Raw genomic sequence first — 56,957 nt, 5'->3', positions numbered from 1 at the left:
GCCAGCATGCGTGCCGAAAGCTCGTTGAGATCGAAGGGCTTGACCAGATAGTCGTCCGCACCGGCATTCAGTCCGGCAATCCGGTCGGACACCTGGTCGTGCGCCGTCAGAATGATCACCGGCGTCGAGTCATCGCGGTTGCGCAGTGATTGCAAAAGGGTGATGCCATCGCCATCCGGCAGCCGCATGTCGAGCAGGATGAGCCCGTAGGCCATGGTCAGCGTCGCCGCCGTGGCGTCGTCGAGCAACTTAAACCAGTCGACGGCGTGGCCTGCCGCGGCGACATGGTCTCGCAGCGCCTCTCCCAGCACATGATCGTCTTCAACAAGCAGAACCCGCAAGACAGCTCCTTTATCGCGTCGTCTTGCGTATCGCTTTCACGGGATAAGCGTCAAGCACTGTATGTTCAGCTATTCTGGCGCTGGGTGCAGCCGCCGAACACGTCCTGCGCGGAATCGTAGACGGAGGTGGAGACGTTCATCATTCCAAGGATACTGTGGAAATAATTGTCGTGCGAGCGCCCGCCCTTTGCTGCGCCTTTTGCAAGGCATGCGCGATCCAGCCCCATTGATTTGGCGAAATCATCATCGAACCAGACGAGAAACGGCACATGGGTCTGCTGGTCGGGTGCCAGCAGATAGGGTGCGCCGTGCAGATAGACGCCGTTTTCGCCAAGCGATTCACCATGGTCAGAGGCGTAGATCATCCCCGTCGCCAGCGTGTTGGAGCGTGCCTTCAGCTTGTCGATCACGGTCGACAGGAAATGATCGGTGTAGAGAAGCGTGTTGTCATAGGAATTCACGATTTGCGCGTCCGTGCAATTGCCAAGCTCAGCGGTTCGACAGTCCGGGGTGAACTTCCGGAATTCGTCTGTGTAACGCAGATAGTAGGTCGGCCCATGGCTGCCCATCTGGTGCAACACGATGACACTGTCCTTCTTGACGTTATCGAGCCATGCGTCGAGCTTGTCGAAGAAGATGTCGTCGCGGCATTCTCCGCCGGTGCAGAAGCGGGTGTCGTTGGTTGAAGGCAGATCGAAAAAGGGAATGCGGTCGGCCACGTTCTTGCTGCCGGTGTTGTTGTCCAGCCAGGTTGCACCGACACCGGCATGGACAAGAACATCCATGACGTTCTCGTTGGCGAGCGCCTTGTTGTGGCTATACTCAGAACGCGGGAATTTCGAGAACATGCAGGGAATGGAAATCGCCGTCGCAGTGCCGCAGCTGGTTGTATTAGGGAAATAGATCACGTCGCGCTTTGCCAGTTCCGGGTTGGTGTCGCGCCCATAGCCGTTCAGGGAAAAGTTCGCAGCGCGCGCGGTCTCACCAGCCACGATGACGGTGATGCGTGGCTTGTGGATGCCACCCAGCGCCGGCAGGATTTTTGCATCCTTGCCGATCGGGCTCACCTGTATGTCAGCTTCCTTTTCCGCCTGCGTCAGATAGTGAATGGTGGATATGATCGGCGACAAGGGATTGACGCTTTTGACGATATCCTTGTGCTGGCGCACGGCGGTGGTGAATGTTTTGGAATTCGCAAAGCTGATGATGCCGGCAACGGTGAGGCAGATCAGGATGCTGACGGTGTTCCACAGCAGCTTGTCGATGATCGGCCGATGCCGAACCCGGACGGCGGCGATGACGAGCGACGGCACCAGCCCATAGATGGTCAGATGCCAGAAAAGGCCAGGTGTCATCAGATTGCCCGCTTCCGCCCGCGTGGTCTCCACGGCGTTGCGGATCATGTCGCTGTCGATGATGATGCCGTAGCGGTCCATGAACCATGAAGCCGCAGCGGCCGCGAATACCAGCAAGATAAGAAACGGCTTGATGAGATATTTGGCGGAAAAAATGGTGATGAGCGCACCGAAAAGCGCCGCTATGGCGACATAAAGCCCAACGATGGCGACCGGATAGGCGGAAAGATAGGTGTGAACCTTCGACCAGAACGTCTGGTTTGTAAAAAACAGCAGATAGGCCCCCGTCAGCAGACAGAGCGGCACGCTGCCTATTTCCGGACGAAGAATTACAGTCCCAGTCGTTTTCGCGGTAAAAAGCGCCACTATCAGGTCCCACCAGATTCAGAACGGCGGGTATCAGCAAAGAAAGTGCGAACACCCGTATTTAAACTGGCTCAGAGGCCAGTGGATGGCGGTTGCATCATTTAGCTGACATCAACCTGAATGATTGTCATGAATCTGTCATGTTGCGCCGCGCTCCATGCGGCGGTGGACGTGGTTTCATGTCGATGACCAAGCTCTCGAGCGGATATCAATTAATTCAGCCCGACGAGGCCTGTCGCCGTGGTGCGCATTGAAAACACGCGCGTGGCCCGGACCGGTAGCAGGCTGCCCGCAGCCAGGTTCTGGAAGGTCACCGTCGCCCCGGACAGCAGGGTTAGGCAGAGATGACCACCATTGCCCACATAGATGGCGCGCGTGGGGGAAGGAAGCGGGTTCGTATCATCAGGAACAACCTCGAAAGCATGGGATGCCGGGGATTCGAGGCCTGCGGCGTGGTGTTCGTAAGTCTCAGCCATTGCTGTCTCCCGTAAATCGAAATCTGCCGCGATTATACGGTGCGCCGCGGCTGCGGGGAAAAGCGGGAACAGAAAATATCCGGACGGGATTTAGGCCTTGCTTCCGGTTTGCCGAAAAGAGCGCCATTCTTTCCGTAATCTCATGTGGTTGCGTCGCTTGGCCTGTTGCCACCGATGCCGCGGAAACGGACGATGACGGGTTTTTCGTCCACGGGATCGGCAGCCGGGTCGTGGATATTCAGCGCATGGGCGGGTGCGGTCGCGTCAATTGCGGGTATGGAGAATGAAGGCCCTGACGGCGGGAGAGGCTTCCGTTTTCCGGTGGGCGATGGCGAGGTCGGAAGTCGTGGCGCTTGCTGCAAGCGGCACGTAGCGCACGCCGGGCAACCGCAGACAATCGAGCGAGCGCGGCACCAGCGCCACACCGAGGCCGATCGCCACCATGCTGGTAATGGTGGTGTAATCCCGGCCTTCCGGGCTTATCGTTGGCTGGAACCCGGCCTCGTTGCAGGCTTCTATCGTATTGTAATGAAAGCCGACATCCGGCGGCTGCCGCGGTGTGATGAAGGTCTCGTCGGCAAGGTTCTTGAGGTCGACCTGCAGCGCAAAGGCCAGGGGATGGTTTTCAGGAAGTGCGGCCACCAGCGGTTCGCGCAGAACCACATGGGTTGTGACACCTTCCGGAACGGGCGCAGGCGGGCGGATGAAGGCAAAATCCAGATTTCCGTCGGCGATCTTGGCGAGTTGCAGCCGCATCTCCATCTCGATCAGTTGCAGTTCCACATCGGGATGAGAGGCGCGGAAACTGGCGATGGACTGGATCATCAGGCCGGAATAGGCGGCCGAAGCGACATAACCGATGGAGATGCGGCCCGTCTCGCCGCGATCGACGCGTTTAAGCGCCGCAAGTGTCGCCTCGGCATTGGCGAGAATTTTGCGGGCATCCTCATAAAGAAGCTGGCCAGGCGTGGTGAGCTTCACCGATCGCCGTGTCCGGTCCAGCAACGGCATGCCGACGATCTGCTCGAGCGCCATGATCTGCTGGCTCAAACCCGGCTGGGCAATGCCGAGGCGGGCGGCGGCGCGCTCGAAATTGCGCTCATCCACCAGCGTGGTGAAATAGCGCAGGTGCCGCAGCTCGAACGCGTCCGCCCGGTTTGCCGGTTTCCTGCCCATCATCACTGCCTTTCCTGACGGATTTGAATAATTCCAAGCTATTATCCGTAAGAATTTTCATAATCAGTAGTTCTGAAAAAATCCAGTTTCACTTATTGGATCACAATCCGCTCCTTGCGTAATAAGATGACTTAAATTCTCCAGAAAAATAACCGTCTCATGGCGGCGCGGTTGATGAAGGGTCTTGGCGTGCAGGGAAAATCTAAACACATTTCCATTCTGGCGGGCGGTTGCGCTGCCATCGCCTATGTGGCGTTCGTGACCTCCGGCGTTGCCCTTGCGCAGGAAGCCGGAACGACGGTGCTGCAGACCATCACCGTGGACGGCGCGAAAAATCAGGACTCCAAGGCGCCGGTGAAGGGCTATGTGGCAAAAACCAGCGCCAGCGCCACCAAGACGGGGCGATCCCTGATCGAGACGCCGCAATCGGTTTCCGTCATCACCAGGGATCAAATGGATGCGCAGAATGTCCGTAATCTCAGCGAGGTGCTGAATTATGTGCCTGGCGTCGTCGCGCAGCCGTTTGGGGCGGATCCACGTTTCGATGCGCCGCGCATTCGCGGCTTTCAGGGTAACCAGCTGCAGTTCCTCAACAGTCTGCGGCTGATGCGCACGGCCGGTGCGCCGTCTTATGAGGTCTACGGTCTGGAGCGGGTGGAAGTCATTCGCGGGCCGGCCTCGGTGCTTTACGGTCAAGGTAATCCCGGTGGCCTCATCAATCTCATCAGCAAGCGGCCGACTTTCGAGCGTTTCGGCGAAGTCGGAGCGCAGATCGGCAGCTTCGATTATTACCAATCGATGTTCGATATTGGTGGGCCGGTCGCGGATAGCGACAGTTTTGCCTATCGCCTGACCGGCCTTGCCCGCAACGCCCATCTTCAGACGGACAAGCTTCAGAACGATCGTTATTTCATCGCCCCGGCGCTGACATGGCAGCCCGACGAGGATACGAAACTGACGGTTCTCGCCTCCTATCAGCACGACAATCCGAGTTCGCCGTCTGGCCTGCCGCCGGCGCTGACCTATCTGAGACCAGGCAATATGCTGGACCGCAGCTTTTATGTCGGCGATCCCTCTTTCGATACCTCAAGCCGCAAGTTCACTAATATCGGCTATGAGTTCGAGCACCGTTTCGACGAGACCTTCACCTTCCGGCAGAATGCGCGTTATTCCAATTTCGACTGGTCCTACCGCGCGCTCGGCATGTCTTCGACCAGCGGCGGCATGATCGGCAATCTCATCCGCCGCAATGCGACGTTCCAGGATGAATTGCTGAACACCTTCAACATCGACAACAGCCTGCAGGCGGAGTTCTCCACGGGACCAGTCGACCACACCCTGCTTGTCGGGCTGGATTACCGCTATTTCGACAATAACGTCAAAACCGAATTCTGGGCCGCAACGCCGCTCAATCCCGTCAATCCTGTTTATGGCGGGCCAATTAGTCTCACCTCGCGCACGCTTTATGCCGATGTGAAGACGGATATTTCCCAGATCGGTCTTTATGCGCAGGACGAGATGGCCTTTGAGAACTGGCGGGTCACCGCCGGTCTGCGGCAGGATTGGGCAAGCACCGGCGGCACGACGTTCAACGGAACGACCTACCGCACTCTCGACAAGGACGACCATAAGCTGACGGGCCGTGTCGGGGTCAGCTATCTCTTCGATGGCGGCATCGCGCCGTATGTCAGCTACGCGACCTCCTTCGAGCCCGTGCCGCAGCCGGCTGTCGGTGATGCGCCGAAACCGACCACGGGCGAACAATGGGAAGCGGGCATCAAATATCAGCCCGAGGGCTTTGACGGTTTCTTTTCCGCGGCGATCTACGATCTGAAACAGAAGAACGTCACGACGACGGTGGGCGGGGTGACGCAGCAGATGGACGAGGCGCATGTGAGAGGCCTCGAACTGGAAGGCGTCGCAAGCCTTGCAGACGGGCTCGACCTGCGGGCGGCCTATACCTACATGGACAGCGAGGTCTCCGGCCGTGTGAACAACGGCAAGGAGCTGGATAGTACGCCCCGGCACGCCGCCAGCCTCTGGCTCGACTACACCTTCCCGGAAGATACGGCGCTTGAAGGTTTCGGCATCGGCGGCGGTGTCCGTTATGTCGGAAAACGTTATGGCGATGCGGCCAATGCCTTCGAAATGAAGGGCCTCGCCCTGCTCGATCTCGGCGTGCATTACGAGAAGAACGGCTACCGCGCCTCGCTTCTGGTGCAAAACTTGACTGATAAAGAATATATTTCTAGTTGCTCCACTTTCGGATGCTATTACGGTGACGGCAGAACCGTTATGGGCAAGCTGACCTACCGTTGGTAACGCCATATTAAAGTGAAGCAGCAGGGGCATGACGCGTAAGGATCGATGGATTTCCCCCCTCTGGGGGCGGCGGGAATTTTTAAGCCTGCTCGCCGCCTCGGCTCTTGCGGGCAAGGCGCGGGCAGCAGTGACGCCGCGCATCGCCGCCATCGACTGGGCCATGCTGGAAACATCTGTGGCGCTCGGCGTCATGCCGGTGGCGGCGACCGAACTCATCCAGTTCCGGTCCGGCGCGGTCGAGCCTGATATCCCTGAAACCGTCGCCGATCTCGGCCTGCGCGGCGCTCCGAATTTCGAGCTTCTGCAGCTCACCCGGTCGGAGCTCATTCTGATTTCGCCTTTCTACACACGTTATACCGGCAGGCTGGAAGCGATCGCCCCCGTCTTTTCACTGCCCTTTTACGTGAAGGGTGAGCCGCCTTTCGAAAAGGCGCTGGCGGCGGTCACCGCGCTTGGTGAAAAGCTCGGGCGGGCCGAAGAGGCGCGCAAGGTTCTGGGTGAAACGGAAGCGGCACTGCACGCCATGCGGGCCCGTCTTGCCGGGTTTTCCGCACGGCCGACCTATGTCATCAACATAGGCGACGCCCGGCATTTTCGTGCCTTTGGTGCGGATAGCATGTTCGGGGATGTTCTTGGCCGTCTGGGGCTGACCAATGCCTGGGTGGATCGGTCGCAATTCACCTTCGCGGCCCCGGTGCCGCTTGAAAACCTCGCCGCCTCATCCGATGCGCGCATCGTCATCGTCTCCGATATTCCGGTGGAGGCGCGGGAAACTCTGCGCAACAGTGCCATCTGGCGTGCGCTTCCGGCCGTGCGGGAAAACCGGGTGGTGACGCTTGCCAATGTCGGCCCCTATGGCGGCATCACCGCCGGCATGCGTTTCGCGAGGCTTCTGACCGAAGCGCTCTTGGCACGGGGAGAAGCCTTGTGACGGCGCGGCCTCTCCCGCTTTTCTTCGGGCTTTTGTTCATTCTGGCCTGCGGTCTTTCCCTGCATGCCGGGTTGCTGCGGCTGCCTTTCGGTGCGTGGCCCGGCCTGCCTTTTGATGCCGCCGCTATGTCGATGGATCAGGTCATCCTCGCTTTCAGCCTGATGCCGCGTGTGGCGGTCGCCATTCTGGCGGGCGCGATGCTGGGTCTCTCGGGCGCGCTTTTTCAGCAATTGCTGCGCAACCCGATCGCTGATCCCTCGACGCTCGGCATCTCGGCTGGCGCGCAACTGGCCATCGTCATCGCCACGCTGTTCTTTCCCTCGGTGCTGGATGGCAACCGCGCACTGGTGGCGCTTGCCGGCGCTGCCGCTGCCGCCGGTATTGTCTTCCTGCTTGGCTGGCGACGCTCCTTCGAACCGGTAACCACGGTGGTGGCAGGGCTCCTGGTCGGCATCACCGCCGCATCCGTTTCCGCGGCGCTGACGCTCGCGCAGGGCGAATATCTGATGTCGCTCGTGGTCTGGAATGGCGGCTCGCTCAGCCAGCAGGATTGGTCGAACGCCCTGTCTCTCACCTTTCAGCTTCTCGTGGGGCTTGTCCTGACGGGCCTGCTGGTTAGGCCGCTGACGGTTCTCGGTCTCGGTGATTCCGGCGCGCGATCGCTCGGCGTATCGCTGTTTTCGATCAGGCTCGCCGTCGCCGCCGTCGCCGTCATGCTGGCCGCCTTCGTCGCTTCGGCGGTTGGCCTCGTCAGCTTCATCGGCCTTGCCGCCCCTGCGCTCACCCGGGCGCTTGGCGTGCGGCGCTCCTCTTCGGTGCTCTTCGTTTCCCCGCTTCTGGGCGGCCTGCTGCTCTGGTTCTGCGACGGTATCGTGCAACTTCTGGCAAACAAGACGGCGGAAGTTTTCCCGACCGGCGCGGTGACGGCCCTGATCGGCGGCCCGCTGCTTCTCTGGCTGCTGCCGAAAATCCGGCCGACCGACGTGCATCGCGGCGAAGGCGTCGATCTCGCGACAAGACGCGGGTTTACGGCCCTGCTGCCGATGCTCATCGTCATGGCCGCGCTGATCTTTGCAGCACTCGCCATCGGCAGGGGGCCTCAGGGCTGGACGATGCTGGGGGCGGGTGACCTGCAAAGCCTTCTGCCCTTCCGCTGGCCCCGGCTGATGGCGGCCATCGCCGCTGGCGGTCTTCTCGCCATGGCGGGTGCTCTTTTGCAGCGGCTCACCGGCAATCCGATGGCAAGCCCGGAGGTCATCGGCGTCAGCGGTGGCGCGGGTCTTGGTTTTGCCGCCGCCATCACGCTCTTTCCGGCCGCCGGGCTGTTCGAACTGTTTTGCGGCGCCGGCCACGGCTCGGCAGCCGTCATGATGCTCGTTCTGTTCTTTTCGGTGCGCCGGCATCTGGCGCCTGAAAAAATACTGCTCGCCGGCATTGCCATCAGTTCGCTCTGCTCGGCGGTACTTTCGGCACTGCTTGCCATTGGTGATCAGCGGGCCTGGCAAATTCTCTCCTGGCTCAGCGGCTCGGGTTCGACGGCGACATCAGGTTCGGCGATCTTTCTTGCGGTGCTTTCCGTCGTGCTCCTGGCCGCTGCCCTGTCGGTGACGCGCTGGCTGGTGATCCTGCCGCTTGGCCGGGATGTGCCGCTCTCACTAGGTCTGCCGCTCGCTACGGCGCGTATTGCAGTCATCGCCGTGGCCGGCATTGCCACCGGTGCGGCCTCACTGCTGGTCGGTCCGCTGAGCTTCGTCGGGTTGATGGCACCGCACATTGCGCTTCGGGCCGGTTTCACCACACCGCGCGACCACCTGTTTGCATCGTTCCTGTTCGGTGCGGTGCTGATGGCGCTTTCTGATCTCGGGGCAAGAACCGTGACCTTTCCTTACGAGTTGCCGCTTGGGCTTTTTGCGGCTCTGGCCGGTGGGCCCTATCTGATCTGGCTTTCAGGCAGGCGATGATGATTTTTCTGAACGATTTACGGAGATGAGAACAATGGGTCAGGCCGCACCTGCCGTGGATTACGACGATATCCCGCTTTTCTCTCTGGAAGCGGTAACGATGGAGGTTCCGGGCAGGACATTGCTGCATCCGCTGACGGCAAGCTTTGCGACCGGCAAGACCATCGGTCTTATCGGCCATAACGGTTCGGGAAAATCGACGCTGCTCAAGATACTCGCGCGCATGCAGGAGCCGACGGCGGGCAAGGTGTCGTTCGAGGGGCAGCCGCTGGGGAGTTGGGGCAACCGCGAATTTGCGCGAAAGCTCGCCTATCTTCCTCAATATACGCCGGCTGCGTCCGGCATGCTGGCCAAGGAACTGGTGGCGCTTGGCCGTTACCCCTGGCACGGCGCGCTCGGCCAATTCACCAAGGCGGATCAGGAGAGGGTGGACGAGGCTATCGAGCTGACCGACACCGTGGCCTTCAGGGACCGGCTGGTGGACACGCTTTCGGGTGGGGAGCGCCAGCGCGTGTGGCTGGCCATGCTGGTTGCCCAGAACGCCGAAAGCCTGCTTCTCGACGAACCCATATCGGCGCTCGACATGGCACACCAGCTCGAGGTTCTCTCGCTGGTGCAAAGATTGTCGCGGGAAAAGGGTCTCGGCGTCATCGTGGTGCTGCACGATGTCAACATGGCGGCGCGGTTCTGCGATGAGATCGTCGCACTGCATTCCGGTAGGCTTATCGCAAGGGGAACGCCGAAAGAAATCATGACGCCGGAAACGCTGGAGCGTATCTATGGCGTCCGTATGGATGTCATGACCCATGCTGCGACCGGCTTTCCCGTAGCACTGCCGCTTTGACATCGTTGCAGCAAAACAACGCCCTGACGTACTCGCCTTTAACAGGAATTCCGCAGGCGTTTCCCGCCCTAACAATGTCTTAATGGCATCCTACCGCCAGTAGACATTGTTAACCGTTTTGCTTTCCTTGCACCCAATTCAGTTGTTTTGGATCGATTTCGGGGAACAAACGTTAACAGTGCGGAATTCAATATCCGGAGAGGGCAAGAAGGGCTGCTGCGGGTAGGAATAAAACAGGAGAAAATCAGATGAAAAAGGCTGTTGCCGTAACTTTTGCCGCATTGACGATGGGTCTCGGTGGAACCGTGTCCGCACTCGCCGCCGACCTTGCAAGATATGAGCCGGCTCCGCAGGAGCAGGACGAACGCAATGGCGTCAAGATCGGTTACCTCACCTGCGATATCGGCGGTGGCGTCGGTTACGTAATCGGCTCGGCCAAGGAACTGGATTGCACCTTCCAGTCCACCATGGGCGCGCGTCGCACCGATCATTACACCGGCGCCATCCGCAAGATGGGCGTTGACCTTGGCTTCACCACGCAGGGCCGTCTGGTCTGGGCCGTTTTCGCCCCGACAGCGGGTTACCACCGTGGTTCGCTCGGCGGCCTTTATCAGGGCGCCACGGCTGAAGTGACCGTTGGTCTCGGCGTTGGCACCAACATCCTCGTTGGCGGCACTTCGGGCTCCATCCAGCTTCAGACGGTCAGCGTAACGGGTCAGGTTGGCCTCAACCTCGCCGCAACCGGTACGTCCGTGACGCTCACGGCGATGAACTGATCATCGGCGTACTGCCCGGCGTATAAAGCCGGGCATTCTGTCGCATGTTAAAAAAACGCCCTCTTCGTTGTCAGACGGAGAGGGCGTTGTATTATGCGGGGCATGATGATCTCGGCATTCAGAACGCTTCCGGCTTCAATGGCTTTTTTCCTCTGTATCGCTGCGCCGGCATTGGCCGAAGGCGATGCGGTGCACGGGGAAAAAGTTTTCAGCCGCTGTTCCACCTGCCACAGTATCGATGCGCCGCGCACCCGCATGGGACCGCATCTGATGGGCGTGGTGGGCAGGCCGATAGCCTCCGTAGCTGATTACGGCCATTATTCGCAGGCGCTGAAGGATGCCGGTGCCGCGGGTCGGGTGTGGACGGAGGAGGAGCTGCAAAGTTTTATCTCGAGCCCAAAAAAGGCGATCCCTGGAACCTCGATGCGCTTTTTCGGGCTGTGGAGCGAAACGGATATTGCCGATCTGATCGCCTATCTGAAAACGCATCCGATGCCGCAATAACCCTTAAAGCGGTGCTTCCGAAACGATCTCTTCTGCCTCTTCCACCGTCATCGCCATCACCTTCGCGCCGATTTCGAAGCCGAAGCCGTTGCGGGCGAAGGCAGAAAATTCCTTCGACTTGCGTTTTTCATCAAGCTCGACACGGCGAAAGGGGCCGAAGGCGCGCTTGCGCGCAAAGATGACGGCCGCCACCAGATCGTTGGTTTCCTGCAGTGCGACTGCGGCCGTTTCCCGATCAATGCCCTTGATCTGAAGTTTTTGCGCAAGCCCGCGCTTCGACTTGCCGCTGCGCTGGCCACTTCGCACGGCAATTTCTGCATAAGCCGTATCGTCGAGCGCCTTGATGCCATAGGCGAAGGTCACGGCGAATTCGCCAAGCGCCTTTATCTGAGCGGGGCTGATATCCTCGAATTTTTCCCGTGCCTTGCGGGTGATCGCATCGCGCAGCTGCTTTTCCGTCATCATGCGCTGTTCCAGCCGGTAGAGAGCGGAATTGCGCGCCCATGACAGCATGCGGCTGGTGGGTTCGATAGCCTGCGTTTCGCCATCCAGTGCCATGTCGTCGGTCAGGAAGGGGCTGGAATCATCGGTCATCCCGCTTTTATAGCGCAGTGAAGCCGTCTTGCCAGTTCCCGTCTGCTACATGCCCTCCGGTTTTTCCAGCGTATCAGGGCGTCTGCGCGCCGGTTGCGGCGACGTAGACCGAATAGAGCGATTTCGTTGCGGTGATGAACAGGCGGTTTTTCTTCGGGCCGCCGAAGGTGAGGTTTGCGACCGTCTGCGGCACCTTGATCTTGCCAAGCAGCGTACCGTCAGGCGAAAAGCAGTGCACGCCATCGCCGGCACTGGTCCAGAGATTGCCCGCTGTATCCAGACGGAATCCATCAGGCAAGCCATTGTCGAGATTGCAGAATTCCCGGCCGTTTGTGAGCTTCACGCCGTCCACGACATCGAAAACGCGGATATGGCGTGGGCGGGATACATCATGGCTGTAGGAACTGTCTGCGACATAGAGCTTGGTTTCATCAGGCGAGAAAGCCAGACCGTTTGGCTGCACGAAGTCATCGATGGCGATCTTGATTTCACCGGTTGCGGGATCGAGCCGGTAAACATTGCGCGTCTTCTGTTCGGGTTCCGCCTTGTAGCCCTCATAATCGGAAAGAATGCCGTAAGTGGGGTCGGTAAACCAGACGCTGCCATCGGATTTCACCACCACGTCATTAGGCGAGTTCAGCCGCTTGCCGCCGTAGCTGTCGGCAAGAACGGTGATCGAGCCGTCGACTTCGGTGCGGGTGACGCGACGGCCGCCATGTTCGCATGAAACCAGCCGTCCCTGCCGGTCGCGCGTATTGCCATTGGTGAAGTTGGAGGGGTGGCGGAATACCGAAATCCCGCCATTCGGCACCCATCGCAACATGCGCTCATTGGGAATGTCGCTGAACAGCAGGCAGCTCAGATCAGAAAACCACACCGGGCCTTCCGCCCAGCGGCAGCCGGAATAAAGCTCTTCCAGTTCCGCATTGCCGACAATCAGAAGGCGGAAGCGTTCATCGTGGATTTCGTAAGGGGAGGCGTTGTCTGTGGTCATGAGCGTGGTCCGCTTGAGGGCTTTTCGTTCGGGGTTCAGCGTGTGGCCTTGGGGCCGCTAGCCAGAAGAATGACGGAAATGATGATGAGGCCGGTGAGGATGAGGCGGATGCCCGCGCCGAAACCATAGGTGTTCAGCATCGAGACCACCAGGAACATGAACAGCGAAGCGCCCCAGATACCGGGTACGTTGGAATCGCCGCCCGCAACCGCCGTGCCGCCGATCACCACCACCGCGATGGACATCAGCAGATATTCCGATCCCATGTTGAGTGCTGCGCCGCCGGAGAAGCTGGCGAGCAGATAACCCGCGATCGCCGCCAGTACCGCGCAGAGCACATAGGTGACGAAGCGTGCTCCATCCACCGGAATGCCGGTCATGCGGGCGGCGAAAGTGCTCTGGCCGATGGCGGAAATCCAGCGTCCGTAAAAGGTGCGGTCGAGCAGCAGCCAGGCGATGACCGAGAGGACAAGGGCGACGAGGGCAACATTCGGAATGCCGAGAGAGCTCGACGTGGCAAAGGTGGCGAGTGTTTCCGGCGGCTTGATCCGCAGGCCGCGGTTGGACCAGATGGCGATAGACTGCACGATGAAGCTCATCGAAAGCGTCGCGATGATCGGTGGGATGCGCAGAAGCTTGATCAACGTATAGTTGCCGATGCCGATGGCGATGCCGATCAGGATGGCGATCAGCAATCCCGGCAGGATGAGACCATCGGACACATCCATGAATTTGAGCGCCAGCGTGCCTGATAGCGTCATCGTGGCGGGAACGCAGAGGTCGATATTACCCGGCCCGAGCGTGATGACGAACATCTGGCCGATACCGACGATCACGGAAAAGGCCGCGAAGGTCAGGGCTGCGTGCGACAGGCCGAAGGAGCTGGCGCCGCCGGTGAACATGACGGTAACGATCCAGACCGCGGCCGTTGCGGCGAACGACCAGATCCATGGTTTTTTCGAGAGAGACGAAAGCCCGTTCATTGGTTTTTCTCCCGCTTTTCGAGACGGTTGAGCAGGATGCGGAGCGCCAGCACGATGATGAGGATCGCCCCTTGTGCGCCTATCTGCCAGTCCGGCGAAATGCGCATGAAGGACAGGAACGAGCCGGCAAGGGTGAGCGTCAGCGCGCCGATGACAGCACCGATGGGCGAGACCCGACCGCCGACGAATTCGCCGCCGCCCAGAATAACGCCGGCAATCGACAGCAGCGTGTAGCGAAGCGCGATATTGGCATCTGCCGATGTCGTTAGCCCGACGAGCGCTATGCCCGACAACACCGCGAAGAAACCGGCCAGCGCGAAGGTGGCAGCACGTATGCCGATGACCGACCAGCCGGAGCGCTCGACGGAGCGGAAGTTACCGCCGACGCCGCGCATCAGCACGCCGAAGGAGGAGCGCATGACGATGTAGTGGGCAACGACCGCAATCACGATGCTGGCAACGATGGCAATTGGCACGAGCGGCGGTTTTGCCGTCATCAGCGCCCGGATGAAGGCTGGCGCCTGGCCGCCGGGTGAGGGGAGGATGAGGACGGCAAGGCCGCCCCAGACAAAGCTCATGCCAAGCGTGACGACGATTGAGGGCAGGGCGCGGATGTGGATGATGGCGCCCAGCATCGCATAAACCGCAATCGCACCGGCGAAGATCGCGATACCGAGCAGTGGCGTCGTTTGCAGGAAGGTGGCGGTGACGCAGGCGCAGAAACTGACGAAGGTACCCATCGACAGATCGAGATCGTTGACGGACATGATCAGCATCTGCGCAATGGTGGCAAGTGCAATCGGCACCGCCAGATTGAACAGCAAGTTGAGTCCGTTATAGCTCATGGCGCGTGGCTGCATGTAAAAGACGGCGGCGAGCAGGAAGGCGAGCGAGGCGGCGGGAATGATGAGACGAAGGGCACTGGCGGAGAGTTTCATGCGTGGTCCTCTCCGGAAAAGGAAGCGGCCAGCACATTCTGTTCGGTGATGTCCTCTCCCACCAGTTCCGCCTGAATGGCGCCGTCGCGGAAAACATAGACCCGGTCGCAAAGGCGGATTTCATCCATCTCGGTGGAGTACCAGATGAAGGTGCGGCCGTGGGAGGCTTCGGTTCTCAAGATATCGTAGACCTCCTGTTTGGTGCCGATATCGACGCCGCGCATCGGGTCGTCCATCAGCACGGTGCTGGCCGTGGTGGCGAGCGCACGGGCGAAAAGCACCTTCTGCTGGTTGCCGCCGGAGAGCGAAAGGATTTTGTTGCCCATGTCGGGCGTGCGAATTTCGATGCGCTTTTTCCACTGCGCGCCAAGCTCGGTTTCCTTGCCCCTGTCCACCATTCCGGCGGATGAAATATCCCGCAGCGAGGCGATGGAAAGGTTTTTGAGGATGCTCCACAACGGGAAGGTGCCGTTCAGACTGCGATCACCCGCCACGAAGGCGATGTCGGTCTTGCGCGCGGGCAGCCAGCTGCTGTTGCGGGCAAGGTAGAGATCGAGTAGCGCTTCGGTCTGCCCGTGGCCGCCGAGACCGGCAAGGCCGATGATCTCACCGCGGAAAGCCTCGAAGGCGAGGCCTTCGCCCCGGCGCGCCGGCATCGAAAGCACCTTCTCTCCCGCCTTGCGGTTTTCGCCCTTTTGCCTGTCCTGTTCCTTGACGACGCTGCCCATGGCTTCCACCAGCGTGCGCGTCGTGAACTCGCCCGCTGCCCGATCAGCGACCACTCGGCCGTCCTTCATCACCACGATGCGGGTTGCTGTCGACAGAATCTCGCCGAGAATATGCGAGATCAGCAGCACGGAGCCGCCGGTGCGCACGAAACTGCGAACATAATCCATCAATTGTTCCGCAAGACCGGCATCGAGCGAGGAAGTCGGTTCATCGAGGATCACCAGTCTCGGCGCATCCGGGGTTCGACAGAAATTGATGGCGATTTCGACCATCTGCCGCTCGGCGATGGAGAGTTCCGCGATCGTCAATTCGCAATCGATACCGTGGCCGGGAAAAATTTCGTCCAGCGTATGCCGGATCATGGTGAGGGCACGTCCGCGCCAGTTCCGCCCGTTCATCGCGGCATGCATGATGCGGACGTTTTCGCTAATCGTCAGGTTCGGGCAGAGCGACAATTCCTGAAACACGCAGCGAACGCCGCTGGCCCGTGCTGCCGCGATTCCTTGACGGCCTTGTTCGCCGCGATAGGAAATGGACCCCTCATGCGGCGTCAGCCCGCCATTGATGACGTTGACGATGGTGGATTTTCCCGCACCGTTATGGCCGACGAGCCCCAGGCATTCGCCCGAACGGATGACGAGATCGGCCCCATCAAGCGCCTTTACCGCGCCGAACACGACCTTCACGCCGCGCGCGGCAACGACTTCTTCCGCCTCGATGATGTCATTCATGAGCATTCACGCCAGTGATCTGAAACTTGGATAATATAGGTGGCAGTTGCGGCGCCCGTTCAGGGAGCGCCGCAATCGCTTGTGTCCAGGAAATTGTCCTGCCTATTTGGCGGAGGCGATGGCCTTCTGGGCGTCTTCCTGTGAATATTCCACATTCGCGACGCCGCCCTTCTGGGTGTTCTTGAGGTTTTCCTCAAGATTGCCCTGATCGATGCGCAGGAAAGGTACGGTCAAATCCTTTTTGACATCCTTGCCGTCGAGGATTTGCTGCGCCACCCAGAAAGCGAGCGTGGAAACGCCGGGGGCGATGGAGACCGACATGGTCTCGTAGCCGCTGGCATCCTTCTGCTGCTTCCACCATTGCAACTCGTCTTCGCGGTTGCCCATGACGATGGTGGGTGTCGGACGTTTGGCGGCGGCAAAAGCCTGTGCTGCACCGTAACCGTCTCCGCCCTGCGTCACGACTGCCGCAACTTCGGGAAGGCTCGGCAGAATGCCGGCGACAGCGCGCTGTGCGACGTCCTGCGCCCAGTCGCCATTGACCGAACCGACAATCTTGAACTGCGGGTTCTTGGCGACGGCGTCGACGATGCCGGCATGGATTTCATCGTCCACCGAAACGCCCGCGAGGCCGCGGATTTCGAGCAGGTTGCCACCCTTCGGCATCGCCTTGGCGAGATAGTCGATCTGGCTTGCGCCCATCGCCTTGAAATCCACGGCGATACGCCAGGCGCAAGGTTCGGTGACGATGCCATCGAACGAGACGACGGTAATGCCGGCGTCGCAGGCTTCCTTCACGGCACCGTTGAGGGCGGTGGGCGAGGCGGCGTTGATGACGATGGCGTCGTAACCCTGAAGAATGAGGTTCTGGATCTGCGCCGCCTGTTCGGTCGCCTGATTTTCGGCTGTCGTGAAGGCGTCAGCGGCAGCGACCTGCTTGTCTGCAACTGCCTGCTTGGTGATTTTGTCCCAGCTCGTCAGCATTGCCTGACGCCAGGAATTGCCCGCGTAATTGTTCGAAAGCGCGATTTTTTTAGCCGAGGTATCGGCGTGAGCGGTGATCGGCAAAGCTGCGCATGCGACAGCGGCCGATGCCAGAAGCATCTTTCTGAAAGCCATTGATTTTCCTCCCTGGTGGCTTGCCCTTTTTGAGCTCGGAACCCGCTTTCCCGCAAATCTCCTCGGCGGCAGGCGGAATTCCTTTGCACTGGAGCTCCTTTCCCCAGTAAAAGCGAGAATGACCAAGAAGGTTTGGCTTGTACAGGCGGATAACGGCAATCTTCCTGCGGGTTTCCGCAGAAAGGATGCGGGAACCCGCAGGACGAAACGCCACCGCCGGGCGCAGAATAGCCGATACGGGGCAGGTCGCGCCGCCACAAGTTGACAAGGCAGGCGCTTGGGAGGGTGTCCGCACATGCTGGATACGCCGAAAAGCGCTCTTTTCCATCACTACATGGGCATTTCGCGGCTGCTCGCCGGGCAGCTCGAATTCAACGCGATCATTCAGGCGGTCGCCACCGAAATCACCCATATCATTCCTCACGTCCACATGGATGTCTGCATCAAGCAGCTGGATGACAAATTTCACATCGCCTATGAAAGCGGTCTGGCAAGCGCCTGGAGCCGCCAGCCGCCCGCCCTTCTGTCCGGCAGTCCCATCCGTTCCGTGCTCTCGGGCGAGGTGGAATATCTTTTGAGCGGCGATGCCTGCGCCGATCCGCGCTTCCATTTCGAAGGCGCATTTTCCAGCCCGATCATCGAGCTTGATCTGCATAGCCGCCTGCACGTGCCGATGAAGGTGCATGGCGACATTATCGGCGCGCTCAGTTGCTCCTCGCACCAGTCGGATGCCTATACGATGGAGGATGTCGCCAATGCCCGCGCGGTTGCGGATTTGCTGGCGCCCTATTTTTACGCCATCCGCGCCGCCGAACAGGCCAAACGGTCTGCGATCGAGGAGGCGCGCGCCAATGCCCGCGAGGAGGGGTTGCGGCTGGGTGCCCTGCAATTGACCGAAGCGCTGGAGGCCGAGCGACAGCGGATCGGCATGGATTTGCACGACCAGACGCTGGCGGACCTGACGCGGCTTGCACGGCGCATCGAGCGGATGAGCCACGCACCGGACGTGTCGGGCGAGATGCTGGAACCGGTGGTGCGCAGCCTGCAGCACTGCATGCAGGATCTGCGCGAGATCATTGAGGAGGCGAAACCCTCCATCCTGCAATTGTTCGGCGTCGTGCAGGCCATCGAGACCTATGTGGATCGCTCCGTGCGCGACAGCGGCTCTTCTATCGACTGGTCGGTTACGGACGAGACGGACGGTCTTGTTGAGACACTCGACAAGACCGTTGCCATCTCGCTGTTCCGCATCGTGCAGGAGGCGGTCAACAACGCCATCCGTCACGCGCAGCCGGAAACGATTGCGGTGACACTGTCGTTAACGGATGGCGGGTTGCGGGTGACCGTGAGCGATGACGGTAGCGGCCGTGGCGAGGGGGCTGTCTCTGGTGGACTAGGCATCGGCAACATGAAGACGCGGGCACGGCTGATTTCAGCCAGATTCGATATTGGTGGCAATGGCAAAGACGCTGGAACCCGCATTACCGTGACGTTGCCGGAAGGCGCTTTCGACCGGCGGGAGGAAATATGACATGGATGTGCTGATCGTTGAGGACGATGCGCTACACCGCGCCTATCTGAACGAGGCGGTGAGAGCCGCCCTGCCGGAATGCGACAAGGTGCTGGAGGCGGCAAACGGCAGAACCGGCGAAAAGCTGGCGCGGGAAAACCGCGCCGCCCATATCGTCATGGATTTGCAGATGAACGAACGCAACGGCATCGAGGCGGCGCGCACCATCTGGAAGGAGCGGCCGGACACCCGCATCCTGTTCTGGTCCAACTATTCCGACGAGGCCTATGTGCGCGGTGTTTCCCGCATCGTGCCCGAAGGTGCTGCCTATGGCTACGTGCTGAAATCAGCATCTGACGACCGGTTGCGGCTGGCGTTGCGCAGCATCTTCATCGAGGCGCAATGCGTGATCGACAGGGAAGTGCGCGGCCTACAGGAAAAAAGCCTTGGCAAGGCGCATGGCTTCACCGATTCCGAATATGAAATCCTTGTTGATGTTGCGCTGGGCCTGACGGACAAGGCGATTGCGCGCCGCCGTAACCTTTCGTTGCGCAGCGTGCAGAACCGGCTGCAAAGCCTCTACGAAAAGCTGAACGTCCATCAGGCGGCCGGTGATGACGAGGCGGAAGGCCGTTATAATCTTCGAACCCGCGCCGTCACCGTCGCTTTCCTGCGCAAGCTGTTGAATTACAGCGCGCTCGAAAGGGCCGAGCGGGAATTGGGCGAATGGGCGACTGGCCGCTGATTATCACGGCAGGAAGGCAAGCAGACGTCTTTCATCGGCCCTGAGGCCCGAGACCGGCTTTGCGCCCACCTTCAGAATACGGCCAAGCTTCTTCTGCGCCTTCTCCTCCGTCGCTATATCGAGAACGGTAGGATGTACGTAGCTCTTGCGGCAAATGGCGGGTGTGTTGGACAGTTCCGTCGCCGCTGCCTGACACATACCCTTGATGCTGGGTTTTTCACCCGCAGCCACATGTTCCATCGCATGACAGAAGGCCGCAAGCGTTCCGCCCCAGGTACGGAAAGTCTTGGCAGAAATGCCTTGTCCGCCGACGCGGGAAAGATAGGCGTTGAGATCGCTTGAATCGACGGAGTGAACCCGGTTTTCACTGTCCTGCCAGACAAACAGCTCCTTGCCGGGCAGATCGGCGATTTCCTCGAGGATTTTTTGAAGGCGCGGGTGGCGCAATTGCCGTTTCACCTTCTGCCCGCCCTTGGCTGCAAAGCGCAATTCGATTGTCTCGCCGAAGGACACGTGGCGCTTGAGCAATGTGGTTGCGCCATAGGTACCGTTGGTTTCAAGATAAGAACGGTTGCCGACGCGCAGATAGGCGGCATCGAGAAGCAGCGTCAGGGCCGCCAGTGTCATGTCCTGACCGTGATCCTGTTTTGCAATGTCAGCCATGGCGCGTCGCCGGATGGCAGGCAGCGCCTTGCCGAAGCTTTTCAGCTGAAAGAACTTCGTCTCACCGCGCAATGCGTGCCAGTCGGGATGGTAACGATATTGCTTTCGCCCGCGCGCATCAAAGCCCGTTGCCTGCAAATGCCCGGATGGGTCGATGCATATCCAGACATCTTTGTAGGCAGGCGGGACGCCGAGCGATTTGATGCGCTTCAACTCCACGTTATCGGACAGAAGTTCGCCGCCCGGCAACCGGTAACAGAAACCGCGCCCGCGCCTTTCTCGGGCTATGCCCGGCTCCTGATCGTTGACATAGGCAAGTCCGATTTTGGCAAGAAGGCGGGTGGGCGGTTGTGGCATCGTTTTTTCCGGCAGGTTTAAGGTTGCAGGAAACGAGAAACAGGCCGCCTTCGTTCCGGCGGCCTGCTGTTCCGGTCATGACTTTCTCAGCCGGCCTTGGCGATCCGCAAAATTTGCGAGTTGCCGCCGCCGCGCTCTTCGGTCACGGCATAGACGGCGCCATCCGGACCCACTTTCACATCACGAATGCGCGCTTCCAGCGGCAATCGGCTTTCCGTCGCAACCTTGTCGCCGTCAATGTGCAGGATGACGAGGCCCTGGCTCACCAGACCGCCTACGATGAAGGCTCCCTTCCACTCGGAAATCTGGTCGGCGTCGTAAAAGGCCATGCCGGACGGGCCGATGACGGGGTCCCAATAATAAACCGGCTGTTCCATGCCTTCCTTGGCGGTGGCACCTTCGCCAACGGACCGACCGCTATATTCGACACCGTAGGTGATGACCGGCCAGCCATAATTGAGGCCCGCCTTCGGCAGGTTCATCTCGTCGCCGCCTTTCGGGCCATGTTCCACTGTCCAGAGCCTGCCCTGTCCATCCAGTGCTGCCGACTGGAGGTTACGGTGGCCATAGCTCCATATCTCGGGGAGGGCGTTCTGCTGGCCGGCGAAGGGGTTGCCCTCGAAGGCCTTGCCTTCGGCATCAATGCGGAAGACCTTGCCAAGCCCGCTCGACAGGTCCTGCGCCTGCACACGCGGCGTTGCGTCTGAACGTTCACCGACGGTGACGTAGAGCTCGTTGTTCTGGCCGAAGACCAGGCGGGAGCCGAAATGCTTATCGCCATCATAGGTCGGCATCTGGCGGAAGATCACCGAGACGTCTTCCAGTTTTGCTGCTCCACCCTCTTCGGTCAACTTGGCCGATGCGACGGAGGTGCCGTTGCCGCCATCCCGTGGCTCGGAAAAAGAGAAGAAGATTTTACGGGAGGTTTCGAAATCGGGAGCCAGCGCGATGTCGAGCAGACCGCCCTGTCCGTCGGACGCTACCTCCGGCACGCCTTCGATCGCTGGGCCAGCTTTGCCGTCTGCGACGATGTGCATTGCGCCTTCCTTGGCCGCCACGATCATGCGGCCATCGGGCAGGAATTCCATCGACCAGATATGCGGTAGGCCCTCGGCAATGACGGTTTTTTCGACATCCGGCTGAGTGGCGGCTTGCGGCGCACGGGTCTGACCCTCGAAAGCCGGTTTCTGATCCGGCGCATTGGGCCGTTTCGTCTCGACTGCCGGGGCGGTCTGTGCGTGGGCGGCGCCGGCAAGTGGTACGGCCAGCAGCGCGAATAGCATCGTCGAACTCAGAAATCGGTTGTTGCGGAACATGGGTCTCCCTTCCTTTGTCTGCATCAGGCAGAGAACCATTTGGGGAGGAATTCGTTTCTTGCGATAGTTTCAAGAAAACTTGATGAGGCCGTGTACGGGCTGCATCCTCTTTTTTCATCCATGTAAACTTACAGGGAACCGCAAGCCCACGCCTACGTTTTCCTCCTGGTTACACGGAGGGCGCCGCCATGCAGATCATCGACAATAAGAACATAGACGGGAACAGAGCCAAGCCAATTCTCAATGTTGCGGAGTTTTGCCGCCGTTACCGGCTGGACAAGGCCGAGGAGACACGGTTGAGAAGGCTGTTCGGAGAATTCGCATCCCGGCACGAGCTTTTGATGAACGCTCAGCGCAAGCCGAACTTCCGCTGATCATTCCTCCGGATCGAGAGATTTACCGAAAATCATGAAGACATCATATCGGGTGTTCTTTCCCACTATCTGGTGCGAAGGCTTTCGAATGCCGGGCATCTGTTCGGCGCGCAGAGGCCATTTTAGAACTACCCGCTTCGTCGCATGTTCAAGCGCAGCCTCCATCAGCTCTACCTGATCGGGATCGGATCCCACCAGTTCCCGCAGCACCCGCATTTCCTTTTTCACCAGCGCCGTGTTGTGGCGCGGCGGATGCATTGGGTCCACGATCACCACCTCCGGTGAAAGTTCTTTCAGCAGAAGCCGGGAATCGCCCTGCAGCAGCGTCATGCGGGAGGCAGCCTCGGCATAGGCTCCACCCGCCTCCAATGCGCGGCGAATGCCGTCAGCAAGGTGGGCGTGCATACCGGGTGAACGCTCTATCAGTGTGACGTCCGCGCCGAGAGATGCGAGCAGAAAGGCATCGCGCCCGAGCCCTGCCGTTGCATCGACGATTTTTGGCGTGCGGCCTTTGGTGAAGCCCGCGGCTTTCGGCAGAGCCTGTCCGCGCCCCTCGCCGGAACGGAAACGGTGACCGACAGCACCGCCAACAAAATCCACCACGAAGCTTTCGTCTTGTTCTTTCATCGCAGGCCTCAGAAGGGGCAGGGCACGGTATAGGTGACGTCGCGGCCATCCGGGTGACGAAAGCCCACCGCCTCGGCATGCAGCATAAGACGCGGCGCGGCGGCGAGCGCTTCACCTTCTGCATAAAATTCATCGCCAAGGATAGGGTGGCCGAGAGCCTTCATATGCACCCGCAATTGATGGGTGCGGCCGGTGAGAGGGGCAAGTGCGAGCCTCGTGGCGGGAAGCGGCAATCTTTCCAGCACGCGCCAAAGGCTTTGCGCCGGCTTGCCATGGTCGTGGTCCACCCGGTGGCGGGGCTTGTTGTCGGGGTCGATCGCAAGTGGCAGGTCCACCTTGCCCTCTTCACCCTCGACTTCACCCCAGACGACGGCGACATAGGATTTGCGCGTCTGGCGGTTCTCGAACTGGGCGGCGACGGCCGCGTGCGCCTTGCGGTTCAGGGACATCAACACGATGCCTGATGTATCCTTGTCCAGCCGGTTGATCATCAGTGCTTTTGGAAACTGTTTCTGCACGCGCGTCAAAAGACTGTCGGAGAGCGCGGGATCGCGTCCCGGCACCGAAAGAAGTCCGCTCGGCTTGTCCAGCACCAGTAGATCGTCATCCCGGTGCACGATGGTGAGCCACGGTTCAAGCGGCGGATTATAGACGGGGTTGGACAGCACAAGTGACATTGCGCTTCCTTAGCACAAATCGGGCATGGGGCCAGATGCCTGCTCCGCAATATGATCAGTCGGGAATATGAAGATTGACGCGGCCACTGGTCAGATCGCTGATGAGCCGTGTCAGACGCTCGGCTTCCTCTACGGGAACCGAAAGCTGCATATCCGCGCCGGTGCCGGTGAAGTCCTCCTTTTCCACTCGCAGGTTTTGCGTGGCGGCGAGGCGCGATTTTACCAGGGCCAGATCAGAGAACGGGCAGCTCAAGGTCGCGCTGACATAGGCGATGACCGGTGACGTCTCTCCAAGCCTAAGGCAGGCCGCCGCCGTGCCGCCATAGGCGCGCATGAGGCCGCCGCTGCCGAGCAGAATGCCGCCGAACCAGCGGATGACGAGGACCGCGACATTGTCCAGCGCCTGGCCATCGATAGCCTGAAGGATTGGCTTTCCCGCCGTGCCGGAAGGCTCGCCGTCGTCACTGAAACGATAGGTCTGGCCGGTTCGCCATGCCCAGCAATTGTGGTTTGCGTCGAAGTCAGAATGCGCCGCAAGGAAGCTTTTCGCATCCTCCTCGCCAGTGACAGGTGCTGCAAAGGCAATGAAGCGGCTTTTCTTGATATCCTGCGAAAAGGTGACGGGTCGGTCGAGCGTGAACATGTGCGCTTCAATATCGCATATATTCGCGCGCGGAAATCGGTATAAGGCCACAATGGTGAAGATGCGATGGAGCGGGTTTTGAAGAAGGCAAGGCAGGTCGCGATTGTCGGCGGCGGGCCAGCGGGCCTGATGGCGGCCGAAGTGCTGTCTGCGGCTGGCCATGCCGTAACGGTGTTCGAGGCCATGCCAACCGTCGCGCGCAAATTGCTGATGGCCGGAAAATCCGGTCTCAACATCACCCATGCCGAAGACTACGACATTTTCCTCCACCGTTTTGGCGACACGGAGCAAAAGCTGCGCGTCGCCCTCGATGATTTCACGCCCGGCGCGCTGCGTCACTGGGCGCAAGGTCTGGGGCAGGAGACCTTCGTCGGCACGTCGGGCAGGGTGTTTCCGACCGTCATGAAGGCCTCGCCGCTGTTGCGGGCATGGCTTGCCCGGCTGGAGGCGCACGGCGTTGTCATCAAGACGCGGCATCGCTGGATGGGTTTTTCCGCAGACGGGCTGGTTTTCGCGACACCGGAGGGCGATGTCTTCATGAAGGCCGATGCCGTTCTTCTGGCGCTCGGCGGCGCAAGCTGGCCGCGTCTGGGTTCGGATGCCGCATGGGTGCCGGCACTCGCGGCTGAAGGCGTGGAGCTTAACCCTTTCCGCCCCGCCAATTGTGGCTTTGATGTCGATTGGAGCGATGTCTTCCGGCAGCGTTTTGCCGGTGAGGCGTTGAAATCCGTCACCACCATTTCCCCGGCCGGAGCGTTTCAGGGTGAGTTCGTGGTGACGCAGCACGGCATTGAGGGCAGCGTCATCTATGCCCATTCCGCCGCACTTCGCGACCAGCTGGAACACACAGGAAAGGCGACACTCGCTGTCGATCTGGCGCCGGGACGTACCGTGGAGCGCCTTGGCCGGGATCTGGCAAAGCTTGGCCGCAAGGAGAGTTTTGCAAACCGGTTGCGGAAGGCCGTGGGCCTCTCCGCCGTCAAGGTCGGACTTCTGCGGGAAATCTTTCACGATATCTCGGCGATGCCGGATGATCTGGTCGCCGCAAGAATCAAACATGCGGAGATACCGCTTGCACGGACGAGACCGATTGCCGAGGCGATTTCATCGGCTGGGGGCGTTGACTGGCAAGGTATCGATGAGAACTACATGCTGAAAAAACTCCCCGGCATTTTTGCTGCCGGGGAAATGCTGGACTGGGAGGCGCCGACCGGCGGTTATCTGCTGACCGCCTGTTTTGCCACTGGCAAGGCCGCCGCCAGGGGCATGACCAAATGGCTCGACGGCTTGGCCTAACCGGCCTCGGCCAGTTTTTTTTCCGCGCTTGGCGTGGTCCTGACGAGGCAGCGCATGATGGCATCCGTGGTGACGGAGCCGAGTGACTTGCCGTTTTCGCCAATGATGACGGCACTGCCGACATCCTCCCTGACGAGCGCGCGCAAGCCTTCCTCGACGGTCATGTCCGCATCGAGCTGAAGACGCGACTGGCCGGAAAACTCCGGCTGGACGATGGCGCCGAGACGAATGACCCGGCCACGGTTGACCTCTTCCACGAAGGCTTCGATATAGCTGTCTGCCGGACTCATGACAATTTCGGCGGCCGTACCCTGCTGGATGATCTCGCCGTCGCGCAGAATGGCGATCTTGTCTCCCAGCCGAAGGGCCTCATCCAGATCGTGGGTGATGAAGACGACGGTCTTCTTCAGCTCTTTCTGCAATTCCAGCAGCACTGTCTGCATGTCGACGCGGATGAGTGGATCAAGTGCCGAATAGGCCTCGTCCATCAGCAGGATTTCGGCGTTGTTGGTCAGCGCCCGGGCGAGACCCACGCGCTGCTGCATGCCGCCTGAAAGCTGGTTCGGATAATGGCTCGAAAATCCTTCCAGCCCCACCCGCTTGATCCAGACGTCGGCTTTTTCTTCCCGCTCGCCCTTGTCGACGCCCTGCACCTCAAGGCCATAGACGACGTTTTGCAGCACGTTGCGGTGCGGCAGCAGGCCGAATTTCTGGAATACCATCGCCGTCTTGTGGCGGCGGAATTCCAGAAGTTCCGCTTCGTTGAGGCGACAGACATCCGTTCCGCCATAAAGGATTTCTCCCGCTGTGGGGTCGATCAGGCGGTTGACGTGGCGGATCAGCGTCGATTTTCCCGAGCCGGAAAGGCCCATGATCACGGTGATCTGCCCGCCCGGCATGGTGATGTTGATGTCGCTGAGGCCGAGCACGTGGCCGTGCTTGGCGTTCAGTTCCGCCTTGGACATGCCGCCCTTCACGGCGTCGATGTAATTCTCCGCCTTGGAGCCGAAAATCTTGTAAAGGCTGCGGATTTCGATCGATTGACTAGCCATGCGCCACTTCCCGGTGTTTTTGCAGGCGAAGGCCGTAGGCCTGGCTGATGCGGTCGAAGATGATGGCGATGCCGACGATTGCCAGGCCGTTGAACACACCGAGCGTGAAATACTGGTTGGCGATGGCTTTCAGAACCGGCTGGCCAAGGCCCTGAACACCGATCATGGACGCGATGACGACCATGGCGAGCGCCATCATGATTGTCTGGTTGATGCCTGCCATGATGGTGGGGAGTGCAAGCGGCAGCTGCACCTTGAAAAGCTTCTGGCGCTTCGAGGAACCGTAAGCGTCTGCCGCTTCCAGCACGTCCCGGTCAACCATGCGGATGCCGAGATTGGTAAGCCGGATCATCGGAGGAATGGCGTAGATCACCACGGCGATGACGCCCGGGACCCGGCCGATGCCGAGCAGCATGACGACGGGAATGAGATAGACGAAACTCGGCATAGTCTGCATGACGTCGAGAACGGGGTTCACGATACTCTGCAGGCGGTTGGACCGCGCCATGGCGATGCCAATCGGCAAACCGATCACGATCGAGAGCACGGCGCAGACGAAGATCATCGAGATCGTCTTCATCGTGTCTTCCCACATGCCGAACCAGCCGATGGCAAAGAGAATACCGCAACATAGTCCAACAATGGTGGCGCTGCGGCTGGCAAACCAGGCGAGTACGCCGACAATAAGAATAACGACCGGCCAGGGGGTGCCGATCAAAAGCCTTTCCGCCCAGATGAGGAAGCTCTGGAGCGGTGTGAACAGCCCCTCTATCGTGCCGCCATAGGCTCTGGTGAAACCCCGAAACCCCTCGTCGATCACTTTCTTCAACGCACGCAGTGCGTCATCATTCATGGTCGGAAATTTGAAAAGCCAATCCATATCCTGTTCTCCACGACGAACCGGGGCCGGCGGGCAATATCCGCCGCGCTCCGGAACTTAAAAACGGCCGGGCGCCGCCATTGGCGGGCCAAGCTGTCGACCACATATGTCGTGCCGCCCTTTTAGAGGGCAGCCTTGACCTTTTGCGCGACGTCGGGGGAAACCCAGCCCGTCCACAGAGCCTCGTTTTCCTTCAGGAAGTGTTTCGCACCATCTTCGCCGGTTGCCTGATTGTCGGTCATCCAGGCGATCAGCTTGTTAACGGTGTCGTTGGTCCAGGCGCGTTTGTTCAGATAGTCCATGGCCGGGCCGGCGCGGTCGGCAAAGGTCTTGCTGACCAGCGTCTGCACGTCGTCAACCTGCCATGCATTGGGCTTCGGGTCCGCGCAATCGGCAACCGAGGTGCAGCGCTTCCATTCGGCAGAGTCATATTCCGTGCCGAAGCCGAGCTTCACCATCTCATATTTGCCGAGCAGCGAGGTCGGAGCCCAGTAATAGCCTACCCACGGCTGTTTCGCTTCGTAAGCCTTGGCGACCGAGCCGTCGAGACCTGCGGCGGAACCGGTATCCACCAGGGTGAAGCCAGCCTTTTCACCACCAAAAGCCTTGAAGAGCTGGGCGGTGACGACGGTGCCGCCCCAGCCCTGCGGGCCGTTGAAGACGGCGCCCTTTGCCTTGTCTTCAGGCGAGGGGAAGAGCTCGGGATGCTTGAAGAGATCAGGAATGGTCTTGAGATCGGGGTTGGCATCGGCGACATATTTCGGGATCCACCATCCCTGCACAGCGCCGTCCGACAGGATCTTGGCGGCGGCCACGACCTTGCCGCCCTCAAGTCCCTGTTTGACGATTTCCGGCTGCAGGCTGACCCAGGCCTCCGGCGCGATATCAGGCTGGCCCTTTTCGGCCATGGAGGTCAATGTCGGTACGGTGTCGCCTGTGACGATTTCAGCGCTGCAACCGTAACCCTTTTCCAGAATGATCTTGTCGAGATTGGCGGCGACTTCAGCGGATTGCCAGTTCATGCTGGCGATCGTGACGTTTCCACAGTCCGCAGCAAAGGCTGCACCGCCTGTAAGGGCGAAGCCGGCGGAAAGAATTGTGGCACCCAAAAGTATTTTCATTTTTGTTCCCTCTGGTCGCGGTGTGCGAAGACCCGGGCGCTGACGGCACCGCGACCGCCAGCACCCGCATTGAGCGTTAATAATTACTTTGTTGCCGTTCCGTTTGCGGCAGTTTTTGGCGTATTGAGGATGGCAATCGTCAATCAATCATCACGCTTGTGGGGTGCTTCTGCGAAATTTGCGGCGTGCGAATTCCCCAGTCTTGCCGGTCGCGCTTCTGAAAAGCCGTGAACAACAAGCAGAAGTTTCTGTTTTCTTGGACATTTATTCCGTTCTGTACTACGGAAAATTTCGTCTCTTTTTTGTGGTGATATTGAATGACCAATCTTCGTGCTGCCCCGGTATGGCCGATCGGCGGCGGTGAAACGGGTGAGCTTGTGCGTGGCTTCGACTGGTCGAAGACATCGCTCGGTCCGATTAGCGACTGGCCGCAGAATTTGAGGCAGAAGGCCAATTCCGTCGTCAACTCTCCCATTCCGCAGGTGCTGATGTGGGGTGCGGATCATGTGATGATCTACAATGACGGCTATGCGGAAATTGCCGGCAATTATCACCCGCGGGCGCTGGGCGGAACGGTGCCAGGCATCTGGCCCGAGATATGGGACTGGAACAGCCGCATCCTGGAGGCTGGCTTTCGTGGCGAGGTCATGGCTTATCGCGACCAGCCGATGACGCTGATGCGGCACGGTCAGCCGGAAGAGGTGATCTTCGATCTGTTCTATACGCCGATCTACAATGATGGCGGCGCGGTGGACGGCGTCCTGTGCACGGTGCTTGAAAACACCGAAAAGGTGAAGGCCGTGGAGGCGCTGGAGCAGAGCCGCAAGGAGCTGAGCCGGCTTACCAATGCCCTGCCAATCCTGGTGGGATATGTCGATCGCGACTATGTCTATAAATTCGCCAATGACGGTTATCTGGAGTGGTTCGGGCGCAGCGCCGAGGAGGTGATCGGCCGCAGCGTTCCTGAAATTGTTGGAGACGCGTTCTTCAGTTCGCGCAGGGCCTATCTCGATCGTGCGCTCGGCGGCGAAAAGATCGTTTCGGATACGGTGATCAGCAGACCGGATGGCAGCAAGCGAGCCGCCGAAATCCGTTATGTTCCCCGCTATATCGCAGATGGTTCGGTTGACGGCATTTATGTGCTGATCATCGATATCGAGGACCGGAAACGTTCCGAGCACGAAATCGTGCTTAGCAATAACCGTTTCCGCGCCGCTGTTGATGCGGTCCACGGCGTGCTTTGGACCAATACCGCCGACGGCATGATGCTGGGTGAGCAGCCTGCGTGGGGTGCACTTACCGGGCAGAGCTTCGACGAGTATCAGGGGTTCGGCTGGGTCGAAGCGGTTCATCCCGAAGACAGGGACCATTCGCTGGAAAGCTGGACAAAAGCCGTTTCCGCGCGGGCGACCTATATTTGGGAGCATCGCGTTCGCCGCCATGACGGCGTCTACCGCACATTTGCGATCCGTGGCGTTCCGATTTTCGACAATTCCGGTGATATTGCGGAATGGGTGGGTGTCCACACGGATATCACCGAACAGCGGCTGGCCGAGAACACGCTTAAAGAACATGCCAGCAATCTGGAACGCGAGATTCGCCACCGCATAAGAGCGGAAGAGCAGCTTCGCCAATTGAATGAAGGGCTGGAAGCGCGGGTCGAGACGGAAATCGCCGAGCGCCGCCAGACCGAAAGAGCGTTGCAGCAGGCGCAGAAAATGGAATCCATCGGCCAGTTGACCGGTGGCGTCGCGCATGATTTCAACAATCTTCTTCAGGTAATCGCGGGCAATCTGCAATTGCTGTCAAAGGACGTGATTGGCAACGAGCGTGCCGAACGGCGGCTGGAAAATGCGCTGGCCGGCGTTCATCGCGGTGCCAAGCTTGCAAGCCAGCTTCTGGCCTTTGGCCGCCGTCAGGCGCTGGAACCGCGCGTTATCAACATCTCCCGCTTCGTTACCGGCATGGACGATCTCCTGCGCCGTTCGCTTGGTGAGGCGATCGAGGTTGAGGTCATCACCTCCGGCGGCCTGTGGAATACCTATGCCGACCCCAACCAGGTGGAAAACGCTCTCCTTAATCTGGCGATCAATGCGCGTGATGCCATGGAAGGGCACGGCAAGCTGACAATCGAGGTCGGCAATGCGGTTCTCGATCGCGATTACGCGCGCAAGCATTCGGAAGTCTCGCCGGGGCAATATGTCATGCTGGCTGTTACCGATACCGGATCGGGCATGTCGCCGGACATTCTGGAAAAGGTGTTCGAGCCGTTCTTTTCGACGAAACCGGAAGGCAAGGGCACCGGTCTCGGCCTTTCGATGGTCTACGGTTTTGCAAAACAGTCCAGTGGCCATGTCAACATCTATAGCGAGGTGGGGCAGGGCACGACGGTGAAGATGTATCTACCGCGTTCCGCCGCCGACGAGGACAGGGAAGTGGTGATACCGACTGGCCCCGTCGAGGGTGGCACGGAAACGATCCTTGTGGTGGAGGATGACGAGGAGGTGCGCAGCACCGTCGTCGAGACACTGAGCGATCTCGGTTACCGCGTGCTCACTGCCCGCGATGCGCAGGCTGGTTTGACGGTGGTCGAAAGCGGCATTCCGATTGACGTCATCTTCACCGATGTGGTGATGCCGGGACCTTTGAAAAGCCGGGAAATGGCGCGCCGGGCGCAGGAAAGGTTGCCTAATCTCGCCGTTCTCTTCACATCCGGTTATACGGAAAACTCCATCGTGCATGGCGGCAAGCTGGATTCCGGGGTGGAACTGCTCTCCAAGCCTTACACGCGCGAAGCGCTGGCGCGGCGCATCCGCCATGTCATCGCCAATCGCAAGCAGGTTTCTCTCGCCAAGACGAGGCCGGTATCATCACCGCGTCATTCCAAAACCCCCGAACCCGCGCAGGTCGTCGGAGACGAGACCAGATCGGTTTGCGTGCTTCTTGTTGAGGATGACGAGTTGATCCGGATGAATTCGACCGAGATGCTGGCCGATAACGGCTTTGCCGTCGTCGAGGCCGGAAATGCTGTGCAGGCGCTAAAGGCGATCGAGACGGAAGAGATCGATGTTCTCGTTACCGACATAGGCCTGCCGGACATGAAGGGCGGCGAGCTGGCGGTTGAGGCATTGCGCCGGAAACCAGGACTAGCCATTGTGTTTGCCACGGGAGACAACCAACTGCCGAACGGGGCGCCGGAAACGGCAGTGCTTTTGACCAAGCCCTATGACGAACAGCAGATCGTCTCAGCTGTCGAACTGGCCCATACGGCAAACACGATGGCGGGCGAATAAACCGCCCGCCATCGTGTCTCAATAACCGCGCGTCATATCGACCGTTTCCGGTAGCGTGCCTGTTTCACGCCATGTCTTGACATTGCCTGCCACTATTTTCGCGGAACTTTCCCGGCTTGTCGGCGCGGAAATATGTGGCAGGACGGTCACTTTCGGGTGCTGCCAGAATGCGGAGGCGGGAGGTAGCGGCTCCTGTTCGAAGACATCGAGAACCGCATGCGAAAGCTGGCCGGAATCAAGCGCCGCGATCAGGTCATCGGCGACGACGACGGCTCCGCGGGCGAAATTGATGAGTGCGGCTCCCTTTTTCATGGCGCCGAGACGGTCGGCATTCAGAAGGCCGCGCGTCGCATCGGTCAGCGGCACCAGACAGACGAGAATGTCGCTTTTTTCCAGCAAGTCCTCCAGCCCGTCATCGCCCGTCAGCGTTGCCACTCCCTCGATTGCCTTGGCCGAGCGGCTCCAGCCGGAAACGTTGAAGCCTGCATGAAGTAGGCGTTGCGCCGCAGCCGTTCCAAGCGCGCCGAGGCCGAGGAGGCCGATGGTCATCTCGCCCGGATGCCGATAATCGAGTTCCTGCCAGAGGGCTTTTTTCTGGTTTTCGCGATAGGCCGGCATGTCGCGTTGCAGGTAATAGGTCCATGCCAGCACGGCTTCCGCCATCACGCGTGAAAGCTCCGGGTCTTTCAGCCTGACGATCGGCGGCGCCTTGTCTCCCAGTTCCAGCACGAGCCGTTCGACACCTGCCCACAGGCTGTGAATCCACGAAAGACCCGGCAAGGCGGCAATGTCGACTGGATCGGGATTGGCGACGATGGCGAAGTCCACCGCGCGTTTCTGCTCCCCGCTCAATTCGGAAAAGGAGAGGATTTCCTCTTCCGGCATGGCGTCGCGAAGCGCTTGCTTCCATATGGCCTCCGCTTGCGCATTCATCCGCGAAACAAGGGCGATGGGTGATGGCATGAAACTGGTCCTGCTTGCTGGCGATTGGTTGGTCGCCATCAATGCGTAATTTTGCGGGCAACGCCATAGGCTGGATGGCAAAATTTGAGCTGCAAAAAAAGCGGCCCGGTTTGCACCGGGCCGCTACACCATTCAGGCGTTTTCCTTCACCGGCGGTTTGGCGTCGCCGTAATAGGCCGCGAATGTCTCGTGATAATGCTCAGAACCACCGGGGCCTGCATAACGCTGCAATTCCGTCATATCGGTCTTGTTGAGCACGATACCCAACGTCTTGTTGGCAATCTGTGGTTCGTTGGCCATCAGGTTCTGCACCATCTGGATCGGCGTCTTGCCCCATTCCGTCACGAAGACGAAACCATCGACCTGCGGTGCGAAGGCTTTTGCGTCGATGACGGGAACGACGGGTGCAAGGTCGACAATGATGTAGTCGCAGGCCTCACGCGCCGATTCGATGAATTTGCGCATGCCGGAGGAGGCAAGAAGCTCGCTTGAATGGGCAAACTGGTTGCTTGTGGAAACCGGAAGGATGCCCATTTTCGTGCGGGTATCGACCTTCACTGCCTGCGTCCACGGTATCTCGTCAAGCACGACCTCCACCAGACCGGCGGATTGCCGCGTTGTCAGCATGCGGCTGAGGCCGGGGTTGCGGATGTCGGCATCCACCACAAGCGTGCGCTTGCCGGTGGAGGCGATCAGACCGGCGAGATTGAGCGCCACGACCGATTTACCCTCGTTCGGCAGGCACGAGATGACGCCGATTACCCGGCACTGGCGTTCCTGGATAACGACATCAGCCGTCAGCTTCACGTTGCGCAGCGTCTCGGCAAAGCTTGAGCGCGGGCTGTCGACGGCAAGGCGCAGCATTTTCTGGAACGAGACCTGACCGTTTTCGTCGATGGTCGTGCTTTCGCTGCCGGGGGTGGCGGCAGGGGTGCCTGACTTTGCGGTTTCTGCACCCCGTTCCCCGATAAAGGGCAGGTAGCCCAGAAAACGCATGCGCAGATTGTCGCGCACATCGTTGCCGGTGTGGAAAAAGCGATCCCGGAACTCAAGAAGCGCTGCGATGCCGCCGCCCAGCATAAGGCCGAGAATGACGGAAAGCGCCATGGTCATGGTCTTTTTCGGGCTGGACGGAGCTGTCGGCAGACCCGCTTCGGAGATGATGCGGGCCTTGGCGATCGGCAGCGACTGCTTCTGGGATGCTTCTTCGAAGCGGCCGAGGTAGGACTGGTAGAGTGTGCGCAGAGCGGTTGCCCGCTGCTCCAGCTCACGCAATTGCACCATGGTGATATTGGCCTGCGAATTGCGGCCCGCCACGCGGTCGATATTGTCGCGAAGCGATTGCACACGGGAATTGGAGACGTCGTATTCGTTCTTCAGGCTGCCCGTAACCTGCTGCAGTTCCTGGAAGATCTGCCTTGCAATCTCTTTCTTCTCACTCTCCAGCGCTACCGCCTGAGGGTGGTCGGCGCCGAATTGCTGGACGACGCCCTGCAATCGGTCAGAGATCGTGATGTAGCGTTTGCGAAGGTCCTGAATGACCGAGTTGTCGGCATCCCGTGCGGAAACGACTGCATTGTCAACGGCTGCATCCGGTCCCCGGTCGATGATGGATTTGTATTGGCCATAACGTGCAGCAGCCGTCGCGACATCCGCCTGCGCGGCAATCAGCTGGCCGTTGAGATCGGCCAACTGGCCTTCCGACATCAGCTCGCCACGCGAAGAAACGATATTATTGTCCGTCTTGAATTTTTCGACGGCAAGCTGGGCGGCCTGCGCACGCTGGTTCAGGTCGCTCATGCGCTCCTGAAGCCACACGGAAGCGCGCTCGCTGGCGTCGAAATTGGCGTTCAGCTGTTCGGTCAGATAGGCCTGCGCATAGGTCTTGGCGATGAGCGCGGCAAGCTGCCGATCTGTCGAACGGGTGGAAATGGCGATGACCGAACTGCGGCCGACACGCTCCACGATCAGCGATTGTTGCAGCACGGCGGCTGCCTTTTCGCGGCGTCCGGCGCGGATTGCCGCTTCGGAGGCCGGCGGATCTCCGGGCAGGATTAGATCGACGATACCGCGCACGGAGGATTTCACGAGATCGACCGGCGACAGCGACGGATTGACGATGGTGTCGTTCTCGTCGAGCTTGGCCTTGTCGACCACGGTCAGCGCCATTTCCTTGGATTTCAGAATTTCCACGGCACTGGCGATACGGTTGTCGACGATCTGGGCGGCAGGTACCGGCGATTCCTCTTCCGCGTAACGGGAAAGGCTTTCATCCAGAAGCACCTGAGTCATCGCGGTGTAAACGGGGGTTGCAAGCACCAGATAAAGGCCGGCCAGAACCACAGCGGCGATGACCGAGGCGGCAATGACATTGGCGCGGCGCACCACGGCTGCCCAGAGGCGATCGAGGTCAATAAATGTGTCGGCATCCTTGCCGGGATCCGGAAAACCGATGCTGGATTTAAAGGTCTTGTGGTGCATGGACCTACCTTGTGAATTAAAAATGGTACGCGGGAAGCCGAGCAACGCTCGGCTTCCCGCCCCCCGTTATTGATGTGCCGACCGCCTCCCCGGCAGCACGATTAAAGTCAGGCCGCCTGAACGCGGCTTTCATGGTTTGCAACGAGTTCCTTGACGGAAGCGAGAACCTGCGCCTCCATGTCGGCACGCATCAGCGAGAAAGCGACATTGGCGGCGATAAAGCCCTGCTTGCTGCCGCAGTCGAATGTGCGACCGCTGTACTTCTGCGCATGGAAGGCCTGCTTCTCAGCGAGCCGCTTCATGCCGTCAGTCAGCTGGATTTCGTTGCCCGCGCCACGCTCCTGTTTAGCGAGAATGTCGAAGATTTCCGGCTGCAGAATATAACGGCCGTTCAAATAATAATTCGAAGGCGCCCTGGATGGTTCCGGCTTCTCGACCATTTCGGTGACCGCAAAGCCATGATTGACCTTCTGGCCGACACCGACGACGCCATAGGATGACACTTCTTCCGGCAGGCATTCCTCAACACCGAGAATATTGCCGCCCACTTCGTCGTAGAGTTCCATCAACCCGGCAATGCAGCCGCGTGCGCCATAGGAAACCATATCAGGCAAAAGCAGCGCAAAAGGCTCCTTGCCCACCAGTTCGCGAGCGCACCAAACCGCGTGGCCGAGGCCGAGCGGCACCTGCTGGCGCGTGTAGCTGACTGTGCCTGCGACTGGCAGCATCTTTTCAAGCTGCAGCACCTGCACCGTCTTGCCGGAGCGGGTGAGTGTGTTGATAAGCTCGGGCGCGCTGTCGAAATAGTCTTCGATGGCGGTCTTGTTGCGGCTGGTTACGAAAATAATGTGCTCGATGCCGGCCTGCATGGCCTCATCGACGGCATATTGCACGACCGGCCGGTCGACGATCGTGAGCATTTCCTTCGGCATCGCCTTGGTGGCGGGCAAAAACCGCGTGCCGTTGCCGGCTACGGGAATGACGGCTTTTCTGACAGTTTTGTTCAGGTCCATCGCGTTCTCCTTCATCAAGGTTTGATCTGTCCCCAGTCCGCTTGCAGATTTTTCGCGCACAGATTTGTCCGCTCACAAATTTTACGAAATCTGCCTTTTCACCCCAGTATTTGCTGCGGGCGCAAACATCGCGTTCCGCAACCTCTTCAGCCGCACGGCAATGGGCATTCTCAAATGGCCCAGCACGGCGGGATCTCTGATCGTTGTCTTCAGCGCGCCGATAATCGAGCGCCGCTTGATGTCTTCCACCAATGTCAGGAAGTTACGGGCCAGTTGCAGGCTACGGCTTCTGGCCTGCTGCGCATCCATGGCGGCGGGCAACAGCGCGTAGTGGCTCAGAAACTCCTGGTCCGCCCGCATCATTCCTTCGACGTGGTGGATTTCAAGGACGCGCGAGATCGAACCCTCGCGAATATTATAGATGTAGCCCGGTTTCGGCTCGATGACGCAAAGGCCGCCGGCGGCAAGCGCCGAGGCAAGCAGGATGTAATCTTCGCCGATGCGGATGTCCTCGCGAAAACGCAATCCCTCACTATTTAGGAAATCGCGCCGGAACATCGGCTTCATGTAGCCGAAGTTGAAGGTGGAGCGGAAAAGGATGTTGGAGGAAATGAAGTCCTCAAGGGTAAGGACGGGTCTTTCCTCCAGAAACTCCTCTGCGAACATCGTTTCCATTGGCCTGCCGTCCGTATAGGCGACATCGAGATTATCGACAGCGATCACCGCATTGGCCGCATCTGCCCGGCACATCATGCAGGCGGAACGGTCGGGGCGGATGACGTCGTCCGAATCGAGAACGGCGATAAAGCGTCCGGTTGCTGCGTCGATACCGGCATTGCGCGCGCCTCCCGGTCCGAGGTTCTGTTCAAGCGCAAGCAGCCGGACACGCGGATCGTTGGCCGCAATGGCCTCGACGAGCGAGATCGTCTCGTCGGTGGAGCGGTCATCCACGACGATCACCTCCAGCGTCACGCCCTGCTGGTCAAGCGCACTTTGAATGGCGGCTTCGATCGTCTCGGCGGCATTATAGGCGGCAATGACGAAGCTGATATCGGGCTGAGGGTTCAGGTTCTCCATCAGGTTGCCTCCACCGCGCCGTATTGGCGGATTTCGCGCACTCCGAAGGCGCCGCTTACCGAGCCGAGATGCAAGGCGCCGCGCAGGGCATAGCGGTTGCGGCGCACGGCGTTGAAACCGTTCAGCGCGGCAAAGACGGCGCAATAGAGAACTTTCGATCCTGCCTTCAGCACCTGCATCACGCGTCTTGCGCCGGGTTTCTTTTCGGCAAGCACACGGCCATGGGTCTGGCCGGAGCGGAAGCGACGTTTGGCAAGCCACATGAAACGGGCGCGGTTTTCCGGCACCGGCTCGGAGAGCACGGCCTTTTGCGCAAAGACGATGCGACCGCCCGAAGCATGGAGATGCGAGAAGAAATGCGTGTCCTCACCGCCGCTCTGGCCGAGCGCCAGCGCAAAACGCCGGTCCTTTACCGATGGGGCGTCCATCTTGAGAAGCGTGTTGCAGGTGTAGCCGGTGATGATCTCGCCATTCACCCAGACGGGCACGGTCGAGTGAAAATCGCCACGTTTCATCCAGCCCGGCGCATTCTCACGGTAAACCGCCGTCACTGGGCCAAGAACGACATCCGCGCCGGTTTCGCCTGCCTTTTCCAGAAGTGCGGCCAGCCAGTGCGGCGGGGCGGTCTCATCATCGTCGATAAAGGCCAGATAGTCTGCCCGGCATTCAGAGAGGCAGGCGTTGCGGGCAATCGAGATATTCGATTTCGGGCAATGGACATAGGCGATCTCGAAAGGCGAAGTTTCGCGCAGCCGATCCACACTTGCCTTGGCACTTGGTTCCTCATCATTGTCGGCAACGATCAGGCGAACTGTCACGCCTTCGGGCACTTCCAGTTCGAACAGTGACAGAAGTGTGGCGACCAGCGCCGGACGTCTGTAGGTACAGATGCCGATATCGACGGTCTTTGAATTGTGTGGTTCGGTGACGATGAGGTCGGTCATGAGACAGCCTTTTTTCCCCGGAATTTCAGGAGTTCCAGCCAGAAGCCGGTGGACCACGCCAGATGCATCACCATTGCGGAAAAGGCGGCGAGCGGGCCGTATGGGTTTTTCTGACCTATTGCCATCCACAAGCCATAACCCACACATGCGGCGATCCAGAGGCCAAGCGGAATAAGTGCTGCCCAATGCACAAGCGACAGCAGGGCAAGCACGAAGACCGGCAGGACAGCCAGCGGAATCATCTGACGGATCTTCGGGATCGAGCGATGTTTCAGCAGGTTCTTTGCCCGGCCACGGCCATAGGCGAGATATTGCCTGAACAGAGGCATGACGCTAGCGCGCGGATAATAGGTCATGCGGGTCTTGTCGGTCATCCAGATACGGAAACCGGATTTGCGCAGCCGGAAATCCAGTTCGGCATCCTCGTTGTGGCTGAAGCTTTCATCGTAACCACCGACCGCGTCGAAGGCGGCGATCCGCATCAACGCGTGGTGGCCATGGTCGATCCAGTGTCCCTTGGCGCCTTCGCGGTGCTTGGAGCCGCCATTGCCGAGTTTGGAATTTTGCGCAATCGCCGTCGCCTTCTGGAACAGGCCGTGCCCGACCGTATCCATGGCGACCACGACGGAATCCGCGCCGGTGCGATCCGCGTCCTCGATTAGCCGCTGGCAATAATCATCGGGATAATCGCCATGGGCGTCTATGCGGATGAGGTAGTCGAAATCCTCGCCGAAAGTGGATACGGCCAGGTTTATACCGGCGCTCTGGATGCGCTTGGGATTGGGAAGGAGCGTAACGCGGTCATCCGTTACGGCGAAGGCGGAAACGATGTCGCGCGTGCCGTCCGTGCTGCCGCCATCGGCAACAACGATGCGGAAAATACGTCCATCCATCGCGCCGGTGAATTTTCGCAGCAACGCCTCGATCGTCTTTGCCTCGTTGAGGCAGGGAATGACGATCAGAGTTCTGATGCCGGAATGACCAAGACCTTCCATGATTTGCCCCCTACGCACTACACGGGTGAAAACGCAGCTTCACGGGCATGGCCGGAAGCGGATTTTGTAAGAGAGGACAATTGCTGGACCAGCTGACGGCAATCGTCGCGGTCGGTCAGCCATTGTTTCTTGTCGAGTGCCGAGAGGGCGTCGAAGGCGTCCGTATACGTTTGTGGAGTCATAGTGTTGAAAAGAGCGGCCAGATTATCTGCGTCGGCATTTTGCAGAACAAAACCGATATTGCGCTTTTCGATGAAACGAGCCGTTTCCGTGCCTGCAAGCGCGATCGGCAGGGTGCCGTAAAGGCATCCCTCATAGAGCCGATTGGGCAGCAGCCAGCTTGAATTCTGGCCTTCCTCGAAGAAGTCGATCGCCCAGGTGAACTGCACTTCATTATAGATGGTGGCCAGATCTTCAGGGTTCTTGTAGGCCCCGTGGAAATGCACATGCGGCGCGGCAGCCACGAAACCATCGAAATCCGCAAATTCCGAATAGGCCGGCCGGCCGCGCAGGATGATTTCGACCTTGCCATCCATGCGCTTTGCAAAATCGGCGAGGATTTCGAGCGATTTGCGGCAGCGAAGCGCCCCAAACCAGCCGATTTTCCACGGTTCGCCGGAGGCAGGCGGGCGCGGTTGTGGGGTGGCTGCTACAGCGGCATCAAGCGCCAGCACCCTGTTTTCCTGCAACAGCACGGGAAGGTTCAGGCCGGAAACGGGTTTGAAATAATGCTCGACGAAAGCTGGAGAACTCGTCATCAGCAGCTTGGCATCCCGGGCGAAATAGCGCTGGGCCGCATTGAGAAGCTGCCCCGGCTTGCCCTCATTGAGAAGCAGGCGGTGAATGTCGAGACATTCGTAAACCAGTGCCGGCTGGCGGTCGTAAAGCGACATGGCCCGTTTTGCGAGAGCCAGCATTTCCAGGTTTCTGGCAAGAATGACGTCGGGCGTGGGGGTGCCGCGTAATGTTTTGCCGAGCGAGAGGCTGGCTTTGGCGACGGCTGCCATGCGCTGAAGAAACTGCCCATCGGCGGTTTCTCCGAGAATGACCGGCACCACGCCCTCGATCTCTGCAAGCCGGTTCTGTCCGCGCCGGAAGCCCGCCAGCGTGACCCGCGCGCCGCCCGCAAGCAAGGTCAACACCCGCCGGCGAATGGCGGGGTCCGACAGATCATGCGCGAGATAAAGAACATGGATCATGCATGGGTTCCGGTTGGTTTCATGCGTCAAGGACGCCGAGGCTCAGGTTTAAAAAGGCAATCAGTTAAGGGCGCAGGCGATGGATTCGGGAAACTGGCATTTGTCGCCGAGCGCCGTGAAGGCGAAGCGGTCAACAATCATCTGTGTTGCGCCGGAATAGGAAAAGGCACCCATCCAGTCCTTCAACGTGTCGGTTCCCCACAGGCTGAAGAAAATCTTCTGGGCATTCTGCGGAATCTTGGTCTCATCCGTGACTTCGTGAACGAGCTTGCCGTTGACGTAGTAACGCAGGCGCTGAGGCTCCCACACGAAGGCGTAATCGTTGAAGCCAGCATCAGCTCCGCCTTCTACCGGCACCAGTTTCTCATTGCCGCCCTTGGCGGAAATATACTGGTTCAGCTGCACCTTGCCCGTATTCTTGCCCAAAACCTCGAAGTCGATTTCATCATGGGGCTTTTTGTCGGTCGGGCCGATATAGGTGAAAAAGGCGGAGTTCAACCCGGAGCCGGTAGCGGCTTTCATCCGTGCTTCATAGGTGCCGTAGCGATAACGCCCCTTGGTCTGGATTTCACCGCAGGCGAAGTTGCGGTCGCCGGACTTTGCTTCCTCAAAACCAAGCGTCAGCTGGCCGTTTTCCACCGTGGCCAGTTTCTTCGACCAGGTGCAGTTCTGATGCGCACCGTTGTTCCAGCCGTCGGAGACGTACCAGAACGACCGGTCCATCTGATCGAAATTCTCGATGAAGGATGCACCGTTGCCTTCTTGTGCCTGGCTCGGTGTCGTGAAGGGTGTCGCCAGCAGGGCGGCGGCGAGAAGAATGCGTGTCTGAACGCGGGTGACAAATGTTGTCATTGGTTCACCTCTGTCGTTGCGAATAAAGTGTTTCGGATGTGGGCGGGCCGATCATGGAGGCCCGTTTTGCAGCGAATTCGGACGTTGTCTTGCGTTTGCCGTTCCGGCTTCCGGTCAGCACGGCATAGACGGCCGGCAGGTATTTGCGGGTTTGTGCATTGCTCACCACCAGAATGACAAAGGCGGACAGCGTGGCGATGACATAGAAGGCGGGGTAGAAATCGGGTCCGCCCTTGTTCCAGACCATCCACATGATGACGAGCAACGGATAGTGAGCGCAGAATATCCAGAAGCTGAGGCTTCCGGTCTCGGAAAGCCGCTTGCCGAGCCTGCTCCGGATCAAAAGCGCCGACGACGCCCAGAAACCGAGCGCGCCAAAAACAGCGAGCAAATTGCGCGACATGTTCAGCCAGAAGGTGAACTCCGGGCCGGTGAAATAGAGGCCTGTTGCCAGCATGGCCGCAGCGACAAAGGTCAGCGCCATGATCGGGAAGGCGTAGGGATCGAGTGCCTTGACATCGACGCGGTGCAGCGCAAGTGCGATGCCCAGCGAGAAGCTGAACAGGATCGATTTCTTCTGGACGATGAAGATCGTCAGATCAGGCATGGCGGTTATGAAGAGCAGGATAGCGAGGGTTGGCAGCGCAAAGCGGCGCATGAGAAATGCAAGCACCGGCGACAGCAGGATGCAGACGAACAGGTCACGCAGGAAATAAAGCGGCACGTTTACCGGCAGTTCTTCGAGCGCCGTGCCATGGCTGATGATTTCACGCGGGCTGGCGTTCCAGAGGTCCGGGAAATAACCCACACCAACGTCAAACAGCTGGATAAGCAAAATTGCGGCAAACAACGCGCCATTCCACAGCAGGAAGGGCAGCAGTACCGTTTTCGACTTCGAACGGATCGTCGCCGGATAATCGAACCCGCTCATGCCGCGACGAAACAGCAGATAGCCGGATATCGCGCTGAGACAGGGCACACCGATGCGAAACAGGGCGTCGCCCAGAAAAACACGCAGCCAGTCGAAGAAGCCGTAAAGGCCAAGAAAAGGGCTGGTTTCGGCATCGTGCGGCACATGGACGAACACGATTCCAGAGATCAGCAATATACGCATCAAATTGATACGGGAGGATAGGTTCTGATCGACAGTCACATCAGTCACCCCTATTGGGCGGCGTCCACCCACGCCGCGTTGCAACCAGAGCGAACTTAAGCCCGCACTCGTAAGTCTGGTTTCGACTTTAGGGTAAAATGTGGCGACGCGGGAAAAACACAAGCTTAGATATTGCGGGTGATTGTCTGGCGTTCCGGCATTCCGTGCGACCTAAAAAAATTAAGCAACTGAAAACATTTAATTTTTTCTAGATTTAAGTCGTCGCTAAAAATCGCCAGAGGAAGCGTTATTATCATTGTACGTGATATTGCATCGCAAAAAAATGGTTTTGCCATACCGTCACGGAACACATATCCGTGACGGGTGAGACCTGTTAACGGCCGAAATGAGGCGCTTTCAGTGACGAGCCGCTAACCTTGGGTTGCGTTTTCACGCATTCGCCGCGATTTGACCATCCCGAGGATTTTTCCAAGCAGGGCGCGTTCGGTCAGCAAAATCAGCACCGCATAGATGATACCGCCGACTGCGGCGCCAACGAGGACCTGAAGCGTTGCGCTGGGGATGCGTTCGGCAAGGACGTGAAGCAGGTAACGCACCGAAACGGCCATGACCAGCGCTGCAATCATCGGTCTGCTGCTGACATAGAGGCCGCTGAAAAAGGGTGTGTCGCTTGCCTTGAACACGGCCCATGAGTAGGCAACCAGCGTCACAGCGTTGACGATGCAGAGCCAAATCATCGCGTCGATCAGGCTGCCGTAGACGGCTGCAGCCCAGACGGCAACCGTGGTGACGATGGCGCGGATCGTGGCCGACCAGAACAGAACACGCCCGTAGCCGGCACCCTTGAGATAAGGAATAAAGGTGCTGCATGGTGTCAGAATGGCTTTCGAGAGGGCAAGTAGACCGAGAACCGGCCAGGCATAAGCCCAGTTCTGCCCGAAAATTACCAGCATTGCCGGTTCGGCCACCGCCCAGAGGCCGAACATCATCGGCGCAAGCAGCACGGTCAGAACCTGCGTGCTGAACATCAAGGCATCACGCCTGCGCTGCGGATCGTCCATCATACGACTGAAGGCGGGAAACAGCACGCCCATGACGGCCGACAGCACGACCTGATTGGGAATGCTGGCAAAACGGTTGGAGGCGGAATAGGCGCCCGCATCGGCAAGGCCGAGATGCCGGGCGATCACCACCATCGGCGACTGGAAGGTGACAAAATTGGCGATTTCCGATCCCATCAGGCCGGAGCTGAAACCGAGAAGCGGCACCAGACGGCGCGGTTTCATGACGAAACGCGGGCAATAGCGGGAAACGGCGTATAGCCCGACAAGCCTGATGAGTGCGGCGGCGAAAAGCTGGATGATGAGCGCCCAGACGCCGAAGCCGAGAAGCGCCATAGCCACGGCGACAACCGCCGCGATGCTTTCAGACGCCATGCTCCACAGCGCGTCCTGGCTGAAGTTCATGCGCCGGGCTAGCAGTGAATAGGCGACATCACCCGCAAGTTGCAACGGAATGAGAAAGGCCATGATACGCAGCAGATAGGCACTTTCCACCGCACCCAGAAGCCCACCGAAGAACTCCGCGAAAATGTAGAGCGCAGCGGCCATGGTGCAGGAAATCGCCAGATTTGCCCAGAAAACGGTATGGATTGTATCCATATCCTCTTCTTTCTCGACGATCAGCGCCGAGGTCAGCCCCGCTCCGGCTATCATGGTCAGGAATTGTACAACCGTTAAGCCGACTGCAACCACACCAAATTCTTCCGGTGTCAGCAGTCGTGCAAGAATGGGAACGGTGACAAATTTAAGCCCGAATGTCCCTGTCTTAGACAAGACGCTCCAGCCGACATTCGTGGTGATGGTCTTTACATTTGGAGCTGGGGGCATACAAGCATCCTGTTTCTGGAGGCCGGCGGGGAGGAACGCCGGTGGGGAGTTGCCGATACCATCGGGGCCGCTTTTAGGATCGGGCCCGACACTTCTTGATCAACGCAAGGGGCGAAACAATGGCAAGATTTACTGTCGTCATTCCCTATTACCAAAAGCAGCACGGAATTCTTGGACGTGCGCTCGCATCGGTTTTTGCGCAGACTTACCAGGATTTCGATCTTGTCATCGTCGATGACGAATCGCCATACCCGATAGACAATGAGCTTGCAGAACTTTCGCAAGCGCAGAAAGAGCGGATTCTCGTCATTAAGCAGGCCAATGGCGGGCCGGGTGGTGCGCGCAATACCGGTCTCGACCACGTTCCTGCTGGCAGCGATTACGTCGCATTTCTTGACTCGGACGACATCTGGACGCCCGATCATCTCCAGAATGCGGCCTTCGCGCTGAAGACATTTGGCGGCGAGTGCTATTGGGCATCCATGCAGGCAAGTGACGAATTTTATTATCATTTCGCCATTTCCGAGCTGGAAAAGAACGAGGGCGCCGCAAGGCTTTCCGAGCGGCCTCTGGTGATCGAGCTGCCGGATCTGGCGAGCGTGATGCTGCGCAACTGGAGCTTCCTGCATCTCTCCTGCATGGTGATCGGCCGCCCGCTTTTTGAAAAGATACGCTTCGATCCGGCGCTCCGGCTTGCGGCGGAAGATGTGCTGTTTTTCTGCGATTCCATCCTCGCATCCAAGCGCACGCTTCTGTGTGACGATGCCGGTGCCATGCGCGGAATGGGCGTCAATATCTTCCACAGCATCGACAATACCTCGCCGGAATTCCTGCGCCAGCAGTTCAATACCTGGGTTGCGCTCGATACGCTGGAGGGGCGATTTTCGCGGCGGCCGGACGATGTGGCCTCGATCGCTTCCTATAAAAATACGGCGCGCAAACAGGCGCTCTGGAGCCAAGCGGGCAATCTGAAACGGCGCAAGGTGCCCGAATTCGGACTGCTGCTGAAGTGGGCGATGCGCGATCCGGCACTCCTGCGAGCGGCTTTTGAGCTCGGCGCAGGCAAAATAGTGCGGACAAGATGATCGAATTCTTGCCTGCAAGAATTTATATGTTTTTCACCCAGGAGTGACTTCATGAAACCTTACCACTGGGAATCGCATCACGGAAATTTTGGCGACGATCTCAATCTGTGGCTGTGGGACTTTCTGCTGCCCGGGCTGCGGGACGTGCATGACGATGTGATGCTCGTCGGTGTCGGCACGGTTCTCAATGATACATTGTTGCCCGCAAAGCAGCGCAAGCTTGTGATCGGCAGCGGTTATGGCTACGGCGCGGTGCCGGATACAAGCACCGGATTTTGGGACATTCGCTGCGTGCGCGGCGAAAAAACCGCAGCCAAATTGGGACTTTCTCCCGAAAAGGGCATTGTCGATCCCGCCGTGATGGTGACCGACATGCCAGAGTTCAAAGGCCTGCCGAAACTCTACAAGAAAACCTTCGTTCCCCATTGGGAATCGGCGGAATTCGGCATGTGGGAAACGGTTTGCGAACCGGCGGGACTGACCTATCTCGACCCGCGCGGCGAGGCGATGTCGGTCATCCGCGCCATCGCCCAATCTGAATTTATCGTGGCCGAATCCATGCATGGCGCCATTCTTGCCGATGCGTTCCGCGTGCCATGGGTGGCGGTGAGCACATCTCCCTCTATCAACAGTTTCAAGTGGAGCGATTGGGCAGGCACGGTCGGTGTGGAGTATCAGCCGCGTTACGTGCCAGTCTCCACCCGCGCCGAGGCGGCGAAAAAGGGGTCGCGTTTCTGGGGTATGAGCTTCCCGCCGCCGCCAGCCCCCGTCATTGCCGAGGCTGGATCCGGTCCGGCGCTTGAGGGCGATGTGCTGGTGCGGCCGCAGGCAAGCCAATCCCTGTCGCTGCGCAAACTGGCCAAGCAAGTGCTGGCAGCACCTTCCACGCTGGCGCTGTGGCAGGCAAGCCGTGCCGAACCGCGTCTCAGCCCGGATGGCAGGCTGGAGGAACGCAAGGAGCGTTTTTCCGCTGTTCTGGAAACGGTCAAACGCGATTATCTCTGAAGGCGGGTTGCCTCAGCAATTCCGGACACAGTCACCCCGGACTAAATCGGGGGTCCAGCGCGCTCAAGTCCTTGATCGCAAAAGATTCTCTTCATGGCGCAGACGCGCCATGACTGGATGCCGGATCTAGTCCGGCACGACGAATGAGAGAATATCGAACTTGCCATCATCCTCGCGGCTGGAGGTTTTCCCTCAGGAAACCGGCGTGCCGTCCAGCAGATAACGAATATCCCGAACCGGCGCCGGTTTGCGAAAACGGGCGGTCTTGTCGGTCCAGATGCCGCGCGTGATGGCCGGCAGGGCAGGCAGGTGCGCAAGAGCGTGGCTCAACGCGCCGCCCATCCCTTTCTGCTTTTTCGCATCGAGAAAATGGCGAAGCTCGAATTTCGCGCGGATGTGCTTTTCGTGCTCGAGCAGGATCGCCGTCTCGCTGGCCGACAGCTTGCAGCTGGTGAGAATATCCTTGTCCGCTTCGTATAAACGGCGAAGATCTTCCGTGCTGTGACGGCCGCTCAACGAATTGCCGCGGACAATCGCCCCATAACCGCAATGACGGATGACCTTGTAACGGGCACCGGCGGCAAGCGCGCGGGTATAAAGTTCGTAGTCTTCGCCGAGACGCAGACGCTCGTCGTACCGCAACGCATGTTTGTCCAGAAAGGCGCGGCGGATCACCGGTTTCAGAAAGCCGGTTTCCCCGCGTTCGACGCCGGGTCTGGAAATATTGCCTTCCACGAACTCCGTCAGCGACAGAAACCGGGCCTGTGGTTCGAAGCGGGCCGGCTGCAAGGACGACGCGCCCGGAACCGATTGCTGGATGAAGGCGATATTGTCGGCCACCAGATCCCAGTCGTCATTTTCCAGCATGGCGGCAAAACGGCCTTTGAAAAAAAAGTCGTCCGCGTCGAGAATGCTGATGAGCGGTGCGGATGAAATCGAGATCGCATGGTTGCGGGCGGCCGAAGGGCCACGATTGACGTCGAATCGCACGACCCGCAAACGGCCGGTACCGTCATCCGCCGCATGTGCGACATCGCTGGTCGTATCGGTGGAGCCATCGTCGATCACCATGACTTCGGCGACCTCCGGCTCCACAAGGGCGGAGCGGATGGCGATATCTATCGTATCGGATGCATTTTTCGCAGCGATGATGACGCAAATGGGCTGTGAACCGCTCACCATGTGTTGTCCTTCTGCTGTGACGAACCGTCAGGATTTGGTCAGCAGAAAGTGTCAGGGGTGTGGATGCAAGTGATTTTTTTGCGGCGCAATAAAAGAATGTGCGTGAGAGGTCACATATCGGTCAGTTTCGCGCCATGTGGCGGGGCGCTGCTTACCGTGTCCGGCGTCATGATCTCGGCGCTGCGATCAAGCGCGAAGGTTTCGCGCATCCGCCGTTTCTCCCGGGCGACCAGAACCAGGAGTGCAATAAAATAACCGGTTTGCAGAATGACGGCGCAGATGAGGGTCTGGATGAATGCCGTATAGAACGACCCGTGGATGAAATATGTAGCGACCGCAAAGGCAAGCAATGCACCAATCATGCTGAAAAATACACGAGGTGCATACATGGTGCTCTCCTCCCGAGAACGATTTCTCCGTTTTTGGCTGCGCTGCGGCATTTTTTTTCTTTGCAAGAATATACGATGAGACCGGTGTTGTTTCAACACACATATACTTCTTCTATCTCCCACGGCATGAAATTTCGGTAATCTTGATTGGTAAATTCCTTGGTAATCGGCGATTTGCCCGAATCGGTGTCCTCCGGCAGCGCAGATTCTTGCGTCTGACAGGCTGCAGAACCCGTCCCTGCAAGGCGTTAGCGGCCTTCTCTCCTGCGTAGCAGACTTCGTTAACCATCCAGCCTTTAAAAAGTCGGTATTGATTCCTCGAAGAGCAAGGTGCCCGCGTGACGACGAATTCGGAAGTAATCGCCTTTCCGGCAAAGAACCGTATTGCCAACGTAAAACGGTGCGCAACCATGCTCGACCGGCTGCATGGTGTGGAGGCGAATGATTTCTGGCGCAGGGAGTGCCGTGAACTGGCCGCCTATCTGACGGGCCTCGGCTATGAGGACGCCGCCATGCGGCGCGAGGTCATGGAGTTTCAAAATGCGGTGCAGGCGGAGTTGTGGGCGGGGGATGCCACGCCCGAGGCGCGCCGCGACAGCCATTGAGGCTTTAAAAGTTTCCCATAAAAAGCCGGCAGGTGTCGCACCGCCGGCTTTTCTGTTCGTATCTGTTTTTGATCAGGATGCGCCGGCACCGCGCGTGCGGGCAATGCCGTCGAGCGCGGGCTTATATTTCGGATCAAGCCGTGCCGCATGCGAATAGGACTTTGCGGCTTTCGCCATCTCGCCGCGGCGCTCATAGACCAGTGCCTGGTTGGCCCATGATTCTGCGACATTGCCATCAAGCGAAATGGCGTGGTTGAAATCGGCGAAAGCGTTTTCGTCGTCGTTCAGCGCGACATAGGAAAGGCCACGGCCGTTATAGGGTTCCGGCGAGGTTGAGGACAGCGAGATGGCCTTGGAGAAGTCCTCGATGGCCTGGGCATGCTGGTTGCGCAGCTGGTAGATCAGGCCACGATTGTGCCACGCGCGGCCATCGGTGGTTTCGAGTTCGATGGCGCGGGAGAAGTCGTTGAAAGCTTCGTTGACGCGGCCGGACTGGCGGTAAAGATTGCCACGGCCGATCAGGGCTACGTCATAGCTCGCATTGATCTGTAAAGCCGCGTTGTAATCCTGCAAGGCCTGCTGCTGCTGGCCGGAATTGCGGTAGACGAGGGCGCGGTTGGCATAGGCCTGATAAAAGCGCGGGTTCAGTTGCAGCGCCTTGTTGAAATCCTCGATGGCGCGGCGCGAATCGCCGGCGCGGCCGTAAGCCGAGCCACGAACGTTATAGCCTTCCGGATCCTGCGGATTGGCGTTGATGACCGAGGTGAGCGAGGCAATGTTTTCCTGCGAGCCCTGGGCACGGTCGATCCTGAAGACATCGTCAGTCTGGTTGGACGTAGCGCAGCCGGAAAGACCGGCGAGGACGGTACAGACGACAAGGGAAACACGGAATCTCTTGTTGTTTTTCAGGAGCACCCGGCGCGTGGAGGCATCGGAGTTTTTCACAACACAGGCATCAACAGCGGTCATTCGGTGGGGGTTCCCTCGCAGGCCGGTCTCAAGATCATTCTCCGGCCACAAACACAAAGAGCGGCGGCGAATTGATCGCCCCCGCCCAACAAGCATTCAAAAACGTCCAAAAGACGGCCTATTAACGGCCTGCGCGCGGAGCTGCAACCAGACCTTCGCGCTGTGCGCGCTTGCGTGCCAGCTTGCGAACGCGACGAACAGCTTCAGCCTTTTCGCGGGCGCGCTTCTGGGAAGGCTTTTCGTAATAATCGCGCATTTTCATTTCACGGAAAATGCCTTCGCGCTGCATCTTTTTCTTGAGAGCGCGAAGCGCCTGATCAACGTTATTGTCGCGGACTAGTACCTGCACGTGAAACCCGTTCCTTTTGTTTGGTTGTCTTGCTGTGAGAATAAAGGCATTCGCACGCAAATAAAATCGTTCGTTCGGCCGTCGAGCCTAGCGATTGGTGACGTGCAATATCAGAACATTTGCAGCAAGTCCATACGGTACCGCATATTCAACAGCCAAAATCCAGCTATCCCGGCATTCTGCCTGCAATGTCGAAACAAAAGCATTGCGGCGTCGCAAAATGGATATTGCCTCCGATGCCGATTTGCCATGTGTATAATATGTGCCGGAGCTATGCTTTCGGCTTCTGGCCGGTTCTTGAGGAGCAGACTGCGAATGCGCAAATATTCCGTTTTTGCCGTGGCGCGCGAGGCGTTGCGGGGTCATAAGGGGTGGGATGCGCAATGGGCGTCGCCCGAGCCGCGCAAGGAATATGACGTCATCATCATCGGTGGCGGCGGCCACGGTCTTGGGGCCGCCTATTATCTTGCCAAGGAACACGGCATTACCAATATAGCGGTGCTGGAAAAGGGCTGGCTAGGCGGCGGCAATACCGGCCGCAACACCACCATCATCCGCTCCAATTATCTCTATGAAGAGAGCATGGATATTTACGAGCATTCCCTGAAATTATGGGAAGGCCTGAGCCAGGATCTCAATTACAACGTCATGTATTCGGCGCGCGGCGTTATGATGCTGTCGCACAATATTCACGACCAGCAGTCCTTCAAGCGCCATATCAATGCCAACCGTCTCTATGGCATCGACAATGAATGGCTGACGCCGGAACAGGCCAAGGCCTATTGCCCGCCACTCGAGATTTCCGGCAATGCGCGTTATCCGATCAACGGTGCTGCCCTCCAGCGGCGCGGCGGCACGGCGCGTCACGATGCGGTGGCCTGGGGATATGCGCGTGCGGCTTCCGATCGCGGCGTGCACATCATCCAGAATTGCGAAGTCACGGCCATCAGGCGCGGACCTGATGGCGCGGTCACGGGCGTCGAGACCAATCGCGGTTTCATTGGCGCAAAGAAAATCGGCGTTTCCGCCGCCGGCCACTCCTCCGTTCTGATGAAAATGGCGGATGTGCGTGTGCCTCTGCATTCCAACCCGTTGCAGGCGCTGGTATCAGAGCCGCTGAAGCCGATCTTCCCCTGTGTCGTCATGTCCAATACGGTGCATGCCTATATCTCCCAGTCGGACAAGGGCGAGCTGGTCATCGGTGCTGGCACCGACCAGTATAATTCCTACTCCCAGACTGGCGGCCTGCAGATCATCACGCATACGCTTGACGCCATCTGCGAGCTGTTCCCGATTTTCCGCCGCGTCAAGATGATGCGCCAATGGGGCGGCATTACCGACAACACACCCGATCGCTCCGCCATTCAGAGTGTGACGCCGGTGCCAAATCTCTTTGTCAATTGCGGTTGGGGCACAGGCGGTTTCAAGGCGACACCGGGCTCGGCCAATCTGTTTGCGCATCTCATCGCGCGCGGCGAACCGCACCGTCTGGCGGCGGGGCTGACGCTCGATCGTTTCCGCACCGGACGCCTCATCGACGAGGCCGCTGCCGCCGCCGTGGCGCACTGATGCTGGCGGCGGTTATGCTTTCGGCAAACATGGGTGTTGCGGCGGCGGTCGTGCCGGCGGGCAATCTCATCCCCGAGATGGGGGATTTTCGTAGCCAGAAAATCCAGAGAATGCAGGGTGAGCGCGACTGGCCTTTCGTGGCGGAAAAAGGCCTTTTGCTCTGCGCGCCGAGTCTCGCGGACAAGCTGGTCTATTTCGTCGGCGAGAAGGAAAATGGTGCGCAGGACGAGCCCTTCGCGATCGACACCGACATGATGGCGGTTGCCATCATCAATATGGGTCGGGCCTCGGCGCTGAAACCATTCGATAATTTCGAGCAGCTCTTGAAGCGGCTTTCCCCCTTCGTTGCGATGGGAAAGCGGCTGTGTGACCAACCCGCCGGAAGCATGCTTCCGGAAAGTTCTCTTTGAAGGTGGAGCCACGATGCTTCTGATCCATTGCCCTTATTGCCGGGAAGACCGTTCCGAACTCGAATTTCGCTGGGCGGGCGAAGCCCATATCGCCCGGCCGGAAAACATTGCCGATATTTCGGACGAGGCCTTTGCCGAATATTTCTTCATTCGCGACAATGACAAAGGTCTCGTTTTCGAGCGCTGGCGCCACATTCACGGTTGCGGCCGCTTTTTCAACGCTGCCCGCGATTCCGTCAGCGACAAATTCCTGATGACCTACAAGGCAGGCGAGCCGAAACCGGATGCCGACGCGGTTCTTTCCGCCCAAAAGGGAGCTGCGCAATGAGCGGCGATTATCGTATCAAGGGCGTCGGTCGCCTGACACCTGCCAGAACGGCACGCTTCACCTTCGACGGCAAGATCTATCAGGCGCTGGAAGGCGACACGGTTGCATCCGCACTTCTGGCGAATGGCGTGCATCTGATTGGCCGTTCGTTCAAATATCACCGCCCGCGTGGTTTCCTTTCCGCCGGCCCGGAGGAGCCGAATGCGCTGATCGACGTATCGCGTGACAGCCTGCGCAAACAGCCGAATGTGCGCGCCACGGTGCAGGATGTATTCGACGGCGCCATCATCGCCTCGCAGAACCGCTTTCCGTCGCTGTCCTTCGATATCAGTGCGATCAACGATTTCCTGTCGCCGATGTTTGCGGCTGGTTTCTACTATAAGACCTTCATGTGGCCGAAGGCCGCGTGGCACAAGATTTATGAACCGATCATCCGTCGCGCAGCCGGTCTCGGCAAGGCGCCGACCGAGCCGGATGCGGATCATTATTCCGGCCGTTATGCCCATTGCGACGTGCTGGTGGCCGGTGGCGGTGTGGCCGGGCTGACAGCGGCGCTCGCCGCTGCAAAAACTGGCGCCAGCGTCATTCTGGTTGATGAGAATGCCGAAGTTGGCGGCGCGCTGCGTTTTGATACCGGTGCGGTCATCGACGGCCTGTCCGGATATGACTGGGCGCAAAAAGTTTTCACTGAACTGAAATCGCTGCCCAATGTGCGTGTTCTGACCCGCACGACAGCGTTCGGTTATTACAACCACAATTTCGTGGCGCTGGCCGAGCGTGTGACCGATCACCTCGCCACGCCGGCCAAACACCAGCCACGTGAAAGACTGTGGCAGGTCCGCGCCAAGAAGGTCGTTCTGGCGGCAGGCGCGATCGAGCGGCACATGGTCTTTGCCAATAATGATCGTCCCGGCATCATGCTGGCTTCTGCTGCGCGCATCTATCTCAACCATTACGGCGTGACCGTCGGCAATAATGTCGGTGTCTACACAGCCCATGATTCTGCCTATGAGACGGCATTCGATCTCAAGAAAGCGGGTGTGAAGATCGCCGCTATCGTGGATTGCCGCGAGAACCCCGATCGGCGGCTGCTGGACGAGGCGCGGGCGCTGGGTATCGAGGTACTGGCGGGTCACAGTGTTTACGATACGTCAGGGCGGCTGCGCGTTTCTTCCATGAGCGTTGGCCGCAATGGCGGCTCTAACAAGCGCAAGATCGCCATCGACGCGCTCGTCGTTTCGGCGGGCTGGACGCCGTCGGTGCATCTCTTCTCGCAATCGCGCGGCAAGCTGAAGTTTGACGCGGCAAACCAGCGGTTCCTGCCTGACATCCATGTGCAGAATTGTGTGTCAGTCGGCGCCTGCAACGGCACGGACGATCTCGCCGCATTGATCGCCGAGGCTGCTGCCGCAGGTGGCGGTGCAGCGGAATTCTCCGGCGAGAATGCGCGCGCCTGGACCGGCGGCATGATCGGCGCTGCGGAAGGGGCAGGCGAAGGCACCGGCGTCAAGGCCTTCATCGATTTCCAGCACGATGTCTGCGCCAAGGATATTCGCCTGGCCGTGCGTGAAGGCATGCATTCGGTCGAGCATATCAAGCGCTTCACCACCAATGGCATGGCGTCCGATCAGGGCAAGATGTCCAACATGCATGGACTTGCCATTGCCTCGGAAGCGCTTGGGCGGGATCTGCCGAAGGTCGGTCTCACCACTTTCCGCCAACCCTATACGCCGGTCACTTTCGGCACGCTCATCAACCATTCGCGCGGTGCGCTGTTCGACCCGACCCGCAAGACGCCGATGCATGACGAAGAGGCTGCGGCAGGCGCCCTTTTCGAGGATGTCGGCAACTGGAAGCGTGCATGGTTCTTCCCGCGCGGCGGCGAGGATATGCACGAGGCGCTCAACCGCGAATGCAAGACGGTGCGGACAAGCGTCGGCGTGTTCGATGCCTCCACGCTCGGCAAGATCGAGGTGGTCGGCCCCGATGCGGCTAAGTTCCTGAACCTCATCTACACAAATGCCTGGGACACACTGAAACCCGGCCGTTGCCGCTATGGCATCATGACGCGCGAGGACGGTTTCGTTTACGATGACGGTGTCGTCGGTCGTCTTTCCGAGGACCGTTTCCACGTGACGACGACGACGGGCGGCGCACCGCGCGTTCTCCAGCACATGGAGGATTATCTCCAGACCGAATTCCCCGAGCTGAATGTCTGGCTGACATCGGCGACCGAACAATGGGCGGTGATTGCGGTGCAGGGACCGAAAGCGCGCGAGGTGATCGCGCCTTTCGTCGAGGGTATCGATATTTCGCCCGAAGCCTTCCCGCATATGGCGGTCGCGGAAGGCACCTTCTGCGGTGTGCCCACGCGTCTCTTCCGTGTATCATTCACGGGTGAGCTTGGTTTCGAAATCAACGTTCCGGCCGATTACGGCGCTGCCGTCTGGACCGCGATCCGTGAACGGGCCGAAGCGGTGGGCGGATGCCTTTATGGCACCGAGACCATGCACATCCTGCGTGCCGAAAAGGGTTACATCATCGTCGGACAGGATACCGACGGCACCGTGACGCCTGACGATGCCGGGCTTGCCTGGGCCGTTTCCAAGAAGAAGACGGATTTCGTCGGTATCCGCGGTCTGAAACGCCCGGATCTCATGCGCTCCGGTCGAAAGCAGCTTGTGGGCCTCAAGACGAAGGACCGGCTGACTGTTCCCGAAGAGGGTGGCCAGATCGTTGCTGATCCAAACCAGCCGAAACCCATGACCATGCTCGGCCATGTCACTTCCGCCTACTGGTCGGAAAATCTCGGCCACTCCATCGCCTTTGCGCTGGTGGCGGATGGCAGGGCGCGCATGGGCGAAACGCTCTACATCCCGCTTGCCGATAAAACAATTGCCGTCGAAGTGACCGACATGGTCTTCCTCGACAAGGAAGGAGCCCGTCTCAATGGCTGACACACTTCACGCAAAACGCAAATCCGTACTCGAGGATTTCCACGGTGGTTCGCCCTTCGTCTCGCTGAAGCCCGCCGCCTCGGCGTCGCGGCTGTCGCTGCGCGCAAGGGAAAGCGCACTGCCGGCCCTCTCGGATGCACTCGGCCTGTTATTGCCCAACAGCCCGAAAAGCTCTGTCACATCGGGTTTGCGCTCCGCTCTCTGGCTTGGTCCGGACGAATGGCTGGTGATCGATCAGGGCGAAAGCGACCTGATGGCGGCGCTCGCCACCGTTCCCGGCCTGTTTTCGGCGACCGACGTTTCCCACCGCAACACGGCTGTCATCGTTTCCGGCCCCGGCGCGGAGGCAGCCCTCAACGCCGGTTGCCCGCAGGATCTGTCTATCGCACAGTTCCCGATCGGCGCCTCGTCGCGAACGGTTTTCGGCAAGGCGGAAGTGGTGCTGCTGCGCGTGGCTGACGATACGTTCCGGGTAGAGTGCTGGCGCTCTTTCGCCGAATATGTCGGCGGCCTGTTGCAGGAAGCGGCGCAGGACGTGGCGGCCTAGCTTTTCCACCCCTGCCATTCCACCCATCGCCCATGGAAATCGGCGCGGCCGATTTCCTGTTTCTTACCGGTCGGCCAGATTTGCAGGGTGATTGCGGCGCTTCCCGGCGTCGTATCTGCCTCCATCTGCAGGCGGGCAAGCGGAGCCTCAGGGGTGGCACGGCTTCCAGCCTCGGCGATCAGCGTTTCGCCGGCCTCTTTCAGCGCATCGGGCAGATATTGCCAGGCGACAGAATGGTAGACCACATGGGCAGCGCCCGAATGTTGCGCGGCAAGGCGGCGTTGCAGCCAGTCAATTGCGTCAGCCTTTTCAACGTGCAAGCCGTTCTCCACCGCAATACGCAGGGCGGCCGCCGTGCGCTCCAGCCTGTCGGTCTGATCGGCCCAGACATATGACATCAGCCGCAGCCGGTCCTCGGCAGACGACGGATCGAGTGGGTTAAGATCGCAGCCGGCGCGCTCGATGACCTCTATCCGCTTGTCGGGCGGGGTGTCTCCGCGCCATTCCGGCGACATGGACACTTCGGATTGCCTGCCCCAGGCAAGATCGCCAAGACGATACTGGTAGCGGTCAAATTGCAGGTTCAGACCGGCGCTGGCGCCGACCTCTGAAAGGACCAGCGGCTTGCCCAAAAGCTCCGCAATGGAAAGAAAACCCGGCAGCAGCACAGCGGAACGGCGGACTTCGTTGGTCTGCGGCGGCGATTTCAGTCTTTCGAGGATGAAGCCCGAATGGAAGCGCAAGGCACTTGCGCAAGCCTGCCAGAGCGCATTCTCGTCTTCGGGTGCTATATCGACAAGAGGAGCGATCTTGTCCTCGATGACAAGCGCATGCAGGGCACCGGCAAGCCGCAGTGGGACGGAATCGCCGGACGGGCCGACATCGCCATGCCAGGATAAGATCATCTCGCCAACGTCCGTCTGGCGATCCAGCCGCGCCGCCACCGCGCGGCAAAGCCGTGCGGTAAAGGGCGAACCGAGGCTGTCGCAGGCTCTTGCCTGTGCGAGAAACGCGTCTCTTACGGCTTCATCATGCATTGGGCCGTCTCCTTTGCGCAGTCCGGCGTTACTTTGCCAGACTGGCCTCGCCGTTGACGAGGGCTTGATCATCAAAACCAAAATTGCGCATCAGCACACGGTGCTCGTCTGATCCGATATAACAAAGAAGTGCCGCATCGACCGCGCTCTGGAGTTCCCGGTCGGATTGGCGGAAAGCAAATGCGCCTGAGGCTGCTGGGCTCTCATTCGGTAAAACGGAGACAACTTCCAAATCGAGCTCTGGATTTTGCTGCATAAAACCGAGATGGGCCATGGCCACGCTGGCATAGGCGTCGGCACGCCC

At 59.3% G+C, this 56,957-nt stretch carries 53 protein-coding genes (2 of these 53 only partly in view); 19 read left to right on the top strand and 34 right to left on the bottom strand.

The features are described 5' to 3' along the window. The 4 genes from F617_RS0120850 to F617_RS0120835 all read right to left on the bottom strand — a co-directional run. Positions 1 to 341, bottom strand: the 5' portion of a protein-coding gene (locus tag F617_RS0120850; RefSeq protein WP_004431644.1) for a response regulator transcription factor. 313 nt of this gene lie to the left of the window's left edge; only the first 341 of its 654 coding nucleotides appear in the window; it begins with the start codon at positions 339 to 341; its stop codon lies beyond the left edge, outside the window. A 65-nt stretch (positions 342 to 406) separates the two neighbouring features. Further along, positions 407 to 2,062, bottom strand: coding sequence for a phosphoethanolamine transferase (locus tag F617_RS0120845; protein WP_026330983.1), 1,656 nt, complete (start codon positions 2,060 to 2,062; stop codon positions 407 to 409). A gap of 212 nt (positions 2,063 to 2,274) precedes the next feature. Further along, positions 2,275 to 2,538 carry a hypothetical protein gene (locus tag F617_RS0120840; RefSeq protein ID WP_019566564.1) on the bottom strand — a complete coding sequence of 88 codons (264 nt, stop codon included), beginning with the start codon at positions 2,536 to 2,538 and terminating at the stop codon, positions 2,275 to 2,277. A gap of 264 nt (positions 2,539 to 2,802) precedes the next feature. Continuing rightward, complete coding sequence (locus F617_RS0120835; RefSeq protein ID WP_004431656.1) at positions 2,803 to 3,717, bottom strand: LysR family transcriptional regulator; 915 nt, start codon at positions 3,715 to 3,717, stop codon at positions 2,803 to 2,805. 156 nt (positions 3,718 to 3,873) lie between these two features. Here F617_RS0120835 and F617_RS0120830 point away from each other — a divergent pair, with 156 nt between their 5' ends. From F617_RS0120830 to F617_RS0120805, 6 genes are all read left to right on the top strand, one after another. After that, positions 3,874 to 6,036, top strand: a complete 2,163-nt coding sequence (locus F617_RS0120830; RefSeq protein WP_019566563.1) for a TonB-dependent siderophore receptor — start codon at positions 3,874 to 3,876, stop codon at positions 6,034 to 6,036. Positions 6,037 to 6,064: 28 nt separating this feature from the next. Next, positions 6,065 to 6,967, top strand: coding sequence for an iron-siderophore ABC transporter substrate-binding protein (locus F617_RS0120825; RefSeq protein ID WP_019566562.1), 903 nt, complete (start codon positions 6,065 to 6,067; stop codon positions 6,965 to 6,967). Continuing rightward, positions 6,964 to 8,928, top strand: a complete 1,965-nt coding sequence (gene fhuB, locus F617_RS0120820) for a Fe(3+)-hydroxamate ABC transporter permease FhuB (RefSeq protein WP_019566561.1) — start codon at positions 6,964 to 6,966, stop codon at positions 8,926 to 8,928. Before F617_RS0120825 ends, fhuB begins: the two co-directional genes overlap by 4 nt. 34 nt (positions 8,929 to 8,962) lie before the next feature. Continuing rightward, a complete protein-coding gene (locus F617_RS0120815; protein ID WP_019566560.1) occupies positions 8,963 to 9,772 on the top strand; it encodes an ATP-binding cassette domain-containing protein in 810 nt (269 codons plus the stop codon). Between the two features lie 248 nt (positions 9,773 to 10,020). Then, a complete protein-coding gene (locus F617_RS0120810; protein WP_004431668.1) occupies positions 10,021 to 10,548 on the top strand; it encodes a DUF992 domain-containing protein in 528 nt (175 codons plus the stop codon). Between the two features lie 93 nt (positions 10,549 to 10,641). Further along, complete coding sequence (locus F617_RS0120805; RefSeq protein ID WP_013762038.1) at positions 10,642 to 11,052, top strand: cytochrome c family protein; 411 nt, start codon at positions 10,642 to 10,644, stop codon at positions 11,050 to 11,052. Positions 11,053 to 11,055: 3 nt separating this feature from the next. On the opposite strand, the gene recX is transcribed toward F617_RS0120805, so the two are convergent. The 6 genes from recX to F617_RS0120775 all read right to left on the bottom strand — a co-directional run bounded on the left by recX (position 11,056) and on the right by F617_RS0120775 (position 17,140). Beyond that, a complete protein-coding gene (gene recX / locus F617_RS0120800; protein ID WP_004431673.1) occupies positions 11,056 to 11,646 on the bottom strand; it encodes a recombination regulator RecX in 591 nt (196 codons plus the stop codon). A gap of 73 nt (positions 11,647 to 11,719) precedes the next feature. Next, positions 11,720 to 12,640 carry an SMP-30/gluconolactonase/LRE family protein gene (locus F617_RS0120795; protein ID WP_004431678.1) on the bottom strand — a complete coding sequence of 307 codons (921 nt, stop codon included), beginning with the start codon at positions 12,638 to 12,640 and terminating at the stop codon, positions 11,720 to 11,722. A 35-nt stretch (positions 12,641 to 12,675) separates the two neighbouring features. Then, complete coding sequence (locus F617_RS0120790; RefSeq protein WP_004431681.1) at positions 12,676 to 13,623, bottom strand: ABC transporter permease; 948 nt, start codon at positions 13,621 to 13,623, stop codon at positions 12,676 to 12,678. After that, the gene (locus tag F617_RS0120785) at positions 13,620 to 14,561 is read right to left on the bottom strand and encodes an ABC transporter permease (RefSeq protein WP_004431684.1); all 942 of its coding nucleotides are present in this window, start codon (positions 14,559 to 14,561) and stop codon (positions 13,620 to 13,622) included. The genes F617_RS0120790 and F617_RS0120785 overlap by 4 nt, the downstream gene beginning before the upstream one ends. Next, entirely contained in the window at positions 14,558 to 16,021 is a 1,464-nt protein-coding gene (locus tag F617_RS0120780) for an ATP-binding cassette domain-containing protein (protein ID WP_026330982.1), read from the bottom strand. Before F617_RS0120780 ends, F617_RS0120785 begins: the two co-directional genes overlap by 4 nt. 102 nt (positions 16,022 to 16,123) lie before the next feature. Beyond that, entirely contained in the window at positions 16,124 to 17,140 is a 1,017-nt protein-coding gene (locus tag F617_RS0120775) for an ABC transporter substrate-binding protein (protein ID WP_004431691.1), read from the bottom strand. Positions 17,141 to 17,435: 295 nt separating this feature from the next. Here F617_RS0120775 and F617_RS0120770 point away from each other — a divergent pair, with 295 nt between their 5' ends. Further along, the gene (locus tag F617_RS0120770; protein ID WP_019566558.1) at positions 17,436 to 18,671 is read left to right on the top strand and encodes a sensor histidine kinase; all 1,236 of its coding nucleotides are present in this window, start codon (positions 17,436 to 17,438) and stop codon (positions 18,669 to 18,671) included. 1 nt (position 18,672) lies between these two features. Continuing rightward, on the top strand, positions 18,673 to 19,395 hold the full coding sequence (locus F617_RS0120765) for a response regulator transcription factor (RefSeq protein ID WP_004431697.1): 723 nt from the start codon (positions 18,673 to 18,675) through the stop codon (positions 19,393 to 19,395). A gap of 3 nt (positions 19,396 to 19,398) precedes the next feature. On the opposite strand, the gene F617_RS0120760 is transcribed toward F617_RS0120765, so the two are convergent. Next, positions 19,399 to 20,415, bottom strand: a complete 1,017-nt coding sequence (locus F617_RS0120760; protein WP_019566557.1) for a DNA topoisomerase IB — start codon at positions 20,413 to 20,415, stop codon at positions 19,399 to 19,401. Positions 20,416 to 20,501: 86 nt separating this feature from the next. Beyond that, positions 20,502 to 21,731, bottom strand: coding sequence for a PQQ-dependent sugar dehydrogenase (locus tag F617_RS0120755; protein ID WP_019566556.1), 1,230 nt, complete (start codon positions 21,729 to 21,731; stop codon positions 20,502 to 20,504). A gap of 188 nt (positions 21,732 to 21,919) precedes the next feature. Between F617_RS0120755 and F617_RS0120750 the strand changes: the two genes are divergently transcribed. Further along, on the top strand, positions 21,920 to 22,105 hold the full coding sequence (locus tag F617_RS0120750; RefSeq protein ID WP_004431706.1) for a hypothetical protein: 186 nt from the start codon (positions 21,920 to 21,922) through the stop codon (positions 22,103 to 22,105). Here the strand turns inward: F617_RS0120750 and F617_RS0120745 are convergent, their stop codons facing one another. From F617_RS0120745 to F617_RS0120735, 3 genes are read right to left on the bottom strand one after another with little or no spacing between them, the layout of a single operon-like run. Beyond that, entirely contained in the window at positions 22,106 to 22,732 is a 627-nt protein-coding gene (locus F617_RS0120745; RefSeq protein ID WP_019566555.1) for a class I SAM-dependent methyltransferase, read from the bottom strand. An 8-nt stretch (positions 22,733 to 22,740) separates the two neighbouring features. Further along, positions 22,741 to 23,409 (bottom strand): pseudouridine synthase, encoded by a 669-nt coding sequence (locus F617_RS0120740; RefSeq protein WP_019566554.1) that lies wholly within the window; start codon positions 23,407 to 23,409, stop codon positions 22,741 to 22,743. Between the two features lie 55 nt (positions 23,410 to 23,464). Then, positions 23,465 to 24,052 carry a YigZ family protein gene (locus F617_RS0120735; RefSeq protein WP_019566553.1) on the bottom strand — a complete coding sequence of 196 codons (588 nt, stop codon included), beginning with the start codon at positions 24,050 to 24,052 and terminating at the stop codon, positions 23,465 to 23,467. Between the two features lie 66 nt (positions 24,053 to 24,118). Here F617_RS0120735 and F617_RS0120730 point away from each other — a divergent pair, with 66 nt between their 5' ends. Beyond that, complete coding sequence (locus F617_RS0120730; protein ID WP_019566552.1) at positions 24,119 to 25,348, top strand: TIGR03862 family flavoprotein; 1,230 nt, start codon at positions 24,119 to 24,121, stop codon at positions 25,346 to 25,348. On the opposite strand, the gene F617_RS0120725 is transcribed toward F617_RS0120730, so the two are convergent. From F617_RS0120725 to F617_RS0120715, 3 genes are all read right to left on the bottom strand, one after another. Then, positions 25,345 to 26,400, bottom strand: a complete 1,056-nt coding sequence (locus F617_RS0120725; protein WP_019566551.1) for a glycine betaine/L-proline ABC transporter ATP-binding protein — start codon at positions 26,398 to 26,400, stop codon at positions 25,345 to 25,347. The genes F617_RS0120730 and F617_RS0120725 overlap by 4 nt on opposite strands. Next, complete coding sequence (locus tag F617_RS0120720; protein ID WP_004431720.1) at positions 26,393 to 27,280, bottom strand: proline/glycine betaine ABC transporter permease; 888 nt, start codon at positions 27,278 to 27,280, stop codon at positions 26,393 to 26,395. Before F617_RS0120720 ends, F617_RS0120725 begins: the two co-directional genes overlap by 8 nt. Before the next feature lie 122 nt (positions 27,281 to 27,402). Further along, positions 27,403 to 28,401 (bottom strand): ABC transporter substrate-binding protein, encoded by a 999-nt coding sequence (locus tag F617_RS0120715; RefSeq protein ID WP_004431723.1) that lies wholly within the window; start codon positions 28,399 to 28,401, stop codon positions 27,403 to 27,405. A 317-nt stretch (positions 28,402 to 28,718) separates the two neighbouring features. On the opposite strand from F617_RS0120715, the gene F617_RS0120710 reads away from it, so the two are divergent. Continuing rightward, positions 28,719 to 31,694 (top strand): PAS domain-containing protein, encoded by a 2,976-nt coding sequence (locus F617_RS0120710; protein WP_013762051.1) that lies wholly within the window; start codon positions 28,719 to 28,721, stop codon positions 31,692 to 31,694. 18 nt (positions 31,695 to 31,712) lie between these two features. Here F617_RS0120710 and F617_RS0120705 read toward each other — a convergent pair whose 3' ends face one another. From F617_RS0120705 to F617_RS0120660, 10 genes are all read right to left on the bottom strand, one after another. Then, positions 31,713 to 32,657, bottom strand: coding sequence for a glyoxylate/hydroxypyruvate reductase A (locus F617_RS0120705; RefSeq protein WP_026330981.1), 945 nt, complete (start codon positions 32,655 to 32,657; stop codon positions 31,713 to 31,715). Between the two features lie 132 nt (positions 32,658 to 32,789). Beyond that, positions 32,790 to 35,138 (bottom strand): polysaccharide biosynthesis tyrosine autokinase, encoded by a 2,349-nt coding sequence (locus F617_RS0120700; protein WP_004431729.1) that lies wholly within the window; start codon positions 35,136 to 35,138, stop codon positions 32,790 to 32,792. Positions 35,139 to 35,245: 107 nt separating this feature from the next. Continuing rightward, complete coding sequence (locus F617_RS0120695) at positions 35,246 to 36,151, bottom strand: UTP--glucose-1-phosphate uridylyltransferase (RefSeq protein ID WP_004431732.1); 906 nt, start codon at positions 36,149 to 36,151, stop codon at positions 35,246 to 35,248. 81 nt (positions 36,152 to 36,232) lie between these two features. Then, positions 36,233 to 37,228 (bottom strand): glycosyltransferase family 2 protein, encoded by a 996-nt coding sequence (locus F617_RS0120690; RefSeq protein WP_019566548.1) that lies wholly within the window; start codon positions 37,226 to 37,228, stop codon positions 36,233 to 36,235. Further along, positions 37,228 to 38,172, bottom strand: coding sequence for a glycosyltransferase family 2 protein (locus tag F617_RS0120685; RefSeq protein WP_013762054.1), 945 nt, complete (start codon positions 38,170 to 38,172; stop codon positions 37,228 to 37,230). Before F617_RS0120685 ends, F617_RS0120690 begins: the two co-directional genes overlap by 1 nt. Next, positions 38,169 to 39,167 carry a glycosyltransferase family 2 protein gene (locus F617_RS0120680; RefSeq protein ID WP_004431741.1) on the bottom strand — a complete coding sequence of 333 codons (999 nt, stop codon included), beginning with the start codon at positions 39,165 to 39,167 and terminating at the stop codon, positions 38,169 to 38,171. The genes F617_RS0120685 and F617_RS0120680 overlap by 4 nt, the downstream gene beginning before the upstream one ends. A 17-nt stretch (positions 39,168 to 39,184) precedes the next feature. Beyond that, the gene (locus tag F617_RS0120675; RefSeq protein WP_019566547.1) at positions 39,185 to 40,366 is read right to left on the bottom strand and encodes a glycosyl transferase family 1; all 1,182 of its coding nucleotides are present in this window, start codon (positions 40,364 to 40,366) and stop codon (positions 39,185 to 39,187) included. Positions 40,367 to 40,426: 60 nt separating this feature from the next. Continuing rightward, complete coding sequence (locus tag F617_RS0120670; protein WP_004431747.1) at positions 40,427 to 41,218, bottom strand: glycoside hydrolase family 16 protein; 792 nt, start codon at positions 41,216 to 41,218, stop codon at positions 40,427 to 40,429. Between the two features lie 4 nt (positions 41,219 to 41,222). Beyond that, the gene (locus F617_RS0120665; protein WP_004431750.1) at positions 41,223 to 42,371 is read right to left on the bottom strand and encodes an acyltransferase; all 1,149 of its coding nucleotides are present in this window, start codon (positions 42,369 to 42,371) and stop codon (positions 41,223 to 41,225) included. Between the two features lie 371 nt (positions 42,372 to 42,742). Further along, a complete protein-coding gene (locus F617_RS0120660) occupies positions 42,743 to 44,221 on the bottom strand; it encodes a lipopolysaccharide biosynthesis protein (protein WP_026330979.1) in 1,479 nt (492 codons plus the stop codon). Positions 44,222 to 44,340: 119 nt separating this feature from the next. Here F617_RS0120660 and F617_RS0120655 point away from each other — a divergent pair, with 119 nt between their 5' ends. Further along, positions 44,341 to 45,306, top strand: a complete 966-nt coding sequence (locus tag F617_RS0120655; RefSeq protein WP_004431756.1) for a glycosyltransferase family 2 protein — start codon at positions 44,341 to 44,343, stop codon at positions 45,304 to 45,306. A 51-nt stretch (positions 45,307 to 45,357) separates the two neighbouring features. Further along, positions 45,358 to 46,311 (top strand): polysaccharide pyruvyl transferase family protein, encoded by a 954-nt coding sequence (locus F617_RS0120650; protein WP_019566543.1) that lies wholly within the window; start codon positions 45,358 to 45,360, stop codon positions 46,309 to 46,311. 192 nt (positions 46,312 to 46,503) lie between these two features. Here F617_RS0120650 and F617_RS0120645 read toward each other — a convergent pair whose 3' ends face one another. Next, positions 46,504 to 47,493, bottom strand: a complete 990-nt coding sequence (locus tag F617_RS0120645; RefSeq protein WP_019566542.1) for a glycosyltransferase family 2 protein — start codon at positions 47,491 to 47,493, stop codon at positions 46,504 to 46,506. Between the two features lie 110 nt (positions 47,494 to 47,603). Beyond that, on the bottom strand, positions 47,604 to 47,882 hold the full coding sequence (locus F617_RS0120640) for an exopolysaccharide production repressor protein (protein ID WP_019566541.1): 279 nt from the start codon (positions 47,880 to 47,882) through the stop codon (positions 47,604 to 47,606). A 338-nt stretch (positions 47,883 to 48,220) separates the two neighbouring features. Between F617_RS0120640 and F617_RS0120635 the strand changes: the two genes are divergently transcribed. Next, the gene (locus F617_RS0120635; RefSeq protein WP_004431768.1) at positions 48,221 to 48,487 is read left to right on the top strand and encodes a DUF6074 family protein; all 267 of its coding nucleotides are present in this window, start codon (positions 48,221 to 48,223) and stop codon (positions 48,485 to 48,487) included. 72 nt (positions 48,488 to 48,559) lie between these two features. Here the strand turns inward: F617_RS0120635 and F617_RS0120630 are convergent, their stop codons facing one another. Continuing rightward, positions 48,560 to 49,456: a tetratricopeptide repeat protein gene (locus F617_RS0120630; protein ID WP_004431770.1), complete on the bottom strand. Its 897-nt coding sequence runs from the start codon at positions 49,454 to 49,456 to the stop codon at positions 48,560 to 48,562. 121 nt (positions 49,457 to 49,577) lie between these two features. Next, complete coding sequence (gene rpsU / locus F617_RS0120625) at positions 49,578 to 49,805, bottom strand: 30S ribosomal protein S21 (RefSeq protein WP_003498359.1); 228 nt, start codon at positions 49,803 to 49,805, stop codon at positions 49,578 to 49,580. A 315-nt stretch (positions 49,806 to 50,120) separates the two neighbouring features. On the opposite strand from rpsU, the gene F617_RS0120620 reads away from it, so the two are divergent. Genes F617_RS0120620 through F617_RS0120600 form a run of 5 tightly spaced genes read left to right on the top strand, consistent with a single transcriptional unit; the run spans position 50,121 to position 55,616 of the window. After that, positions 50,121 to 51,374, top strand: coding sequence for a sarcosine oxidase subunit beta family protein (locus F617_RS0120620; protein ID WP_004431781.1), 1,254 nt, complete (start codon positions 50,121 to 50,123; stop codon positions 51,372 to 51,374). Next, on the top strand, positions 51,374 to 51,784 hold the full coding sequence (locus F617_RS0120615; RefSeq protein ID WP_004431784.1) for a hypothetical protein: 411 nt from the start codon (positions 51,374 to 51,376) through the stop codon (positions 51,782 to 51,784). Before F617_RS0120620 ends, F617_RS0120615 begins: the two co-directional genes overlap by 1 nt. A gap of 13 nt (positions 51,785 to 51,797) precedes the next feature. Next, a complete protein-coding gene (locus F617_RS0120610; protein ID WP_004431787.1) occupies positions 51,798 to 52,112 on the top strand; it encodes a sarcosine oxidase subunit delta in 315 nt (104 codons plus the stop codon). Beyond that, positions 52,109 to 55,069: a sarcosine oxidase subunit alpha gene (locus tag F617_RS0120605; RefSeq protein WP_019566540.1), complete on the top strand. Its 2,961-nt coding sequence runs from the start codon at positions 52,109 to 52,111 to the stop codon at positions 55,067 to 55,069. Before F617_RS0120610 ends, F617_RS0120605 begins: the two co-directional genes overlap by 4 nt. Further along, positions 55,062 to 55,616, top strand: coding sequence for a sarcosine oxidase subunit gamma (locus F617_RS0120600; protein ID WP_019566539.1), 555 nt, complete (start codon positions 55,062 to 55,064; stop codon positions 55,614 to 55,616). The genes F617_RS0120605 and F617_RS0120600 overlap by 8 nt, the downstream gene beginning before the upstream one ends. Here the strand turns inward: F617_RS0120600 and F617_RS0120595 are convergent. Both F617_RS0120595 and F617_RS0120590 read right to left on the bottom strand, forming a co-directional pair. Then, positions 55,613 to 56,653, bottom strand: coding sequence for a DUF2332 domain-containing protein (locus tag F617_RS0120595; protein ID WP_019566538.1), 1,041 nt, complete (start codon positions 56,651 to 56,653; stop codon positions 55,613 to 55,615). The genes F617_RS0120600 and F617_RS0120595 overlap by 4 nt on opposite strands. A gap of 28 nt (positions 56,654 to 56,681) precedes the next feature. Continuing rightward, positions 56,682 to 56,957 carry the 3' end of a transporter substrate-binding domain-containing protein gene (locus F617_RS0120590; protein ID WP_080801563.1) on the bottom strand. It continues 447 nt past the right edge of the window, so the window shows 276 of its 723 coding nt (coding positions 448–723); its start codon lies beyond the right edge, outside the window — the gene reads right to left on this strand; it ends in the stop codon at positions 56,682 to 56,684.

The sequence above is a fragment of the Agrobacterium sp. 10MFCol1.1 genome (assembly GCF_000381165.1).
Lineage (GTDB): Bacteria > Pseudomonadota > Alphaproteobacteria > Rhizobiales > Rhizobiaceae > Agrobacterium > Agrobacterium tumefaciens.
This window is presented reverse-complemented; position numbering and strand designations above follow the sequence as displayed.

Excerpts from the sequence above, each read along its gene's own strand:
- F617_RS0120840 (WP_019566564.1), bottom strand. The coding sequence starts at position 2,538 with ATGGCTGAGACTTACGAACACCACGCCGCAGGCCTCGAATCCCCGGCA.
- F617_RS0120835 (WP_004431656.1), bottom strand. The coding sequence starts at position 3,717 with ATGATGGGCAGGAAACCGGCAAACCGGGCGGACGCGTTCGAGCTGCGG.
- F617_RS0120830 (WP_019566563.1), top strand. The coding sequence starts at position 3,874 with ATGGCGGCGCGGTTGATGAAGGGTCTTGGCGTGCAGGGAAAATCTAAA.
- F617_RS0120825 (WP_019566562.1), top strand. The coding sequence starts at position 6,065 with ATGACGCGTAAGGATCGATGGATTTCCCCCCTCTGGGGGCGGCGGGAA.
- F617_RS0120815 (WP_019566560.1), top strand. The coding sequence starts at position 8,963 with ATGGGTCAGGCCGCACCTGCCGTGGATTACGACGATATCCCGCTTTTC.
- F617_RS0120810 (WP_004431668.1), top strand. The coding sequence starts at position 10,021 with ATGAAAAAGGCTGTTGCCGTAACTTTTGCCGCATTGACGATGGGTCTC.
- F617_RS0120805 (WP_013762038.1), top strand. The coding sequence starts at position 10,642 with ATGCGGGGCATGATGATCTCGGCATTCAGAACGCTTCCGGCTTCAATG.
- recX (WP_004431673.1), bottom strand. The coding sequence starts at position 11,646 with ATGACCGATGATTCCAGCCCCTTCCTGACCGACGACATGGCACTGGAT.
- F617_RS0120795 (WP_004431678.1), bottom strand. The coding sequence starts at position 12,640 with ATGACCACAGACAACGCCTCCCCTTACGAAATCCACGATGAACGCTTC.
- F617_RS0120790 (WP_004431681.1), bottom strand. The coding sequence starts at position 13,623 with ATGAACGGGCTTTCGTCTCTCTCGAAAAAACCATGGATCTGGTCGTTC.
- F617_RS0120785 (WP_004431684.1), bottom strand. The coding sequence starts at position 14,561 with ATGAAACTCTCCGCCAGTGCCCTTCGTCTCATCATTCCCGCCGCCTCG.
- F617_RS0120780 (WP_026330982.1), bottom strand. The coding sequence starts at position 16,021 with ATGAATGACATCATCGAGGCGGAAGAAGTCGTTGCCGCGCGCGGCGTG.
- F617_RS0120775 (WP_004431691.1), bottom strand. The coding sequence starts at position 17,140 with ATGGCTTTCAGAAAGATGCTTCTGGCATCGGCCGCTGTCGCATGCGCA.
- F617_RS0120770 (WP_019566558.1), top strand. The coding sequence starts at position 17,436 with ATGCTGGATACGCCGAAAAGCGCTCTTTTCCATCACTACATGGGCATT.
- F617_RS0120765 (WP_004431697.1), top strand. The coding sequence starts at position 18,673 with ATGGATGTGCTGATCGTTGAGGACGATGCGCTACACCGCGCCTATCTG.
- F617_RS0120760 (WP_019566557.1), bottom strand. The coding sequence starts at position 20,415 with ATGCCACAACCGCCCACCCGCCTTCTTGCCAAAATCGGACTTGCCTAT.
- F617_RS0120755 (WP_019566556.1), bottom strand. The coding sequence starts at position 21,731 with ATGTTCCGCAACAACCGATTTCTGAGTTCGACGATGCTATTCGCGCTG.
- F617_RS0120750 (WP_004431706.1), top strand. The coding sequence starts at position 21,920 with ATGCAGATCATCGACAATAAGAACATAGACGGGAACAGAGCCAAGCCA.
- F617_RS0120745 (WP_019566555.1), bottom strand. The coding sequence starts at position 22,732 with ATGAAAGAACAAGACGAAAGCTTCGTGGTGGATTTTGTTGGCGGTGCT.
- F617_RS0120740 (WP_019566554.1), bottom strand. The coding sequence starts at position 23,409 with ATGTCACTTGTGCTGTCCAACCCCGTCTATAATCCGCCGCTTGAACCG.
- F617_RS0120735 (WP_019566553.1), bottom strand. The coding sequence starts at position 24,052 with ATGTTCACGCTCGACCGACCCGTCACCTTTTCGCAGGATATCAAGAAA.
- F617_RS0120730 (WP_019566552.1), top strand. The coding sequence starts at position 24,119 with ATGGAGCGGGTTTTGAAGAAGGCAAGGCAGGTCGCGATTGTCGGCGGC.
- F617_RS0120725 (WP_019566551.1), bottom strand. The coding sequence starts at position 26,400 with ATGGCTAGTCAATCGATCGAAATCCGCAGCCTTTACAAGATTTTCGGC.
- F617_RS0120720 (WP_004431720.1), bottom strand. The coding sequence starts at position 27,280 with ATGGATTGGCTTTTCAAATTTCCGACCATGAATGATGACGCACTGCGT.
- F617_RS0120715 (WP_004431723.1), bottom strand. The coding sequence starts at position 28,401 with ATGAAAATACTTTTGGGTGCCACAATTCTTTCCGCCGGCTTCGCCCTT.
- F617_RS0120710 (WP_013762051.1), top strand. The coding sequence starts at position 28,719 with ATGACCAATCTTCGTGCTGCCCCGGTATGGCCGATCGGCGGCGGTGAA.
- F617_RS0120705 (WP_026330981.1), bottom strand. The coding sequence starts at position 32,657 with ATGCCATCACCCATCGCCCTTGTTTCGCGGATGAATGCGCAAGCGGAG.
- F617_RS0120700 (WP_004431729.1), bottom strand. The coding sequence starts at position 35,138 with ATGCACCACAAGACCTTTAAATCCAGCATCGGTTTTCCGGATCCCGGC.
- F617_RS0120695 (WP_004431732.1), bottom strand. The coding sequence starts at position 36,151 with ATGGACCTGAACAAAACTGTCAGAAAAGCCGTCATTCCCGTAGCCGGC.
- F617_RS0120690 (WP_019566548.1), bottom strand. The coding sequence starts at position 37,228 with ATGGAGAACCTGAACCCTCAGCCCGATATCAGCTTCGTCATTGCCGCC.
- F617_RS0120685 (WP_013762054.1), bottom strand. The coding sequence starts at position 38,172 with ATGACCGACCTCATCGTCACCGAACCACACAATTCAAAGACCGTCGAT.
- F617_RS0120680 (WP_004431741.1), bottom strand. The coding sequence starts at position 39,167 with ATGGAAGGTCTTGGTCATTCCGGCATCAGAACTCTGATCGTCATTCCC.
- F617_RS0120675 (WP_019566547.1), bottom strand. The coding sequence starts at position 40,366 with ATGATCCATGTTCTTTATCTCGCGCATGATCTGTCGGACCCCGCCATT.
- F617_RS0120670 (WP_004431747.1), bottom strand. The coding sequence starts at position 41,218 with ATGACAACATTTGTCACCCGCGTTCAGACACGCATTCTTCTCGCCGCC.
- F617_RS0120660 (WP_026330979.1), bottom strand. The coding sequence starts at position 44,221 with ATGCCCCCAGCTCCAAATGTAAAGACCATCACCACGAATGTCGGCTGG.
- F617_RS0120655 (WP_004431756.1), top strand. The coding sequence starts at position 44,341 with ATGGCAAGATTTACTGTCGTCATTCCCTATTACCAAAAGCAGCACGGA.
- F617_RS0120650 (WP_019566543.1), top strand. The coding sequence starts at position 45,358 with ATGAAACCTTACCACTGGGAATCGCATCACGGAAATTTTGGCGACGAT.
- F617_RS0120645 (WP_019566542.1), bottom strand. The coding sequence starts at position 47,493 with ATGGTGAGCGGTTCACAGCCCATTTGCGTCATCATCGCTGCGAAAAAT.
- F617_RS0120640 (WP_019566541.1), bottom strand. The coding sequence starts at position 47,882 with ATGTATGCACCTCGTGTATTTTTCAGCATGATTGGTGCATTGCTTGCC.
- F617_RS0120630 (WP_004431770.1), bottom strand. The coding sequence starts at position 49,456 with ATGACCGCTGTTGATGCCTGTGTTGTGAAAAACTCCGATGCCTCCACG.
- F617_RS0120620 (WP_004431781.1), top strand. The coding sequence starts at position 50,121 with ATGCGCAAATATTCCGTTTTTGCCGTGGCGCGCGAGGCGTTGCGGGGT.
- F617_RS0120615 (WP_004431784.1), top strand. The coding sequence starts at position 51,374 with ATGCTGGCGGCGGTTATGCTTTCGGCAAACATGGGTGTTGCGGCGGCG.
- F617_RS0120610 (WP_004431787.1), top strand. The coding sequence starts at position 51,798 with ATGCTTCTGATCCATTGCCCTTATTGCCGGGAAGACCGTTCCGAACTC.
- F617_RS0120605 (WP_019566540.1), top strand. The coding sequence starts at position 52,109 with ATGAGCGGCGATTATCGTATCAAGGGCGTCGGTCGCCTGACACCTGCC.
- F617_RS0120600 (WP_019566539.1), top strand. The coding sequence starts at position 55,062 with ATGGCTGACACACTTCACGCAAAACGCAAATCCGTACTCGAGGATTTC.
- F617_RS0120595 (WP_019566538.1), bottom strand. The coding sequence starts at position 56,653 with ATGCATGATGAAGCCGTAAGAGACGCGTTTCTCGCACAGGCAAGAGCC.